The 57671-nt window shown below is 58.4% G+C and carries 44 protein-coding genes (2 of these 44 running past the window's edge); 22 read left to right on the plus strand and 22 right to left on the minus strand.

The genetic code is table 11. The features are described 5' to 3' along the window. From OHL13_RS02225 to OHL13_RS02295, 15 genes are all read right to left on the minus strand, one after another. A protein-coding gene (locus tag OHL13_RS02225) for a lipopolysaccharide biosynthesis protein (RefSeq protein ID WP_263408481.1) crosses the window boundary here: on the minus strand, positions 1-905 show its 5' portion. Its footprint begins 640 nt before the window's first position; the window shows 905 of its 1545 coding nt (coding positions 1-905); it begins with the start codon at positions 903-905; its stop codon lies beyond the left edge, outside the window. Beyond that, positions 902-2806: a DUF2079 domain-containing protein gene (locus OHL13_RS02230; RefSeq protein ID WP_263408482.1), complete on the minus strand. Its 1905-nt coding sequence runs from the start codon at positions 2804-2806 to the stop codon at positions 902-904. Before OHL13_RS02230 ends, OHL13_RS02225 begins: the two co-directional genes overlap by 4 nt. A 20-nt stretch (positions 2807-2826) precedes the next feature. Beyond that, complete coding sequence (locus OHL13_RS02235; protein ID WP_263408483.1) at positions 2827-7041, minus strand: BACON domain-containing protein; 4215 nt, start codon at positions 7039-7041, stop codon at positions 2827-2829. 52 nt (positions 7042-7093) lie between these two features. Continuing rightward, on the minus strand, positions 7094-7900 hold the full coding sequence (locus OHL13_RS02240; protein WP_263408484.1) for a tyrosine-protein kinase family protein: 807 nt from the start codon (positions 7898-7900) through the stop codon (positions 7094-7096). Position 7901: 1 nt separating this feature from the next. After that, positions 7902-9377, minus strand: a complete 1476-nt coding sequence (locus OHL13_RS02245; protein WP_263408485.1) for a GumC family protein — start codon at positions 9375-9377, stop codon at positions 7902-7904. Further along, a complete protein-coding gene (locus OHL13_RS02250; protein WP_263408486.1) occupies positions 9367-10650 on the minus strand; it encodes a hypothetical protein in 1284 nt (427 codons plus the stop codon). The genes OHL13_RS02245 and OHL13_RS02250 overlap by 11 nt, the downstream gene beginning before the upstream one ends. Beyond that, positions 10647-11285, minus strand: coding sequence for a polysaccharide biosynthesis/export family protein (locus OHL13_RS02255; RefSeq protein WP_263408487.1), 639 nt, complete (start codon positions 11283-11285; stop codon positions 10647-10649). Before OHL13_RS02255 ends, OHL13_RS02250 begins: the two co-directional genes overlap by 4 nt. An 81-nt stretch (positions 11286-11366) precedes the next feature. Continuing rightward, complete coding sequence (locus OHL13_RS02260; protein WP_263408488.1) at positions 11367-12719, minus strand: glycosyltransferase family 4 protein; 1353 nt, start codon at positions 12717-12719, stop codon at positions 11367-11369. Further along, positions 12716-13861: a glycosyltransferase gene (locus OHL13_RS02265; RefSeq protein ID WP_263408489.1), complete on the minus strand. Its 1146-nt coding sequence runs from the start codon at positions 13859-13861 to the stop codon at positions 12716-12718. The genes OHL13_RS02260 and OHL13_RS02265 overlap by 4 nt, the downstream gene beginning before the upstream one ends. A gap of 24 nt (positions 13862-13885) precedes the next feature. Beyond that, the gene (locus OHL13_RS02270) at positions 13886-14647 is read right to left on the minus strand and encodes a polysaccharide deacetylase family protein (protein WP_263408490.1); all 762 of its coding nucleotides are present in this window, start codon (positions 14645-14647) and stop codon (positions 13886-13888) included. Beyond that, positions 14644-14847, minus strand: coding sequence for a hypothetical protein (locus tag OHL13_RS02275; protein WP_263408491.1), 204 nt, complete (start codon positions 14845-14847; stop codon positions 14644-14646). The genes OHL13_RS02270 and OHL13_RS02275 overlap by 4 nt, the downstream gene beginning before the upstream one ends. 11 nt (positions 14848-14858) lie before the next feature. After that, complete coding sequence (locus OHL13_RS02280; RefSeq protein WP_263408492.1) at positions 14859-16268, minus strand: FAD-dependent oxidoreductase; 1410 nt, start codon at positions 16266-16268, stop codon at positions 14859-14861. A gap of 1 nt (position 16269) precedes the next feature. Continuing rightward, positions 16270-16638 (minus strand): SMR family transporter, encoded by a 369-nt coding sequence (locus tag OHL13_RS02285; protein WP_263408493.1) that lies wholly within the window; start codon positions 16636-16638, stop codon positions 16270-16272. Continuing rightward, entirely contained in the window at positions 16635-17018 is a 384-nt protein-coding gene (locus OHL13_RS02290; RefSeq protein WP_263408494.1) for an EamA family transporter, read from the minus strand. The genes OHL13_RS02285 and OHL13_RS02290 overlap by 4 nt, the downstream gene beginning before the upstream one ends. A 27-nt stretch (positions 17019-17045) precedes the next feature. Further along, the gene (locus tag OHL13_RS02295) at positions 17046-18167 is read right to left on the minus strand and encodes a Gfo/Idh/MocA family protein (RefSeq protein ID WP_263408495.1); all 1122 of its coding nucleotides are present in this window, start codon (positions 18165-18167) and stop codon (positions 17046-17048) included. Positions 18168-18441: 274 nt separating this feature from the next. Between OHL13_RS02295 and OHL13_RS02300 the strand changes: the two genes are divergently transcribed. Genes OHL13_RS02300 through OHL13_RS02325 form a run of 5 tightly spaced genes read left to right on the plus strand, consistent with a single transcriptional unit; the run spans position 18442 to position 23647 of the window. After that, complete coding sequence (locus tag OHL13_RS02300) at positions 18442-19809, plus strand: nucleotide sugar dehydrogenase (protein ID WP_263408496.1); 1368 nt, start codon at positions 18442-18444, stop codon at positions 19807-19809. A gap of 2 nt (positions 19810-19811) precedes the next feature. Then, positions 19812-20681 (plus strand): glycosyltransferase, encoded by an 870-nt coding sequence (locus OHL13_RS02305; RefSeq protein ID WP_263408497.1) that lies wholly within the window; start codon positions 19812-19814, stop codon positions 20679-20681. A gap of 49 nt (positions 20682-20730) precedes the next feature. Further along, positions 20731-21531, plus strand: coding sequence for an N-acetyltransferase (locus OHL13_RS18595; protein WP_317889892.1), 801 nt, complete (start codon positions 20731-20733; stop codon positions 21529-21531). Beyond that, on the plus strand, positions 21528-22643 hold the full coding sequence (gene wecB, locus OHL13_RS02320) for a non-hydrolyzing UDP-N-acetylglucosamine 2-epimerase (protein ID WP_263408498.1): 1116 nt from the start codon (positions 21528-21530) through the stop codon (positions 22641-22643). The genes OHL13_RS18595 and wecB overlap by 4 nt, the downstream gene beginning before the upstream one ends. Further along, positions 22640-23647: an NAD-dependent epimerase/dehydratase family protein gene (locus OHL13_RS02325; RefSeq protein WP_263408499.1), complete on the plus strand. Its 1008-nt coding sequence runs from the start codon at positions 22640-22642 to the stop codon at positions 23645-23647. Before wecB ends, OHL13_RS02325 begins: the two co-directional genes overlap by 4 nt. A gap of 40 nt (positions 23648-23687) precedes the next feature. Here OHL13_RS02325 and OHL13_RS02330 read toward each other — a convergent pair whose 3' ends face one another. Continuing rightward, positions 23688-24983, minus strand: coding sequence for a sigma-54 interaction domain-containing protein (locus OHL13_RS02330; RefSeq protein WP_263408500.1), 1296 nt, complete (start codon positions 24981-24983; stop codon positions 23688-23690). 280 nt (positions 24984-25263) lie between these two features. Next, positions 25264-25614 carry a hypothetical protein gene (locus OHL13_RS02335; protein ID WP_263408501.1) on the minus strand — a complete coding sequence of 117 codons (351 nt, stop codon included), beginning with the start codon at positions 25612-25614 and terminating at the stop codon, positions 25264-25266. Between the two features lie 196 nt (positions 25615-25810). Here OHL13_RS02335 and OHL13_RS02340 point away from each other — a divergent pair, with 196 nt between their 5' ends. Further along, a complete protein-coding gene (locus tag OHL13_RS02340; protein WP_263408502.1) occupies positions 25811-27979 on the plus strand; it encodes a winged helix-turn-helix domain-containing protein in 2169 nt (722 codons plus the stop codon). Between the two features lie 90 nt (positions 27980-28069). Next, on the plus strand, positions 28070-28960 hold the full coding sequence (locus tag OHL13_RS02345; protein ID WP_263408503.1) for a 3-keto-disaccharide hydrolase: 891 nt from the start codon (positions 28070-28072) through the stop codon (positions 28958-28960). A 46-nt stretch (positions 28961-29006) separates the two neighbouring features. On the opposite strand, the gene OHL13_RS02350 is transcribed toward OHL13_RS02345, so the two are convergent. Together OHL13_RS02350 and OHL13_RS02355 are read right to left on the minus strand one after the other, a co-directional pair. Next, positions 29007-30047, minus strand: a complete 1041-nt coding sequence (locus tag OHL13_RS02350) for a VWA domain-containing protein (RefSeq protein ID WP_263408504.1) — start codon at positions 30045-30047, stop codon at positions 29007-29009. A gap of 66 nt (positions 30048-30113) precedes the next feature. Then, positions 30114-33155: a hypothetical protein gene (locus tag OHL13_RS02355; protein ID WP_263408505.1), complete on the minus strand. Its 3042-nt coding sequence runs from the start codon at positions 33153-33155 to the stop codon at positions 30114-30116. A 386-nt stretch (positions 33156-33541) separates the two neighbouring features. Between OHL13_RS02355 and OHL13_RS02360 the strand changes: the two genes are divergently transcribed. The 9 genes from OHL13_RS02360 to xylA all read left to right on the plus strand — a co-directional run bounded on the left by OHL13_RS02360 (position 33542) and on the right by xylA (position 46934). Continuing rightward, entirely contained in the window at positions 33542-36784 is a 3243-nt protein-coding gene (locus OHL13_RS02360; RefSeq protein ID WP_263408506.1) for a carboxypeptidase-like regulatory domain-containing protein, read from the plus strand. A gap of 225 nt (positions 36785-37009) precedes the next feature. Beyond that, on the plus strand, positions 37010-37810 hold the full coding sequence (locus OHL13_RS02365) for a c-type cytochrome (RefSeq protein ID WP_263408507.1): 801 nt from the start codon (positions 37010-37012) through the stop codon (positions 37808-37810). A gap of 59 nt (positions 37811-37869) precedes the next feature. Further along, a complete protein-coding gene (locus OHL13_RS02370; RefSeq protein ID WP_263408508.1) occupies positions 37870-39423 on the plus strand; it encodes an acido-empty-quinoprotein group A in 1554 nt (517 codons plus the stop codon). Positions 39424-39439: 16 nt separating this feature from the next. Continuing rightward, positions 39440-40423 carry a ThuA domain-containing protein gene (locus OHL13_RS02375; RefSeq protein ID WP_263408509.1) on the plus strand — a complete coding sequence of 328 codons (984 nt, stop codon included), beginning with the start codon at positions 39440-39442 and terminating at the stop codon, positions 40421-40423. Positions 40424-40450: 27 nt separating this feature from the next. Then, complete coding sequence (locus OHL13_RS02380; protein ID WP_263408510.1) at positions 40451-41518, plus strand: sugar phosphate isomerase/epimerase family protein; 1068 nt, start codon at positions 40451-40453, stop codon at positions 41516-41518. Then, positions 41515-42663 (plus strand): Gfo/Idh/MocA family protein, encoded by a 1149-nt coding sequence (locus OHL13_RS02385; protein ID WP_263408511.1) that lies wholly within the window; start codon positions 41515-41517, stop codon positions 42661-42663. Before OHL13_RS02380 ends, OHL13_RS02385 begins: the two co-directional genes overlap by 4 nt. Positions 42664-42717: 54 nt before the next feature. After that, positions 42718-43959, plus strand: coding sequence for an ROK family protein (locus OHL13_RS02390; RefSeq protein ID WP_263408512.1), 1242 nt, complete (start codon positions 42718-42720; stop codon positions 43957-43959). A gap of 125 nt (positions 43960-44084) precedes the next feature. Then, positions 44085-45566: a xylulokinase gene (gene xylB, locus OHL13_RS02395; RefSeq protein ID WP_263408513.1), complete on the plus strand. Its 1482-nt coding sequence runs from the start codon at positions 44085-44087 to the stop codon at positions 45564-45566. A 36-nt stretch (positions 45567-45602) separates the two neighbouring features. Continuing rightward, on the plus strand, positions 45603-46934 hold the full coding sequence (gene xylA / locus OHL13_RS02400; RefSeq protein ID WP_263408514.1) for a xylose isomerase: 1332 nt from the start codon (positions 45603-45605) through the stop codon (positions 46932-46934). 109 nt (positions 46935-47043) lie between these two features. Here the strand turns inward: xylA and OHL13_RS02405 are convergent, their stop codons facing one another. From OHL13_RS02405 to OHL13_RS02415, 3 genes are read right to left on the minus strand one after another with little or no spacing between them, the layout of a single operon-like run. Further along, complete coding sequence (locus OHL13_RS02405; RefSeq protein ID WP_263408515.1) at positions 47044-47640, minus strand: hypothetical protein; 597 nt, start codon at positions 47638-47640, stop codon at positions 47044-47046. 9 nt (positions 47641-47649) lie between these two features. Further along, on the minus strand, positions 47650-50577 hold the full coding sequence (locus OHL13_RS02410; protein ID WP_263408516.1) for an Ig-like domain repeat protein: 2928 nt from the start codon (positions 50575-50577) through the stop codon (positions 47650-47652). Positions 50578-50595: 18 nt separating this feature from the next. Continuing rightward, complete coding sequence (locus tag OHL13_RS02415) at positions 50596-51108, minus strand: hypothetical protein (RefSeq protein WP_263408517.1); 513 nt, start codon at positions 51106-51108, stop codon at positions 50596-50598. Positions 51109-51485: 377 nt separating this feature from the next. Here OHL13_RS02415 and OHL13_RS02420 point away from each other — a divergent pair, with 377 nt between their 5' ends. The 6 genes from OHL13_RS02420 to OHL13_RS02445 form a co-directional block, all read left to right on the plus strand. After that, entirely contained in the window at positions 51486-52841 is a 1356-nt protein-coding gene (locus tag OHL13_RS02420; protein ID WP_263408518.1) for a Gfo/Idh/MocA family protein, read from the plus strand. After that, positions 52834-53859, plus strand: coding sequence for a DUF6807 domain-containing protein (locus tag OHL13_RS02425; RefSeq protein ID WP_263408519.1), 1026 nt, complete (start codon positions 52834-52836; stop codon positions 53857-53859). Before OHL13_RS02420 ends, OHL13_RS02425 begins: the two co-directional genes overlap by 8 nt. Before the next feature lie 122 nt (positions 53860-53981). Next, positions 53982-54380, plus strand: a complete 399-nt coding sequence (locus OHL13_RS02430) for a BlaI/MecI/CopY family transcriptional regulator (protein WP_263408520.1) — start codon at positions 53982-53984, stop codon at positions 54378-54380. Beyond that, positions 54377-55864, plus strand: a complete 1488-nt coding sequence (locus OHL13_RS02435) for a M56 family metallopeptidase (RefSeq protein ID WP_263408521.1) — start codon at positions 54377-54379, stop codon at positions 55862-55864. Before OHL13_RS02430 ends, OHL13_RS02435 begins: the two co-directional genes overlap by 4 nt. Before the next feature lie 704 nt (positions 55865-56568). Continuing rightward, positions 56569-56802, plus strand: coding sequence for a hypothetical protein (locus tag OHL13_RS02440; protein ID WP_263408522.1), 234 nt, complete (start codon positions 56569-56571; stop codon positions 56800-56802). A 50-nt stretch (positions 56803-56852) separates the two neighbouring features. Further along, positions 56853-57671: the 5' portion of an ATP-dependent Clp protease proteolytic subunit gene (locus OHL13_RS02445; protein ID WP_263409110.1), read on the plus strand. 264 nt of this gene lie beyond the right edge of the window; only the first 819 of its 1083 coding nucleotides appear in the window; its start codon is at positions 56853-56855; the stop codon falls past the right edge of the window.

The following is a 57671-nucleotide window of genomic DNA, read 5'->3' on the forward strand; positions in this document are numbered from 1 at the left end:
GATAGCGTTTTGGAGAGGAATCGCTGCGTCGCCTCGCGTCCTTCTTCATTCCACAAACGCATGTAGATCGGAAAGATAGCAAGATTCAGAGGCGTCATGACGGTGTCCTGCAGGTAGCCGGAGACGCCATAAGCGGCGGAGTAGAGGCCGAGCTGGTGATCGCCCAGGAACCGTTGCACGATGAGTCTGTCGCCGGAGTCGAGCGCCAGGCTGGAAAGTTCATAGACGATGAGTGGTGCGCCGAAGGTCAACGACTCACGGATCAGCGTCCAGTCAACGGCGGAGAGGCTAATCAATCCGCGCCGCAGGAATCCGAAGAGTTGCAGTGCAATGACGGCGCACTCGCTTACCAGGACGCCCAGAAGTACGGCGAAGGCCTGATGCAGCCCGGCGATTGCGAGATAGGCATAGGCAACGATCGTCGCTGACTTGGTCGCGACTTCGATGATGGTGTGGAAGCGGCTCTTGCCTTCGTTTCTAAGGAAGCTCAGAAGGATGGATTGCAGCGTGCGCAGAAAAACGACAACCGGTGCAACCAGCAGGCAGCGGTAGAGCAGGACATCGCCATGAAAGATCGGTGTGTACACGATCAAGAGGTAGTAAAGCAGCGACACAAGGATCGCGATGCAGGACGGACAGATGAGGAGCGTTGAATAGAAACGCTTTTGTTCCGGCTCACCGGCTGTGCCGCCCTTGAAGAATCGTGCCGCTGAATACTGCAGTCCGCATTTTGAGAGAACGACCAGCAGAAGCGTGATGCGGAGGGTAAGCGAAAGCACTCCATACTCGCTTACCGAAAGCAGCCGCGTGAGCAGGGGAAAGGTGATGAATCCCAGCAGGATCAGTGATCCTCGACCGACCAGGTAGTTGGTCATGTCTTTGAACAGAGAAGGCCGTGAGTTCATCGTACCCCCTGGGGAAAGCAACCCTGCTCGTGAACGCTTGCGTTTTGAAGCACGGTGAACTGCGATGTTTTGTAGATCGTATGAAAGGCAGGATCGGCGGGAGCGTTCAGAAGAAGATCTTCATAAGCGGACCGATACTCTCCAGCGGCATTGATATGGGACCAGTCGTTGTCGAGGATCAGGTATTCATACACCGGGTGGTGGTACTGGGAAAGACGGTGCGTCTGGTAAAGGCAATCGCGATTGGCCAATGCGGGCAGCAGATATCGGGGCGCGGCCACTGAAGCGTCGCCGGGAATCAGGCTGGCCACATGATAGGCCTCGCTGGTCCAGGGCTTATTGCGCAGCTCTTCTGCCTGCTCCTTATCGGTAACAAACAGGAGACTGGCAACGCACAGCGCGATGTAGACGGCGGGGGCGGCGCGTTCGCTCCGAATACCGAGACGCGAGAGACGTCCAAGCAGGCCGCGCGAATGTACGGAGGCCAGCAAAGCACTGACGAAGAGCAGGGTGGCCGGAATGACGGAGTACTGCGCGTAGATCACGGTCGTGATGCACTTGCCTGCGCCAGCCAGAAGATTGATTCCTAAAAATGGAAATGAAGTGACCGCCAATGCGCTGCCAAAGGGGAGAATCAGTGCGTTCGGCGTGAGGAGTTCTTTCAGGTACACGATGTTACCGTGGGCCAGAACCGTAGTTTGCGGGCTGGTGCAAACATGCACCAGCATCTCTGCAGGTGTTTTGCCCAGGTGGCTGAAGCAGGCATCGGTAACAAACGACGCTCCGTGCAATGCGTGGGGAAGCACGACGAAATAGGAAAAGAGAGCCCAGGCGGAACCGGCAAGGAAGGGAAGAAGTATCCAGCGGAAGGTTTTTCTCTGCAGCAGAGCGACGATGGCGATGGAGACCGCGAACAGTGCTAGGTCCTCTCTTACAGCCAGCGTGAAAGCCAAGGCAACACAGAATGGGAGAAAGCGGGACTGAAGATAGTAATAGACCGTAAAAAGAAGCGGGAGTGCGACAAAGCTCAACGGGTAGAAATCAAAGGTTGATTGGTAAAAGATAGTTGGCACCAGAATGAAAGCGACGGACCAGAGACGGGCCGTGCCTTCATTGGTGTAGGTGCGGGCGATTTTGTATGCAGGATACGCACAGGACAGCATGACGGCATTCCGCAGAACGATGAGTGTTACCGGACTGGGATGCAACGCGTAGAACGGAAGAAAGAGAAACATAATGGGCGAGTTGTGCCCGGCAAAATCCGTGGTTACCGGATAGGAGTAAAGCAAGTCCTGCAGCAGCGATCCCCAGAAGAGATGACCGTGCAGAGTTGTGTGCATGATCTGCGCGAAGTAAGCGAGATCCTGCCCCACATAACCGAAGACATAAAGCTTGCGAAGAGCGAGGGTGGTAAGAGCAACGAACAGGGAGACAGCCGTTATGACGGGCCACATGGTGCGTCGTGCCGACCAGCTGTGGCTGCCTGCTGCTTCACGCCGGCAGATGGAATAGAGTGCAAGCCACAGACCTGAGAGTGCGGCAAACAGAAGAAACGAGCGAAGCATGGGCGGCCGAAGGCGGGCCGTGTATTCCGGGAGAAACAGGAAGAGAAGAGCATATGCCAGGGAGCACTTTGCCAGTTCCTGCCGCAGAACACGGGATCCGCTGCCGTCTAGCATGGCAACCATGCGCGATGCGATGGAGAAGAAGGCCGAGGCGGCCACAAAAACGATGACTGCTATCGCCATGCCGCGAGCGCCCAGGGGACGGAAGAAGGCAAGCCAGCTCCACCCCGAGATTGCGGCGGCCCCCAGACCGATGGACACGCTGGCCCATCGGCCTTGGAGGTGCTTCGGGTTGTCCTGCCCATATCGAGCTGAAACAGGTACAAACGTTGACATGTGACTCGCCTCTTGTTGTCTTACTGCTGCACGCTGACGTTCGCGAAGCTGATGGGCTGCGACGAGACATCAAGGGCGATGGCGCCAGAGGTAAGTGCACTGTCAGAGGCTGAGATGATCAGCGTGCTGTCGTAGTACACCATGATCTGGTTGCCGACAAACTGCAGGCGGACCGTATGCTTCGCGGTATCCAGCAGCAGGGTGGGCGACTGGCCCAGCAACGTCAGACCGGGGCTGTCAATAGCCCAGGCCGCGGTGCGGAACAGCTTGATGGCGTTGTCTGCCGGGTAGAGCCAGACAGCGTAGGAAGCTCCGGTGGTGAGATTGACGCGGCCACGAAGGCCACCAGGGTAATTGGAGCGATTCGCCAGCGTGATGTCTGCCGAGACGGTGTAGTCCGTCCAGCTTCCGCTACCGGCGTACTGCTGCGTATGTCCTCCGCCGTTGTAGTTGAACGATCCTCCGGAAACAGTCCAGTTTGAAGCGAGACCGAGCGGAGAGGCTGTCCATTGCGATGAGCCCGATGCAAACTGGTCGCTGAAGAGCTGGCTGCCGAGATGTACCGTTACCGGGACTGTCAGAGAACTGGATGCATTGGTCGAACTTAGCGTGACGTTGGCCGCGATGTTACCCGCGGACAGCGCAGCGGTTGATGGTGTGAGAGTGAGTGTTCCAGGAGCACTGGAAGATGCAGGGGAAGGAACCAGCCATGAACTGTTGCTGGTTGCTGTCCACGGCATGGATCCGGTTCCTGTGTTTGTGACCGAGACCGTTACCGGTGAAGGCGAAGATCCTGTCGGGCTGAAGAGATACAGGCTCGACGGAGTCGCGCTGATGGTTGCGGTTGGCAAGGATGTGACCGTGAGCGAGACCGGGATCAGGACGGGCGATCCGCTCGACGGAGTCAGTGTCAGAGTTCCGGAGTAGCTGCCGGCGGAGAGGCTGGCGGCGCTTGCCGTAACAGAGATCGTTGCCGGTGTGGAGGTCCCTTGTGTGGGGCTTGCCGTCAGCCATGCAGGGTTCGAGGAAGCGATCCACGAGACGCTGCTGGGCGACGAGGTAAGTGCAACGGACTGGGCGGCGGCTGTTGCGCCAGGCGTGGTGCTGAAGCTGAGTGTGCTGGGCGAGGCCGAGACCGTTCCCTGCGGGGCGACTGCATTCGTGATGACGACGCTGTTGTAGTTGACGATCTGGTTGGATGGGTCAAGCGCGACCAGGCCAGAGGTATAGGTCGAGTCTGTAGAGGAGAACAGCTTCGTGCCATCGTAGTAGACCGAGATGGTGCTGCCACGGAACGAGAGCATGAAGGTGTGTGCATTCGCGTCAAACAGCAGGGAGTTATAGCTGCCGATCAGTGTGTAGCCGTTGGAGATGTTCCAGTTGACGACCTTGAACAGGTTGACGGTATGATCCGCTGGATAGAACCAGAGCGCATAGCCGGAACCATCGACCGGGTTGACGCGACCGCGAATGCCGCCAGGATAGTTAGAGACGGGCATGCTCATGTTGATCGACAGGTCGTAGTCGGTCCATCCGGCATTGCCAGCGTAGAGCGGTGCGATGCCGCCGCCGTTATAGCGCAGCGCGCTGCCCGTTGAAGACCAGTTGGACAATCCACCGAGAGGAGAGATCGTCCATCCGCTCAGGCTCGCGGTGGAGAGGGTGACGGGAGGCGTCAGCACCTCAAAGGTGACCGGAACGGAAACCGAGAGTGCCGGGCTGGTAGAGCTTACAGTGACTGTACCGCTGTAGATTCCCGCGGCAAGCGAACCGGCCTTGACTGAGACATTCAGTGTGCCCGGGGTTCCACCGGTTGCGGGAGAGACAGTCAGCCATGAAGCATTGCTGCTTGCGCTCCAGTTGACGTTGGTACCACTTGGATTTGTGATAGCAAGCGCCTGCGTTGTGGTAGTGGTCGTTCCCGCGTTCTGGCTGAACGAGAGCGAGGCTGGGGTGGCGACCAGGGAGGGATTGCTGGGAGTGACGGTGAGGGAGACAGCCACTGTCTTCGGGCTTCCCGCAGCGGTGGTCGAGGTGAAGGTGAGTGTACCGCTATAGGATCCGGCGGCCAGGCTTGCACTGTTGACCGAGACCGTGACGGTGTTCGTGCCCGCGGCACCGCTGGCCGGAGAGGCACTGAGCCATGCCGCATTGCTCGTGGCGGTCCAACTGTAGGTTCCGGAACCCAGGTTGGCCACGGTAACCGTTTTCGAGGCAGGCGACGATCCACTTGAGGTGGAGAAGCTCAGCGTAACCGGCGAGACCTGCATGGTGGCCGGTTGCGTGTTGGTGAAGGTGTAGGTTCCACCATTGCTGAAGCCTGGGACAGAGAGCAATTGGCCTTCGTCGTCCCCGTAGAAGATATAGCTCTTCGTCGGCACCAGGGCCCCATCAGCCGTTGTTGCGGATCCTGTGAAGTTCAGTGTGATCGTCGACGCTGTGACTGTGCCGCTCTTCAACAGAGAGTGGTTGCGGGCACGCAGGTAGTCACCCATGCCGTCCATGTACTGGTGAGTACCCTTGTTGGTGCTGAACCACTGCGACAGTTGCGAAATAAATGATTGGCGATCGGAGGTTGTGCTGAACTCGAGATTCCCGCCATCGTGGGTATAGATCTGGACAGGCATCATGCCCGACCAGAAGTGCCACATGTAGTACTCCCACTGGTTCAGGCTTTGTGCGACAGTGTACCCGTTGTTGGTGCTTGGCCACGCTGCATCTACGCGCGAGAAGCGACCGCCGGAGAGACCCACCTGCGATGCAAAGGCAAAGAATGTCTGGGCAGGCTTCCCGGCAACACTGTGAACCACCATGTCATCTGCATAGAAGAAAGGAAAAGTTTCTTCATAATCGACGGGATAGACCGGAGTCTGTTCGTAGATGCGGAATGGTCCGTAGGGAATACGTTGCGCGGTTGTCTTCGGATAGTCGAAATAGTAAGCGCCGGGATTCTGCGGCGTCGTAATGTAGCGGATTCCCAGGCTGTTCCACATTTCATAGCCGGAGTTGTCCGAGATGTCCCAGTAATGCGCCACCATGGAACGTCCGAAGGCGGGGAAGGTGTCCGTCCCGCCCTGGCCCAGCTTCCATTGCAGTGCGGATGCGACATTGGCCTGCCATTGCGCATCGGTATTGGGAGTGGTCAGGTTCCAATACAGATCGCCGCCAGAGCCGTAGGCGAGTCCATGGGGCGTTGCATGCATGTTGCCCGCGTTGACCGCGGTGATCATCTGGGCGCGTTCTCCGCCAGCGGTCGCCAGCGAGCTGAGCTGCATGTTGAGCTGCAGCTTCCATGGTCCTCCGGTTCCGTCGGAGGCGGTCGTGCCGGTCAGGCTCGTATTCCAGGTGTCAGGAATGCGGGACATGATGCCCGGCTCGTTATCGTCCATTTGAATGGCGGCGATGCGCGGGTAACCTCTCAGTACGAACGGCTTGCGGGCTGCCCATACGATGCTGCGCCAGAACAGGTCATCCACGCCCTGAACGAAACCGAAGCGGTCCGCGTGCAGGTAGTCGTAGGTTGTGAAGTCGACGATGCGGCCCTGGCCATAGGTGCTGGTAAGGATCAGAGGATCGGTGCCAAGTTCCGCTACAACCGTTCCCGTGGCGCCTGTAAGAAGCGTCGCATTGGAAGGAATCGTTGTTGTACCGTTGCCGTGGTAGTTGTACGTAATGTCACCGGCTGGATCGTTGAGCCAGTGACGCTGCAGCGCAGCGATATAGTGCGGCGTGGCTCCACCCACCTGGACCGCCGCGGGAATTACAATGCTTGTCTGTCCCGCACCGAGCGTTGCGCCTGTGGCATGGAACATCGTAAGAATGTGGTTCTGCGTGCCAATGGATTGGTCGCTATCAAGGTTCATAAATCCGGAGCCGTTGGCTACGGCCGTCATGATGGCACTTTGCCATGCGGCGCTCGGATTCAGACCGTTGTGGCCGGCGATGATCAGCTGCGACGCGGTCAGGTCAGTAGCCGATGTCTGGCTGATATCAATGACTTTGTACGGCACCTGCAGATGAACCAGATATCGTTCCGGCCCCATCTGGTACGAGCCGGGACTTGTGCTGCTGGTGTTATAGCCGGTTGAAACCGATGAATTGACCAGTACGACCACAGTAAGATCCTGGCTCTGCGCTTGCGCATACGGAGCCAGCATCCATGCAAAGGCAAAGATTATTCCGCAAATGACCAGGAGGCGGAGATAACGAGAAGGTGAGGTGTACATAGTTTTCATGTCGGTTCCTTAGCGTGGCGATTTCAAAAAGCAGTAACTTCGGTTCAACTCCTTAGCGGTAGCCGTAGCCATACTCGCTGGAAATTGAGACATCGTTGTAGATCAGGAAGTTCAAACGTTCTCCCAGGTGGTCTACGGCGCGTTCCAGCATGGCGCGCGGTGTGCCTCGTTCGCGGACCACCATCAGGACCAGGTCAACCTGGGGTACCAGTTCTTCAACATCCGAGACAGCCAGCACGGGTGGTCCATCGATGACCACCCATGAAAAGGTCTGGCGGGCCCAGCACATCAGGTCCAGCAGGGCCTGAGAGCGCAGCAGTTTCACAGGCCTGGGAGCAGGCTTGTCGAGCCCGAGATAGAACATGGGAACATCGCCAAGACGCCGCACCGCCGAAAAGGCCGTGGCTTCTCCGGTAAGCACGTCGACCAGGCTTGAAGGCGGACGGCTGGGAATGTAGCGGCTCTGGCTGGGGCGGCGCATATCAAGCTCCAGCAGGAGCGTGCTGTTGCCTGCTTCAGCCAGAGCCCATGCCAGGTTGTGTGCATTCAGGCTTTTGCCATCTCCTGCTCCGGGGCTGGTCATCAACACCGCTCCACCATTCGGACGAAGGTTGCAAAGCCGGCGCTGCATCAGACGAAACTGCTCCGCCGCGACTCCGTACGGATCAGACTCAAAGATGGAGACTTCCTGCTTCTTATCGCCTGCCGGGCGGTCGAGCCTCGGGATGCCCTCGAGGCCAAAGGCGGAGCCGAACAGAGGATCGTCAATGCTCGCGCTGACAAGATCAGTTTTTGGAATAAGGGGATGTATGCCGCTGCTGCGCTGGTTGGTTTCGGCTTTGAGAGAGAGAGAAATCATCTTATTGGCCCCCGAGGAGGTAACGCGTTGGTGCTAAGGCGCGGCGTATGCCACTTGTTTGTGCCAGGCCTGGTGTAATGCCAAGCAGGGGAATTCCGGGAAGAGCGTCGCGTAGTTCCAGCTCGGACTTCACGGTGCTGTCCATCAACTCGCTGACAAAAGCGACAGCGATACCTGCTGCCAGCGCCAGGAAGAATGCTCCGAGCAGCAGAGGCATTCGCTTCGGACCTACGGGTGCATCGGGGACACGGGCATAGTCCAGCATGGTGAAGCTGCCGCCCTGCTGGTCATGCTCCAGTTGTGCCGCCATTTGTGCGGAGTAGTTTTTCTCCAGCAGGGAACGGTAGTGGTCGCGTGCCGTATCGTAGTCACGCAATAGTTGCGAGATCTCCTGTTCACGTACCGGGGAGGAATCGACACGCGACTGGTAGCGGTTGATGGATGCCTGGATGTTGCGTTGTTCATTGACCAGCCGCGCACGGTCGCGGCGAATCAACTGCAACTGGGGCGAGACGGAAGACTGGGAGTCAAGCGAGGCTGATGTAGATGCATCAATGTTTGGAAGTTTGCCGATCCGGTCGTCGAGCGACTGTATCTCGGTCTGTTTTTGTACAACGTCCGGAAAGCTTTCGGTGTAGTGCTTACGAAGCTCAAGCAGGTCTGCCTGCGCGTTGGCTCTCTCCGTGACCAGCCTTTGGCGCAGTGATGCACCTGTTGCCGGCGCGCGCTGCGTCGCCGGTTCGGCAATGGAAGCTGCAAGCAGGGCTTCGTGATCCAGTCGGCTTTGAGCTTCTGTATTGGCCTGCAGTTCCACCTGGAGACGCGCCAGTGTCTGCATGTTGGCCTGCATTTGGTCTGGCAGTTCTCCAAGGTGTTTCATCTTGTAGCTGCGAAGCTGCTCTTCGAAGCCGTCGAGCTGTGACTTGGTTGAGCCAAGCTCGTTTGCCAGGAAGGCTGTTGTTCCCTGTGCTTCCTGTTCGCGATCGTGCAGGTTCCAGGTGATGAAGGAGTCGGCGAGCTTGTTGGTAACGGCTGCCACCTCTTCGGCGGAGTCGCCCGTGTAGCTCAGCGTGAAGGAGCTGAGTCCATCGGAGTTGTGCTTCAGCTCGATGGCGATGTTTTTCCGCATACGGTCAATCAGCTCTTCACGACTGATCTGTCCGCGAAGCTTCGGGAAGAGGTTGAACTCGTCGAGAATTTTTTCAAGCCGCGACGAACTGAGAATTTGCTGGCTCAATGTGTTCAGCCGTTCGTTTGCGCCCATGGAGACGGCGCTGCTGACGTACTTGTCCGAGACGCGCTGCGGGTTGACCAGAATCTGCGTTCTTGCGCGGTAGACATTGGGCATGCGCTCGACGTAGAGGGCGATTGCAGCGAAGACGACGGCGAAGACAATCAGGATGAGCCGCAGGCGGTACTTCAGCGCGCCAAACAGTGAATGGAGACGATCGGAGGCAGAGATGTGTTCACCGGCCATATGCGCCTCCATGCTGCTTGGACCAGGTAAAAGTCACGAAGAAGACCGTACGTGCTAGGTCAACCGAGGACACGGTTCGCTGAAAGTGACGTACGGTGAAATCCCATTCCAGGTACTGTGAGAGCCGCCGGCGATATTCACCAGAGACAAAGTAGCCGCTGACATCGGAGCTCGCGGCGGTCAGGGTCCCGCCGTGGTAGCTGGTATAGCCGCTGTTGACATCAACGGTGAAGCGGCGAGGATTGCCGAGCCGTACACCGCCGTATCCGGAGGTCTCCCACAGAGATCCGGAGATGGCGCCGTTGCCGCGTTTGCGGCTGGTGCCAATGTAGACTCGGCTGCCGCGGACGCTTTGCGCGGAGAGCACGCCCTGGTACTGATAGTTCCCCGTGCATTGCGCGGAACCGAAAACCGGACCCGCGGAGCCGTCTGCCCGCAGTGATTCGGTCAACTGAACGGTGGTGAAAGCGGTAACGGCAGCCGTGGTGCATTGCCCGATGCCGAAGTTCTGGCGAACTCCATCACCACGGATGCCAGCCAGTACATGTGGTCCGAAGTACTGGCGAACCGCCATGTTCACGTTGTACTGCTGGGTGGAAGGCGCTGCTCCCAGAAAGTTATGAAAGCCGGCGTTCGCTCCGAAGGTGAACGCCCGTGTCTCTGAGAGTTCGTGGTCGACTACAAAGTTGACGTACTGCCGAAGCACGTTTCCGCTGATCAGGCCCGCCTGGACGGTGCCGTTATCAATCGGGGTGTTGCTGACGGAAGACAGGCTAAGGCTGCTGCTGGCGCGTGCCGAGTCGGCGCCGTAGGCATTGGCTCCCGTCAGTCCCCAGGTCGTACGCCGGCTTGCGATACCGTTGAGGCTGACCGTGGTCCAGTGATACTGCTGAAGATCAAGGTTGCTGCCGGGGAACTGAAGGATTGTGGCGTCGTGGCTGAATGCCGAGGAGAAGCGGCGGCCGACCGAAGCGATGCCTATATGTCCCTGAAGATTGCTGAACTGCGAACTCAGGTTCGGAATGTTGTTGACCGCGCTGTCGCGTCCGTAGCTGGCCGAGAGCCCCGCATCGAAGTAGGACTGCTCCCGCGGGTTAACCGCGGCGTCTACCCACATGGGCTTCAAATCCTGCTGCGTTGTTGAGGCGGTAGAGCTGTCCATGGTTGTGTCGTTGGTGCGGGAATATGCGGGAGCCTGCTGCGCGATAGCGACTGTCGCAGTCAGGCCGATAGGGGCAAGGCAGAAAAGAAATGCAAAGGAGCGAGTCTTCACGGAATCACCACCGTGTCACCTGGATTGAGTTGCAGATTGCGATTTGGGTCGGATCCCTGGATCAGGGCTTTGTAGTTCAGCCAGATTTCACTGCCTGTGTTACTGGCGCGGACAACGTGGATCTTTTTCTTGGAAGCAAATTCGGTAAGACCGCCGGCCTGCGCGATCAGCTGCAGGACCGTGATGGGAGCATTCAACGGATAAGCGCCCGGGCGGGAAACCTCGCCGGTGATGTAAACCATGCGGCTGTGAATTTCGAGCACGGTCACAGTCACGCGGGGTTGCACCACCATGGATGCGAGACGTGTCTGGATCAGCTCTTCCAATTGCGAAGGTTCTTTGCCGATGACGGCAATCTCGCCCAGTAGAGGAAGGGAGACCTTGCCGTCGGGCCGGACAACGACCGTCTGGCTTAGTTCTTTCTCTTTCCAGACCTGGATGTTGAGGACGTCACCGCTGCCGATGGTGTACTGGGGTGTGATGGTGGGCGTGGAACGCGTGTCGGGCTTTACTCCAGCAGGAGCCGTCGCCTTGGCGACATCAACGACGCGCTGCTGTGCCTGGCAGATTCCCGAAAAGAGAAGGGCCGCTGACGCAATGCGAACGGTCCACGGGTTGCGAGACCTGAGCTTCATAGTTGCCATCCTTCCGATGCCAGATAGGAAGCAATCAATCAGCCAAATTAAGTACGCTGCGAAGGCCGTTTCCGGCCTATATCAGCGGCTATTCGCGATAGCTTCCGGAAATGTGTGCATTGGCTTGCACACTTTCGGATATGCCTGTTTTCCGGCATTAATCTGGTGATAAACAGCGATGGTGCGACGTGCAATTTCATCCCAGCCTGTATAGCGCTGGTTGTTGATGTGGGCGCCTGTCAGCAGCCGGTTATACAGGCTTGGGGAGCGTTCAACTCCGCACAGGCTTTCCATGACCTGGGTAAGTGCCGCGGACAGCTCAACCGCGTCTCCGGGAGCCACGAGCAGCGCATTTTCGTTGTGGCGAAGGTATTCCCGAAACGGAAGCAGGTCCGATGCGATGATGGGTTTGCGATAACTGAGGCCGGTGAGCAAGGCTCCACTGGTCGTAATTGCGCGATAGGGATAGACGAGCAGGTCCGCAGCCTCGTAATAGAGCGAGAGCTGGCTGGTGGGGATGTAGTGAAGGTCTGCCCGTATGTCATGAGGAAGCGCCTGCTCTGCCAATCGGGCTGCCATTTCCGTTTCATGCGCGCCCGTGCCTGCGATCACCAGCAGCGGCTGTATCGCCAGTGATCGTCTCCAGCGCAGAATTGAGAGCTGCCACGCTTTCAGCAAAAGGTCGACTCCTTTATAAGGAGCCATCACACCCTGCCATAAAACGACGGGGCGACCTTCCGGAAGGCCGAGGCTTTTGCGTGCCACTGCGGCGGTCTCCTCGTTGGCCGGCGGAGCCTCAAACAGCGGGCCGTGCGGTATGACGGAGATAGAGCCTGCGGGAACAGAGAATTGCCTGACGAGAGATTCAGCGACGTCGCAGGAGTGACAGATCAGATGATCCACGGACTGGTAGAACCGGCGATAGGTTGTCAGGAGTTGTTTGCCGGTGTCATGCGGCAGCAGGTTGTGGACGGTATGCAGGACCGGGATGGAACGGCGTTGCGCCGCCGCGATCAGCTTGAAGTCGACTGTGAAGTCGTGGTTCAACAAGGGGAGCTGCTGCAGGTGAAGAATATCCGGCAGCGTTTCGCTGGAACGGTTAAGGACACGTGTCAGGGCCATGCAGTTTGAAACGGCCGCGGCACAGCGCAAGGCGCGCCGTGCAGAAGAGGGCCAACCGTTGGCCCAGTGATCAAAACGAAATGGGCCTGGATCGGGAGACAATCCAAACTGAGAAAAGTATTCTGGCTCGCGCGAGATGCCTGCGCTGAGAAAGCGCAACGAGATATTTGCCGATAAAAGAGCCCTGGCCAGCGCCGCGCTATACCAGGGGGTAAAGCAAAGCGGATCGCTGAACCAGACCCGTAAGGCGGCATGCCCGTCTTCTGATTGCGCGCTGGACTGCACCGGATTGGTGATGGTAGACGTGCTCATGAATACATACCTGCTTCTTTGGAACGAGTCAGACGGACGCCGGGCCTCCGCTTCGCAATCGCTTCCTGGTAAATGCGCAGGTACTCCCGGAGCATGACGGAGACATCGAAGTGACTCGCTGCCTTTTCGGCAGCGCGGTGTTCGAGAGCATGACGCTTGGCGGGATCCTGGAGAAGTGCCAGGATGGCATCGGCCAGGGCTTCGGGATTTTCCGGCGGCACCAGCAGGCCGGCGTTGCCATCTTCCAGCAGCCGCGGAAGCTCTCCTACCGCAGACGCGACAATTGCCTTGCCGGTGGCCATGGCTTCCAGCACCGCCAGCGGCATGGCCTCTATCCTGGATGGCTGCACCATCAGCGTGCAGTGAGCCAGAAAGCGCGGCGTATCTTCACAAAAACCCGGAAGATGAAAGCTATGCGAGACGCCCAGTTCGGCGGCGAGAGCAAGCAGCCGATCCCGCTCCGGACCTTCGCCGGCGACGACGCATTGCAGCTCGGGATACGCCTTTAGTAGCCTGGGAAGCGCCCATACCAGCACATCGACGCCTTTTTCCTTGGAGAGACGGGAAAGGCATCCGATGGCAATATGGCGGGAGCGGTCTATATATTGTTGTGCTTGCTGGTAAAGCGCAACTTCGATTCCATTGGCGATCATGCGGATGCGGCGGCCTGGCACGCCGGCATGACGCAGTTCGGAGGTCAGCCTGTTGGAGACGGCAACGACGCGGTCGAAACGGCGCAGACACAGCCGGTCCATCACTGCATAATGACGCAGTGCCGCGGTGCGATTGGTCCAGTTGTGACAGGTTGCAACCACGGCGCAACCCGCCAGCCGAGCCGCCAGCAGCCCATAGATATTCGCCTTGTATCCGTGGGTATGCAATACATCAATGCGGTTGTTGCGCAGGTAGCGGGCCAGGTTACGGACGGTGGCAAGATCCCATTTTCCTTTGCAGGAAAGATCCAGGACAGGAAGATCCTGACTTTGCGCCTCCTGGACAAAGCGAGCGCAGGAGGCGCCAGATCCGTTAAACACGCCTAAGCTGACCTCGGCTCCGGCGCGGCGGAGCGAGGTCGAAAGCAGGCAGATCATGCGCTCAGCGCCATAGAATCCGGTACTCGAGATCAGCTGTAGAATCCGCACACATCGCTCCAGAAGAAAAGATTGTCAGCTTGGTATAGTCCGAAACAGTGAAGACCAGATCTGCTGGTAATTGCTGTCTCCAATCAGTTGCTTCGTGCGCTGGCGCAGCAGGTACATGCCGCGCAGCCAGTTCACGGTGAAGAAGTCGCCTTCGACGTAGTTGGCCAGGATGCGTAACGACGTCTTGCGGCGGATGGCGAATCGGCCAATCACAGCCGGCATGCGAAGTCCATCCGCAACGCAGGCGGGCCGGTACATGCCGGGCTCCGAGGTGTAGACCTCTTCATATCCCGCGATCGCGCAGGCGCGGATCACATTCTCATTCCAGCGCCCCCCAGGCATGGAGATGGAGGTAACCGATGCGCCAATTTTGTCTTCCAGGGTCATGCGCGATCCGCGCACCTCTTCTTCCAGGCTTCCGGGGGTACAAGCCGAAAGAAAGACATGCGTCGCTCCGTGCGATCCGATGCGATGTCCATGTCCGGCAAGCAGGCGCAGGTCATCCCATCCGGCGTACTCGCTTCGCGCTTCCATCCACGCGGTGGGAATAAAGAAATGGCCGTGGATTCGCAGGCTGTTGAGGATCGGCATCACCCACCGGAGGTGCGAGCCATGGCCATCGTCAAAGGTGACGGACAACGGCTGCAGAGATCGTTCCGCAGCCAGGCGTGCCGTCCACATGTGAGCGGTGAAGGTCTCTGGTGTCATGCAATAGACATCTGTTGAGTGTTTTTCAGAAACCTCGTGATACGCCAGGACATGCGGGACGGGAGCATGCTTCGTCATACTGAGCCATCCTCCGCGCTGCGGTGCAGAACCGGCGGCTGAGTTGCGAGCGATGCCCGCGCTCTGCCCCAGCGCTGCAGAATGCCTGAGAGCACCATCAGAGCTGCTGCAATCAGGAGTAACGAGACAACCGGACGGCCAAGGATCAGATGATCGATGGCATGCAGTAAAACCTGTACAGACAAAGCGGGGATGTGCATTGCAATACCTATCAAATTCCTGCGGAACTCAGGACGCGCTCCACTGGCTCACCGGCTGGAAGAAATACCGGCTGCTGCAGCGGGATGTCTTTCATGAGTTCGTTGCATGTGGCTTCTGCGATCGACGTCATCGCGTTGTTGTTGAGGGTGTTATTCAGAATCTGCGCCGTATTGGCGACATAGACTCCCGCGACCGGAGTTCGTGCCGGAGGCACAATCTCGGAGTAGCCGATGGTTGGGACCGGCTGCACGGTGCGCTCGCGGAAGACAAAGCGGCGCTCAATGTCCTGCTCGGAAAGGTCTGGATGCATGCGGGAAAGGTCGCTCCAGACATGCTGCCAGATGGCGTCATCGCTGGCGCCAAACAGAGCATCGTCCGGCGAGGTGTAACGTGGAAGATAGACCAGGTGGCGCCCGTTGGTTTCCACCGCGGGGTCAATGAGGTTGGTCATCTCGATGATGCCGGTGAAACCAATCTTCTCTGTCACGTTGGTGACGTAAAAGGGACTCAACCGCCTCTTTAGAACGAGCACGACGCATAGGATGCCGAGATACATGACCTGTCCCAGGCGTTCCCGGTAGGCTGCATCCTGGGTGTCCAGCAGTTGTGCCACAACCTTATTGGGCACAGTGAGAACCACACCATCAAATACCAGCTCCTTATGGCAGGCCTTGATCCGGATGCTGCCATCCTGCGTTTCGGAGGTGTTGGGTGTGATGCTCCGGATCCTGACACCGGCGTTCGTCAATCCCTTCAGCTCCACCACAGACTGCTGCAGCCGGCGGAACACAGCATCGTAGCCGCCATGCACATAACCAAGCTGCTCCTGCTGGCCGGGACCACGGTCGCGGGTTGAGGCAAGGCGAACGATCGTACCCCAGAGAAATGCCGCCGAGGCATACCGGCGCAGTTCGCCCAGCTTGCAACGGAACAACGGTTCCCACACCTGCTCATAGACTTTGCTGCCGAACAGGCGACGTGTCCAGCGGCACAGCGGCACGGATTCCAGCGCCAGGCCATTCTTGATCTTCGTAACGTAAAGCGTCACCAGAGCGAGGCGCATTTTCGAGAATAGGGAAAGATGCCGGTAGCGGAGCAGGTCAGCCGGACTGGTCATCTTGTGCAGTTCACCATGCGAGTAGAGACCGACCTCCGTCTTGTTCCATCGCAGCTCGCCGCTTAGACCAAGATCGTGCAGCAGATTCAGAAGTGCCGTGTCCGAGGTGAGAATGCAGTGATAAAACCTGTCCCAGCGGAACGAGCCGAAGTCCTGCGAGGTTGTCAGGCCACCAATCTCCGGCTGGCTTTCCAGGATGGTCACCTTGTAGCCGGCGCGCAGCAGGCGGAAGGCACAGACCATACCGGTAAAGCCGCCGCCGACAACCGCGATATGTGAGGGACGAGACGCAGCGTTCTGCATGTTAGATACTCCCCGCGACCAGTGCGGCGCCGCATGTGATAAGTCCAATAGCCATCCACCGGGGCCGGGAAACGTGTTCTCCAAGCAGCATGGCGGCAAGCGCCGTCACCAGGACATATCCGAGGCTGAGCATGGGGTAGGCATACGAGATATCGAGCTGCCGGAGCGCAAGAATCCAGCAAAGTGTCGCCGTACCGAACAGAACCGTCCATAACCCCAGCCATGGAGCCGCCGCAAGACGCGCGGTATGTTGACTGCGGGCCATGGTGTTGGTCGTGTGTTTGAGCGTGATCTGCGCAAAAGAGCCGAGAGCAATGCTTGCTGCTAGGGCTCCCCAGGAGAGTGCAAGGGATGGTGTCGTGCCTGTCATCCGGTAACGCTCCTGTCTGTTTTTGAAAGCAGTGCGATGCCCACGGCCATGACGCTGATGCCTGCCCAGCGCACCAGGCCCATCTGCTCATGCAGCAGGAAATGTCCGGCAATGCCCAGCAGAACGTAGTTTGTTGCCGCAAGCGGATAAAGATAGCTGATGTTCTTCTGCGCTACGGCTGCGAACCAAAGCACGGTTCCCAGCCCGTAGACGCAGAGCCCGATGAGGACTCCCATCGGGAGGATCAGTGGCCAATGCAGAGCCGGCAGACCAAAGCGGCCCTTCCCCAAAAGGCCCAGCTTGATGAGGATCTGCCCCGCTGCAGCCATGGCCACTGAGCCACCCACCAAAATCTCCGATTTGTAACGAGCGAATCGCATGAGTCGTTCTGTGAAAGGTTCCAGTGGTTACTGCGCTGCTACGACCGGGATATTGTTGGGGATCATGGGAAGTCGTGGAGTCCACTGCCGGTTGATGGGGGGGGCTGGCGGCAGCTCCTTCTCCGGAGCATTCGGGTTCAGCGAGACCGGAAGTCCATCCATCTCGAGCGACTTCTGTGCGGCCTCCAGGATGCGGACCACGCGCAGGCCGTCCTGTGAATCGCTGCGCGGTGTAACGCGGTGCTCCACGCAGTAAAGGAAGTGCTGGAACTCCAGCTTCAGCGGCTCGGTCGTCGTCAGGCGCGGAATCTGGATATCTCCGAAGCGCACCTGAATGGCTTCGCCATAGGAGCTGGCAGGTGGCGCCTGCGCTCCACTGTCGTAAATGCGAAGCTTCTCCGTGGCGGCGGCGTCGTCAAAGACCAGCATCTTCTTGCTGCCAACCACCGTGGTGCTGCGCATCTTGTGCGGGTCAAGCCACGAGATATGGATGTGCGCCATGCGGCGGTTTTCGAAGAAAAGGCTCAGGAAGACGACATCTTCAATGCCGTCCTGAATAAAGGACTGGCCGCGAGCGCTTACATCCACCGGCTCTTCTCCCAGGATGTAAAGAATCTGCGAGATGTCGTGCGGCGCGAAGCTCCACAGGGCGTTTTCGTCGCCGCGGATACGGCCAAGGTTCACGCGCTGGGTATAGATGTAATAGATGTCGCCCAGGTCGCCGGACTGCACGATCTCGCGAATGCGGTTGACGGCAGGGTGATACTCCAGAAGATGGCCCACCATCAGGATGCGGTTGCGGGCATCCGCCAGGGCCGCGAGCTCTTCGGCATCCCGGACATTCAGCGTGAAGGGCTTCTCCACAAAGACATCCTTATCCGCGAGCAGGGCTTTCTTGGCGAGGCTGTAGTGCGTAATCGCCGGAGAGCTGATGACGACCGCGTTAATCTCCGGGTAATGCGCGAGCATTTCATCAAGTGATGCAACCGTTTGCACACCCCAGTTCCGTTGCGCCATCGTCCGGCGGTTTTCACTCAGGTCACTGCAGACGACCAGGTCGCACTCTGGCATTTCGTACAGGCAGCGTGCAACATTGCATCCCCAGGCTCCAAGGCCTATGACTCCAACCTTCAATCGGGTTCCCATCATCGTCCGAATCTCCTTCTGTGAATCGTGTGCAACCTGTCAATGCAATCGCAAGGCCAACATATCCCCGTATATTCGGGGCGGAGTTGAGGACTGTTTCCGCATTGCAGGGGAGAAGGGCGCAAAGCTTTGCACACTTTTTGCAGTGATCATGGTGATGGGCTACAGCACAGATAGAGAGACGAATCGCTCTCGATAGGCCGTGCAGATGCCGATATTTACAACGATGCGGCAGTACGGGAAGCGTTTGGCATATCCCGTGCACTGTTTCGACGGCATGAACACAGTAACTCTTTCCACCCACGCCCATCAGGCGGAGCGTCAACTCGACAAGCTCCAAGTGAAGACCGCGAAGGTCGGTGTCATTGGCCTTGGATATGTCGGTCTGCCTCTGTCTCTTCTTCTGTCAGAAGCTGGCTTCACAGTGCAGGGCTTCGACATCGATGCCCGCAAGGTGGACCAGCTTGAGCAGGGGAAGAGTTACATTTTCCGAATCCCTTCCACTGAAATCGAGATGGCCCGCGAACAGGGCTTCCGCGCGACATGCGACTTCTCAAAGATCAGTGACCAGGACGCAGTCATCCTGTGCGTGCCAACTCCGCTGACGGAGCATCGCGACCCGGACCTGTCCTTCATTCAGAAGACGGCTGAATCTCTCGCACCCTGGCTTCGCCGTGGTCAGCTGGTTGTGCTTGAGAGCACAACCTATCCGGGAACAACCGAAGAGGTCCTTATCCCCATCCTTAACAAAGGCTGCCCAGAGGGATTGCAGGCCTTTGAAGAAGGCATGGACCCGGACGGCGACGTTTTCTACGTCGCGTTTTCTCCGGAGCGCGAAGATCCCGGTAACAATACCGTGGCGCGCCGCGACATTCCGAAGGTGATCGGCGGACACGGTGCCATTGCCGGCAAGCTTGCCGGCGCGTTGTACGGCAACATCTTTGGCCGCACCGTGGCCGTTTCCTCGACGCAGGCGGCAGAGATGACCAAGCTGCTTGAAAACATTTACCGCTGCGTCAACATCGCGCTGGTAAACGAACTCAAGATGCTTTCTATCCGGATGGGAATCGACATCTGGGAGGTCATCAATGCCGCCGCGACCAAGCCATTCGGTTTCCAGCCGTTCTATCCCGGCCCCGGACTGGGTGGCCATTGCATCCCGATCGATCCGTTTTACCTGAGCTGGAAGGCTCGCGAGTGGAACTTCCACACGCGCTTTATTGAGCTGGCCGGCGAGATTAATGAGGGCATGCCGCGTTACGTGGTGCAGTCCATCTCTGAAGCGCTGAACGCGCACCGAAAGTCGATGAACGGTTCGAAGATCCTGGTCCTCGGCCTCGCCTACAAAAAGGATATCGATGACCTGCGCGAGTCTCCCTCGCTTGAAATTATCGAAATGTTGCAGGAAGAGAAGGCGACCGTGGACTACAACGATCCGTACTTCGCCACGGTTGGCCGGGGCCGCCACTATGACCTGGGCATGACCTGCACTCCGCTGGAGCGTGTGTCGGAGTATGACTGCGTCGTAATCGCGACGGATCACTCCGACTACGACTACGAAGCGATTGTTCGCGATGCCCAACTGGTCGTGGATACGCGCAACGCAACAAGCGGCATCCTCTCCTCCAAGATCGTCCGCTGCTAACAATGAAGGTCAGCCAGAGAAAGGAAGAACGAATGGCGGTTCCACGGCACACTCCCACCCGTCCTCGCGTTGCTGTAGTGATTCCCGTTTGCAACGAGCAGGAGGCATTGCAGGTTCTCAGGATCAGGCTGGCCGAACTACAGCGCGGTCTTCAGGATCGCTACAGCCCTTTCTATCTTTTTGTCGATGACGGAAGTACGGACCGTACCGCGGCTTTGCTGCCGCGGACGGTACCGGAGGGTGCACCCTACAAGATTATTGCTCACGGAGAAAACCGGGGCATCGGAGCTGCTTTCCAGTCAGGCTTCCAGGCGGCTGCTAGCGCTGACGTCGTCTGTACCCTGGATGCGGACTGCAGCTATCGCGCAGAACACCTCGTGCAGATGGTCCATCTGATTGCCGAAAGTAAGGCAGATGTCGTTGTTGCATCGCCGTACCATCCGCATGGAGCAGTGGAAGGCGTGCCGTCATGGCGGCTTGCTCTCAGCCGCAACTGCTCCCTGCTTTATCGCCTGGTGTCACCGGTCAAGCTTTATACCTACACCAGCATGTTCCGGGCATATCGAGGGTCTTTTATCCGCCGTGCGCAGTTTCGCAGCAGCGGATTTGTTTCGACGGTCGAGATCCTGATGAGCGCATCGCATCTCGGTTACCGGATCCACGAGGTTCCGATGACGCTGCACCGCCGTGTTGCAGGCTGCAGCAAGATGCGCGTCCTCCGTACGATCCGTGAGCACCTGCGGCTGCTGAGCGACTGCCTCTTTGCCAAGAACAATGGGTACCCCTCTTTTTGTCACCTCCTTGGAGCCCAGCCAGAAAAAGAAGAAAGCAACAACATCGAGAGGTTCATGAAATTTGTTGGAAGTCGTTAGTTTACGCACGTCCAGTTCGCGTTTGCGAACTGGAGAAACTGAAGGATATATGAGCTCGGAATTTATTGCGTCAGAGAACGCTCTTCTGCTGGAGCAGGAGAGAAACCGACGTTACCCCAATGTACATTTTGGCCGGAATGTTGTGGTCGGCCAACATGTCAACATTGGCGAAGGTACGGTGATCGGCAACCATGTTGTGCTGCACGACAACGCGTCCATTGGGAAAGATGTACGCATTGATGATGGTGTGATTATCGGCAAGAAACCCATGAAGTCGAAAGCCAGTGCTATGACCGGGACGAAAGATCACGGTCCTGCGTTTCTCGGCAACGGGTGCCTGGTCGGCAGCAACTCCATCATCTACACAGGAGCGGTTATTGAAGACGGAGTACTGATCGCCGACTTTGCCAGTGTCCGCGAGGAGACCAGAATTGGCGAGCTTACGATCATCGGCCGGGGAGTGGCCATTGAGAACCAGGTAAGCATCGGCCGGTGTTGCAAGATCGAAACCGGCGCCTACATCACGGCGAAGTCCACCATCGGCGATCAGTGCTTCGTCGCTCCTGAAGTGACCTTTACCAATGACAACTTTGTTGGCCGCACCCAGGAACGCTTCAAGCACTTTGGTGGCGTGACGATGCAGAAAGGTGCACGGGTCGCTGCAAACTCCACTGTGTTACCAGGAATCCTCATCGGCGAAGACGCTCTTGTTGCCGCCGGTTCCATCGTGACGCGCGACGTTCCCGCGCGCATGGTTGTGATGGGTTCGCCGGCACGTGTCATTCGTCCAGTCGATCTGGAACAGCTGTTGCCATATGACGGCGAGAAAAACTCAGGAGAGTCGCAGTGAAGGTTCTTTCAGTTGGTGGTACCAGGCCCCAGTTCGTCAAGATGGCAGTGCTTGTCAAAGCAATTGATGAGTACAACCGTCTGCATCCCGGTTCGATTGAACATCGCCTCATCCATACGGGGCAGCATAGCGACCCGATGATGTCGGCTGTCTTCTTTGAAGAGCTTGGCCTGCCGAAGCCGCGTCTGCTTGAGGCCGTTCGGACCGGAACGCCTGGAATACAGACGGCCGTGATGCTGGCTTCAATTGAAGCGGAACTGCTGGAGTGGCCGCCGGATGCACTGATTACCTATGGCGATACCAACTCAACCATCGCATCCGCGCTTGCCGCCGCTAAACTGCATATCCCTGTCATTCACCTTGAGGCCGGTCTGCGCAGCTTCAACCGCATGATGCAGGAAGAGATCAATCGCGTTGTCACCGATCATGTCTCGGATCTGCTGCTTTGTCCTACGCATAACGCCGTGGAACAACTGAAGCGGGAAGGGCTTGGCCATCGCGCGGTATTTGTTGGCGACGTGATGCTGGATGCGATTGGCTGCTTCGGCGTTGTAGGGCAACTTTCGTCAGTACAACGCGATCTTGGTCTTGGCAGCCAGGAATACGCGCTGGTGACCATCCATCGTGCAGAGACAACCGATGATCCATCCCGACTTGCGGGAATCCTTGAAGCGCTGAAGAAGATCGATGTTCCCATCATCTTCCCGATGCATCCACGTTTACGCAAGCAGCTTGCGATGACCAACAACGCCGGCCTGTTTTTAGGGGAGCATGTGCACATCGTGGAGCCGGTGGGTTACCTGGAGATGCTTGCCCTGCAGCAGAACGCACGTTTCATCATGACCGACTCCGGTGGCCTGCAAAAGGAGGCCTACTTCATGGGCGTTCCATGTCTGACTCTGCGGAATGAAACCGAATGGATTGAGACGCTCCACGGTGGCTGGAATCTGCTGGTGGGCAATGAAACGCAAACGATTCTGGATGCGGCCAGGCGGCTGGTGCAGTATGGCCGCGGTTCTACCAGTGAGCCGCGCAAGCTGGTTGAGTTCGGCGAAGGAAAAGCCGGAGAGCGCAGTGTTGATCGAATTCTGGAAATGGTGAGGGCAGCATGACAAAGCGAGTACTTATTACGGGAGCCGCTGGCTTTCTTGGATCACACGTAACCGACCTGATGCTCGATAAGGGCTATGACGTTGTGGGGGTTGATGACATGTCGCACGGCAATCCGGCGAACCTGGAATCGGCACGTCACCGGCCAGGGTTTGAGTTCCATGCCCTGGACGTCTGCGATTTTGACGCATTGCAGCAGGCTGCCGGCAGGGTGGATGTCATCCTTCATCTTGCCGCCTACAAGATTCCGCGCTATGAGAATGCGAAGAAAACTCTACTGGTGAACTTTCACGGCACGCACAATGCCTTGCAACTCGCTGTGGAACAGAACGCCCGCTTTGTCATTACCTCTACCTCGGATGTCTACGGCAAGAACCCGACCGTTCCGTTCGCCGAGGACGGGGACTCGGTGCTTGGGCCGGCCACCGTTACGCGCTGGGCGTATGCCGCGTCGAAGATGTTTGATGAGCACCTGGTACTTGCCATTGCGGAGGACTCAGGGATTGATGCGACGGTGCTCAGGATCTTCGGATCCTATGGTCCACGCCAGAACCTCAGCTGGTGGGGCGGCCCGCAGTCTGTCTTTATCAACGCCATCCTCAAGGACGAAGTTATCCCGATCCACGGCGATGGACTGCAGACGCGCTCCTTCACCTTTGTGGAAGATACGGCGCGCGGTATTGTTGCGGCGGCTGAGTCGACCAGGGCAAATCGTGAGATCGTCAACATCGGCAACAACGCTGAGATCACGATCCTTGAGCTCGCGCAGCGCATTCATCGTTTGTGCGGAAAAGAGGGAGCACCGCGTATCGACCTGATTCCGTATGACGAGATCGCTGGCCGCAAGTATGAAGATGTCCGCCGCCGGGTGCCGGATATCCGTAAGGCAGAGCGCCTTCTCGGATTCCGTGCCGAGGTCCCTCTGGAAGTTGGCTTGATGCGGACGATCGCCTGGCAAAAGAAGCAGTTGGAAGCTCAGGAAAGTATGAAACTCGCTCTCGTCTAAGTCAGTAAGTTACATCTCGTGTAAAAAGACGGGCGGATACTTATCCGCCCGTTGACATGCGGAGCGGAGCTTTTGCTTCCTTCAGGTGGTACTGGTCGATCTTATAAAGCAGGGTCCGGTAGCTGATGCGAAGTGCTGCTGCAGCGTGACGACGATTCCAGCGTGCAGCCTCCAGTGCCTGTTGAATCAAACGGCTCTCGGTCTGGTCCTTGAAGTTACGTACGATCGAGCGCATGTGGTCAACATTGCCGTCAGGTCCGCTGATCTCAACCGGGCAGGCCTGTACCAGCGTCGGTTTACCGAGAACCTTGCTCTCGATGTCCGCAATGGAGGCTTCGTTGCCCTTGAGTATCTGAATGCGGATTACCGCGTTTGCCAACTCACGAAGGTTACCAGGCCAGTGGTACTCCTGCAGGACAGACATCATGTGCGGAGAGATGTACACCGGATCCTGGTGGAACTGGGCAGACTGGCGCTTGACCATCTGCTCCACAAGGAAGGGGATCTCTTCCCGGCGCTCGCGAAGCGGCGGAATATTGATCGTAAAGGCGCTGATGCGATAGTAAAGATCCTCGCGGAACAGCTTGTCGGAGATTGCATTTTCTATATTGACGTTCGTGGCGGCAATGACACGGACATCGGCTGTGGAGACAGTTCTGGCGCCCAAACGGGAATAACGGCCATCCTGCAGAACATGGAGAAGCTTCGCCTGCATAGGGGCGCTCATCTCGCCAATTTCGTCCAGCAGAAGAGTCCCGCGGTCGGCTAACTCAAACTTACCCGGCTTAGCCTTGACCGCTCCCGTGAATGCGCCGGCTTCATAGCCGAACAGCTCGCTTTCCAGAAGGTCAGGCGGCAGGGCAGCACAGTTCACCGAGCTGAAGGTATAGGGCGAGCGTCGAGAGTGTTTGTGCAGCAGGTTGGCGACAACGTCCTTGCCTACCCCGCTTTCGCCCAGGATCAGGACAGGGACGTCCACTGCGGCGAGCAGCAGGATGTTCTCGTAGATCCTCATCATGGACGGGCTGGCGGCCAGGAAGTAGCGGTTGTGGGGGATGTCTTCCAGGTGGAAGGGCCTGGAAGGCGTCTCTGCCGCACGTTCCCGATGGAGTTCGGCTGCTGGAGCTTCGGAGATCTGCGCGATCACCTCTTCCAGGTCGGTGCGCTGCATCGGCACCTTCAGGAAGTTCCGTATGGAGAGCTGTTCAGCATCGGTGGCCCATGGGCTTAGTCCCAGGGGGAGAGCCAGCCAGATACGGTGCTTGCCAAGCTGATCGGCAAGCGCTGCCAGGGAAGCCCGGTCACGTGGCGGACGGGAAGATACATCGATGATCACTCCGTCATAATGACCTTCCTTGGCGAGCGCAACTGCTTCCGGGAGTAGCTCAACTTTAATAACTTCGTGACCTTCCGAGCTAAAGGTTGCATCAGCCAGGTCGATAAATGATTTTGATTTACTTAAGAGTATGATTCGTTTCGTCCGTAGCATCCAGGATTCCTATCTGAGGCTTAAGTGACATAAATCACTTTCAAGTCAGGGGAAAGAAGCGTAAGGTTAGACGCGTATACACACGTCTGCACCTATGCCGTTAAGGTAGAGCTATCGTCCAGTGAGCTTAGTGTCTGCTGACGATTGGCAAGTTTTGTGTCTGCGGAGGTGAATCTGGCATAGGGTAGTCCGCTGCCGTAAAGATCTCCTTGCGAAGGACCAGGTAGGTATTCTGGATCCAGACTTCGGAGAGAGATACAAGCCACGCGACCTGGATAATGCTCATTGCAATGAACCAGGGAGCAGCCGGAGCGGAATCTACAAGGTGTACCCAACTGAGTGAGAGGGTGATGACACCAAGCAACGTTGTGAGGATGGAAGGGAAGTAGGAGCGCCAGAGGTGCGTCCGGCGAAGCAACTCAACCGTCGGATAGACATAGGAGCTGTGAACCGATAAAGGTAGACCAGCAGCAGGCATAAGAGAAACTCCCTTGGGAGAAAGTAAACGCAAAAACAATCGAAGTGGGCGGAGAGAGATAGAAGACTCCCTAAGAGGCGTATCCCTTGATTCCGTGAAATCCCTTCAATTGCGATTGGGCGAACTGTAGTATTTGGCGGCGCACATTGTCCTCAAGTCCTTGGTTGATTGACGTCAAATCCATTTTGATTCCAGATTGATCCCATGTAGGTGCTGTGAAATGAACAACATAACGTTCTTCGGTGAATACACATTTGAGGCCTCACCGATGGTTGTCATGCGTGGACTTGAGATTATTAATCTTCCGTCCAAGCAGCTGGAAACCCTGGCAGTTCTGTTAAAAGCCAATGGAGAGATTGTCGAAAAGGAGACCTTCCTTACCGAAGTGTGGGGAGAAGTAGTTGTTGAGGAGCACAACTTAACGCAGACAATTTTCCTGTTGCGTAAAGCCTTAGGGAAGTTACCAAATGGTCAGGAATACATAGAAACAGTACCCAAGCGTGGTTACCGGATTTCTATGGCGGCGTTGCATCCAGACCAGATACGGTTACCGCTCAACAAAGGTCTTCTGGATCAAACCCTCAGTGCTGAATTTACGGGGGCAGATACGATTTATGTCCCGCAGCTAACATTGGGACACGCACGGGATAGGCCTGCGCGCAGTGGTATATCTCGCAGGTTCAGCCCGAATATTGCCGGGCTAGGAGTTGCGGTGCTGGCAGTCATTGCAATGTTATCCGTCAATGATCGGGCAAACCTGCTAAAAGCCCGGCAATTGACACGGGATGGTCTGAGAAAAGATGTAGAGGCGCCCCTGATCGTACGCGGGGAAGAGGTGCTGTTTACCGAATTGCAACATCTGCAGTCTGTGCTGGCGGATGTTTCCATTCATGGTGGCACGGTTGACCGCCAGATTTTGCCGTTCAAGACAGCGCAGGCTACGGGAGATGATCCGAACAGGGATGAAATCCTGATTGCTTCGCCCGCCGATGATCAGTCTGTTGAGCGGGTCGCGGCCGTTTCGCTGAAAGGGGGGTACCACATTCTTGGAAGCCTTTCGGGGCACTCCGCCTCCTGGGCCCCTGACGGCAGCCACATTGCCTTTATTGAAGGGCGTCAGTTGGCCATGGCCGATGCAACAGGACAGAATCAGAGAATTCTTGCCACGCTTCCCGAAACTCCTTTTCGGCTTGCGTGGTCTCCGGACGGAGACCGGATTCGATTCTCATTGCATGAATCCGGAGACCGGCAGACGATCCAGGAACTGGAGGTTGCTACCGGAGTGGTACGGCCCTTTCTTTCAGGCGATGCCAATGAGCACAGGGCCTGCTGTGGTTCCTGGAGTCCTGACGGCAACTATTTTGTCTATCTAGTGGGAGATTCCGTTTCGACCTCCATCTGGGTGCGTCGCGAACCCCGCCTGGCCTGGAAGGGATGGCCGCGATCCTGGGAGATCGCGTCGGGCCCCGTCGACTTCTGGCGTTCGCCTGTACTGGGAGAACACAAGGAGCACATCTACGCCCTGGGGGAGCAGACCAGAAGCCAGCTTGTCCAGCTTGACGCCGCGCGGAGCCCGGTCTTCTACGGTCTGTCGATCAGCTCTATCAGCTACTCCCACAACGGCGGCTGGATTGCGTATGTCCTGACGCCGGATCAGTCGCTCTGGAAGAGCCGCATCGATGGCTCAGAGCGGGTTCAACTGACTGCCCCAGGAGAAAAGGCGCGTTCGCCGCAGTGGTCTCCGGATGACAGCCGCCTGAGTTATCTGAGTACAAAGAAGAATGATGCCTGGAGAGCGATGCAGATTGATGCACAGGGAACCTCTCCGGAGCTGCTGGCCGATGGAGGAAGCGATCTGTTCGATCTCACCTATTCCGGGGGAGGCGACTTCGTTGCGTTTGACCGGATGCCGGATGAAGGGGCCCGGTCTGCGGAGGGAATCTCGATTCTGAATACCAGGGATAAGCACGTGGAGAAACTTCCGGAGTCGGAGGGAATGTGGTTCGCGCGGTGGTCTCCGGACGGCCGCTACCTCGCTGCTCTGAAGAAGGGGAGAGACGAACTGATGATCTTTGATTTCACCCAGAAGAAGTGGTCCTCTGCCGCAACCGGCATGAAGATCGATGGCAGTACATGGGACCGAAAGGGAGAGCATCTTTTCTTCACCGCGGTGAAGGGTGATACCTACGCCCTCTTCTCTTTTTCGCCTTCCAGGCATGCCCTGACTGAGGTGACTGTTCTTCCGGAGCGGTATGTGGGTGACCGCTCCACGCGGTTTCTAGGCGTCACCGATAAGAACGAAGTGATCACAGCATTCCAGGAAGGAACCGTGGAGGTGTATGACCTGGAGGTAGAGCTTCCCTGAACCGGCGTAAGAGCCATGCTCGTCAAGCCTGTCTTCGGCGCAGTACTATGCCAGCGGTTCCCGAAACTGTTTCTGGAAAGGACTGTACCCATGGCATCTTTGCCTTCCCGCAAGGCTTTGTCGCTTCGTGGCCGCACCTCGGGCCTGCTGTCGCTCTCTCTGCTTCTGCTGTTTTCCGCCTCGGCCATTGCCCAGGCTCCCGCTGAGGCTGCCCGCCGGCCTCAGCTTGGGCCCGATGGCAAGCCTCTCCCGGGTATGCCGAAGTTCCATGAGCCCGATCCCTATGACATCAATGAACACACCGGCTTTAAGGAGATCTTTGACGGCAAGTCGTTTAACGGCTGGGATGCCGACGCCACCATCTGGCATGTAGACGATGGCGTGATGGTGGGTGAGACGCTGGAGACGGAGCGCAAAGGAAACAACTATATCGTCTACCGCGGCGCCACGACCCGGGACTTCGACCTGAAGCTGCAGATCAAGGTGGAAAAGGGCGGCGGTGGCGGCATTCAGTATCGCAGCCAGACAGGTATTCCGTGGACGCGGGCCCAACCCGCCGGACAGCCGCCGTATGATCTGCGTTACATGATGACCGGTCCGCAGGCAGACTTCTGGTTTCCCGTGCGTCCGCAGGCTTTTACCTACACCGGCCAGTGGTATTCAGAGAACACGATGCAGGGCATCCAGGCATGGCGCGGGCAGGTGACGCAGAGTCTGCCCGGAAAGCCGAACCGCCTGGTGGCGGAGATCGGCGACCGGCAGGCGCTTGGCGGTTACGTCAAAATTAACGACTGGAACGACTATGAGGTCATTGCCCGCGGCGGCGTGATGATGCACATCATCAACGGCCACCTGATGGCCATCTACATTGACGATGATCCGAAGTCGGTGAACAATCAGCCGGGCCTGATCGGCTTTGAGATCGAAAGCCAGCCCTGCAAAATTTCGATCAAGAACATCTGGCTGCGCAAGCTGGACTAGGCAGGGAAGCAGGAAGGCCGGGGACACATCCCCGGCCTTTACCCTGTTATGGCTGCTGAGGGTGAGGCAGTGGTACGCCGGGCCATTCTCGTGCCGGTGGAGCTATGGGGGCAACCTGCGACGTCTGCTGCAGGCGATAGCCTTCGCGGGTGCGAATCCTGAACTTCTGCATGTTCTTTCCCGTCAGCCGCACGGTGATGGTGCGCCATCCCTGGTTAGGGTTAGGGGCCGGATAGTAACTCAGTGAGTAGAGATGGGCCAGGTCTTCGCGGATGGATTCAAAGGCGGCCTTTTCGTCCTTCCAGCTCTTGGAGAAGTAGGCCTTCCCACCGGTGGCCTTGCTGATGCGCTCAAACACCGTCATGGACGCTTCATCGTTCAACGCGTCGCGCGTGCTGATCATGTAGATGATGGTGCCGGTGGACTGCGCTAACTCGGCCACATCTTCCGGCGGCACCATGCTGGCGTTATCCGGTCCGTTGGAGAAGACCACGATGGCCTTGCGTCCGCGCAACGGGGCGGCATCTTTCAGGGTGAGCAGCAGGCTGTTGTAAAGCGCTTCGTCGTCTCCGGCGACAGTATTGCGAACGCCCCGCAGCACAGCGCCACGGTCGCCTGTCAGCGGCGTAATCTTGGACAGGTTGCGGCTGTAGGAATAGAAGGCGACATTGCTGACGCCTTCCAGGGAGCGGATGAAATCGGCAATTGCATCCTGCGCAAACACAAAGCCGCGGTACATGTAGTTGCTGGTATCGAACAGGATGAAGACGTTCGCTCCCGTGGCTTGTGGCCCTGCAACAACCGTGGAGGCAGGCAGCGCCGCCTCTCCGAAGGTAGGCACAGGTGCCGGAGGACCCGTTGGTGCGGCTTCTTCCGTGGCGCGTGTCTGTGTCGTGACACCCTCTTCGAAGCCGGCCAGCCTCTCCGGAATCTTATCCTCGGTGACGACAAAGTCCTCTGGCTTCAAGCCGCCAATATAGTTTCCTTTCGCATCTGTAACGGTGACGCTGAGTTGTACCAGCACGACGTTGATGCGAATGCGGGAGTTCTCTTCCTGCGCGCTCAGACCTCCCTGGAGCAAGACCACAAGACCTAAAGACGTTCCAGTCAGCAATTTCTTTAACATGACCCGTGTCCCATCGTTGTGTCGAAGTTATTGCGCATTGCGGGCGACTTCCGGCGCGGCCTGTTGCGCGGCGATGCTGCGGCGGAAGTCTTCCCCTGTTTCATGCATCGCGCGGCCCAGCGCCGACCAGTCCTCAATGTGCGATGCGAAGATCTTTGCTGTCATACGGCGTGTCAGCTCCGGTACCAGGCGATGCAGCATCACGGGCTGATAGCCCAGTTCGTCCGCGATCCTTGCCCAGTAAAGATTGTTCGAGTCCCAGCTCTCGCCAAACAGGCGGCTGGAGTATCCACCAAAGAAAGGGAAGGGTTTGATGGGCAAGAGCTCGCGTCCATAGTTGGCTGCCATGGCCGGATGCGGCGTTCCGAAGTCTCGTGCAATGCGCGCCGGCGCAGTCTGTTCCGGGTGTGCTTTCACCAGGATGTCCAGATCCTTTGCGGTTGCGCTCCATGGCTGCTCCTGCGGAAACCGGGCACGGTAAGCCGCAGCCAGGTAGAACAGGTCGCCGGGAGAGAGCTCCGGAGCCGGCATGGTCTTGCTGCTCCACGCATCTTCCACGGTCAGCACCTGGGCAATCGTCAGGCGGTCGTCCAGAATGCCCATCACGCGCGTGCGTACGGTGTCATCCCTCTTCGCAAGCTTCAGCAAGTCCTCCGCCGAGCGTTGGTACAGCGCGGTCGCATGCATCTCTTCCGGCGTGATGGCCCACCAGCGTGGCAAGGTGGCTGAGACCAGAAGTTCCGGCACAAGCTCTCGCCACACTAGGGCCTGAACATTCTCCGGAACAATGAAGTCCTGTTCGGACTTGGCGAGAGCGAAGGGAAGGTCCGCCAGGGAGCCAGCCAGGTACGCCCCTCCACTTGCCGGCGATCCGGTGCCGAACAACTCCGCAATCATCCACGCGCGTTCAGGGCTTGAAACGGTCGTGCCGGTAAAGTCGTGCGCCCGCACAAAGACCGGGTTATGGTGCAGCATCTGCGCGCCCGGCGGCTCATAGTAGGCATAATTCAGGCCTACAAGCGTGTCCCGCAGAAACGCAGACAGGGTTCCGCGCGCGCTGTCTGCCTGTTGCTTGTCTGGCTTCGACTTCAGCAGACGCGTCATGTCCGTGCGCGCCTGCAACTGTGCATGACGAATGGAGTAGCCGCGAGGCGCCCATTCAACGCGCTCCATCGTGGTAAGAATGGCGCGTGGCATCTCAAACTCGCGCAGCTCCTCCGCCATGGGCAACAGCTTGTCCGCGGTGGTGGTGCCTTGCGAGAGTGCAGTCAGTCCATCGCTGAACGCAAACAGCGTGTCCAGCGAGACCAGCCGCTGGTCTGCCATGACGGTATGGATGCGGCCTGCCATCTCCTGCTGCATGGAGCGGGCCTCGCGGCCTTCCTGCGATGGTCCGCCCAGCAGGCTGATCCATTCGTCCTGCGTGCAGTTCGGCTTGCCGGTCGCTGACTGTGCAATCTGCGACAGCGACTCGCGGGTGCGATCAAATAGATCCGTATCGTTCTGCACTTTTGCGAAGGGATCCAGCATCTGCTGCCACGCTGCATTCAGGGTGGCTGGTTGGATCTCGCCCTGCCGCGCCAGAATCTGCCAGATGCCAACGACGGCCTGGAACGATCCCAAAGCGTTGCCGCGCAACGTCTCATTGGAGATGCCGTTGACTGCCTGCGCGGTGTTGATAAAACGCTGAATAGAGGTGTCGTCCAACTCGGGGAACTCAGCAAACAAGGGAAGCCAGTTGGCATACTGCGAGAAGTGCGCGGCCATCAGCCGGATCGTTTCCGGCGTCAACAGTGTGGCTCCGCCGCGAGCACGGTCAATCGCATTGGTCTGCAGGAAGAGCTGCACCGGGCCGTTCTCGGCATCCACGCGGGAGATGGCAACCATGCCCTCAAACACCTGGTCCGGACGGTTCCAGTTCTTCGAACGCTTGATCCAGTCGCTCATGGAACGGCTGTGGCCAAGCTCCGGCAGCACCGACTTCCAGGTGTTGATGTCGCCAGGAATATGCGGTGATCCATCCGCATCCCAGTTCGCCCGGGAGAAGAGCACCAGCATATCCGGCGCCTTGCGGAAGACGCCGCGCGTTGCGGCCATGTCGGAGTCCTTCGGACGGAAGGCTTCGTACATCTGCTTCAGCCGCGCAGGTTCGGTCAGATGAGCCTGTTCCTCCATGCTGGCGCGGGAGATGGAGTCGAAGTAGGCGGCCATCCATCCGCGGTCCTTGGCCAGCAGATGCAGAATGAAATCGCCAGGTGACTGCGGGCTGGCGCCGACGATGTCCTTCCATGCGGCATCGCTCGCCGGGCCGCCCGGAACAACAACGCGGCCATTGCGCACGGCCAGTTGGCCGCCGTAAAAGTCCATCACGGCGCTTACCGGAGCAAGGCGTCGCAACCCCGGTTGACGCAGCAGAAGGATGCGCGTCTCGTTATCCAGCTTGCTCATCGCCCAGTAAAGACGTGCCACTGCGGGATCATCGACAAGGGCGTCTACCAGGCCGCTGATACCGCGCCGGCGGCTTGTACTGATGCCAAACCAGTCAGCCTCACGCAGCAGCCCTGGCACCTGTGAGTAGCCATATGGCATAGCAAAGGGTTTGCCCGATTGCAATGCCTCCTCCAGTTCTGGGAGAGGAAAGCCCGAATCGATGGTCAGAAAAGCGCGGTCAGGATCAGCCGTTGCCAGCAGTGTATTCTTTTGCCCGCAGCCGTTGCGAATGCGGTAGCCAAGCACCTGCAGAAGAGGAGCGGCATCCGCGCACCCGGTCACGCGCAACACGTTGTCATGGCCCGCAAGGGATTGCAGTTCCCGCGCCTGGGCAATGTAACGGTCCAGCAGGATCAGGTATTCGGAGGGACGTCCGCTGGAGTATCCGCGGATAAAAACACTGCGCGCAAACAGCGGCAGCACATCTTCCGGAGCGGCCTGCTGACTGACGCCCGCCATACGAAGAAACGAGCGCAGAGGGCCGGGAATCAGCACAGTACTGGTTTGGGAGAACGCAACCGGCCCAAGGCCCAGAAGGCCTGCCGCAAAGATACCTAACCCACGCCGACGGAACCGCATCACGGATACCTCGTACCTGGTACAGCTTCTTTGATCTGAGTCCCAGGACAGAGCATGTGTTCTGGGTGCGAGTCAGACTACATCATCCCCTCGGTCCATACCAAGGGGTGAGTTGGAGTTTTTGCTGTGCCGAATGTCATTTGTTTGCCGGCAGGCAAAGAATCACCCCAAGGGGGTGAGACGACTCATTCATTCCAGGGCCTGATTTTCTTTCCCTCTCAAAAAATTTCCGGTTGACAGTCGTTTGTCTCTTGCCTATATATTTTTGCCCGCGTAATAAAGCCGTCAAAAGACGGATTCAAAAAAACAGGCTGCACCTGCAGCGCAGGGAAGTACAACTTCCACGCAGGCCAGTCGCAGGACGTTGTTTTAAGAGGGGGCAAACCATGAAGCGAAGACTTATCGTGCTCTTCGTTCTACTTATTTCGTCGTTAGGAATTTCCATCGCGCAGGCCGTGGACAGCCAGCAGATCACTGGCACTGTCACCGATCCCTCGGGCGCGGCGGTTCCGCAGGCGGAAATCACCGTTACCAATGACGCGACCGGCAACAGTCGCTCGGTGAAGTCCAACGAAGACGGCAACTACGTTGTTCTGAACCTGCCTGTCGGCAAGTACACCCTGACCACAACCGTTTCCGGTTTCAAGAAGTCGGTGATCGCGGGGGTCCAGGTGGACGTGGGCGGAAAGCCCTCGGTTCCTGTCACGCTTGAGCTTGGCCAGGCCACGGAAACCGTGGAGGTGCAGGCCGGCGTTGTCATGATCCAGACGACAACCGCTGAAATTGGTGGGGTTGTTACCAGCCAGGAGGCCACTCAGATTCAGTTGAATGGGCGTAACTACGTCCAGCTGCTGACACTGCAGCCCGGCGTTTCTACAACAGTAGCCAGCGGCTTCAATATCTTTGGAACCTACGGCGTTAACGGCAACTCGCAATCGGTCAACGGTATCCGTACCGATTCGGCCAACTATTTCATCGACGGTGTCGACAACAAGGACAACGGCGGTGGCGGTAATAACTTCGTCAACATCTCGCCGGACTCTCTGCAGCAGTTCCGCAACGTCGCTTCCAGCTACGACGCCAGCTACGGCGGCACCTCGGGTGCGACTGTCTCCGTGGCTATCAAGAGCGGCGGCCGTGACTTCCACGGCAGCGCGTACGAGCACATCCGCAATGACGCGATCCAGGCTTACCCGTATCGCTTCCTGAGCCAGCAGTTGGCCAATCAAACCCCGGTCAAAGCTCCGCTTCGTTACAACGATTTCGGCTGGACACTCGGTGGTCCGGTCTGGATCCCTGGCGTCTTCAACCAGAACCGCGAAAAGCTCTTCTTCTTCGCCGCGCAGGAGTTCAAGCGGCTGCGTAACTCCACGGCGACCGTTATCGCTGTGCCGACGCCGGCAGCGATCCAGACTGCCATTACCAATGGCTCGACCGCGACCGGACGCGCGCTTGCTTCCACCGTGCTGACGGACCCTTCGGGCAGCTACAGCTATCTCAGCCTGAACAACAACAACCAGTCTGAATGGCTCATCAAGATGGACTACAACCTGAATGAGAAGAACCAGATCAGCGGGCGCTTTGTCCATGACAACGTCATGAACGTCGGCAACCCGACCAACTTCGTGATCTATGACCGTACGATTCCGGGCCTGACCTCGTCGTTGTCCTGGACTCACACCTTCAATTCAAAGATCGTGAATGTTCTTACCGGTTCGTATTCGGGCAACATCATCAATGAAGGCGGCAACATCCGGGCCAATCCGCAGTTCAGAGGAGCAAAGATTCTTCGCTCTGACTACGGACTGACCTATCAGACGCTTTACAGCGCGTCCAACATCATTCCGCAGATCACCATCTCCGGATACAGCAACCCCGGTGTTACTCCGCGGCAATTTGATAACTCCCAGCGCATCTACGCCATCAAGGATGATCTCTCGATGGTCTTTGGCAACCACTCGCTGAAGACTGGCGGGTACTTCTGGCGCGCTCGTAAGAACCAGACAGCTCCTCCGGCACTCAATGGCCAGTTCACCTTTACCTCGCTGGCCAACCTGGTGAATGGCAACTTCGCAAGCTACACGGAGGGCAGCAACATTCCTCAGGTGCAGGCACGCTTCCCGCAGTTTGAAACCTATGTACAGGACGACTGGACCGTCAACCGTCGTTTGACCGTGAACCTGGGACTTCGCTGGCAGCTGATGCCTCCCATCTCCAGTTGGCCGAACAACACCGCTTTCTTTGATCCCACGCTGTTCGATCAGACCAAGGCAGCGACCATCGGATCGAACGGAAGCATTACCTCCAACCCGTCGCCGTACAACGGCCTTGTGCTGCCCGGGACCGGTTTCTCTGACAAGGCAAAGCAGGTTGTATCGCCGACTGTTTACAACAATCCGGCGGTACAGGCGTTGTTCCGTGGCCGGCCTGGTGGCATTGTCAACACGAAGTACAACACCTTCGCGCCTCGCGTGGGCTTTGCGTATGACCTTACCGGCAAGCAGTCAACCGTGCTCCATGGCGGCTATGGCATGTCGTATGAGCGCGTTGAGGGGAACTACATCTATGGCGCGGCATCGCAACTTCCGTTCACCGCGGTGGCTTCGCTGGCAAGCGCCGGTAACGCCGATAACCTCGGCAGCATCGGAACCGCGGCGACACCGACCAACATCTCTAACTCGGCCGATATGAACCTTGCGCCGCCGCGGATTCACAACTATAGCCTCGGCATCCAGCACAAGCTGTTCAACAACACATCCCTGGAACTGAACTATGTTGGTTCGCGTTCCACCAACCTGACGTATCGCAAGAACCTGAACCAGGCTGCTGCCGGCACGGAGCAGGCGAATCCGGGAGTACAGCGTAACGCGCTTCGCCCCTACCGTGGCTATGGTGAGATCTACCAGTACACCAACGGGGCGCGCGCGAACTACAATTCGCTGCAGTTCCGCATGCAGACTCGCTTTAAGCAGGGTGGACTTGCAACCATCTCCTATACCTGGTCCAAGGCCCTGACGATGGGTTCAACCTTCGACTACCAGCCGCAGGACAGCAATAACCTGGCAGCGGACTACGGCCCGGCAAACTTCAACCAGCCGAAGATCTTTGTCGCCAGCTATGTCTACCCCATTCCGTTCTGGCGGAACGGGAAGGAATGGTACAAGCGTGTGATCGGAGATTGGCAGATTTCCGGTGTGACTCGTATTGCGAATGGCCTGCCGATCAACGTCGTTCAGGCCTCCGGTCAGTCGGTTGCCGGCAACCTGGTCACCACGGCCAACGTTGCACAGCGCCCGAACCTGGTGGGAAATCCGTATGCCAAGAATGGTAAGCAGTATCTGAACGCTGCTGCATTCGCCACTCCGGCAGCCGGAACCTACGGCAACCTGGGTTATGACGCTATCAAGGGACCACTGTTCAACAACTGGGATGCCGCTCTGCAAAAGAACATCAGGATCCATGAGCAGGTTAGCGCGGAGTTCCGTGCTGAGATGTTCAATGTGCCCAATCACATGTCCATGTTCACGATTTCCAACACGCTGGGTGCTACGACCTTCGGGCAGGTAACCAGCTCCACGGGCGCAACCGACCCGCGGACGATGGAGTTCGTTTTCCGGCTGAACTTCTAACCTCCACTGGCCCCGGGAGACACACCCCGGGGCCATATTTTTCTGTGGACCGATCCTGGCTTGACACCCGGTTTAAGCCGCTCTTATATTCGAGTCGGAAAATAAATCAATCATTTACCCGCCGCTATCTCCTTTAACAGGGAACAGCGCGGCACAAGAAGCGAAGGTTCGATGAGGCTCCGTTCCCGAGAAATTCTGCTGGTTGCCGCTATAGCAGCCCCGGCGATGCTGTTTACCATGAGCCGCGTGACGGCCCAGGCTCCCGCGGCGGCCCCGCAAACACCGCCACGTGCTGCCTGGACTGTCGGTTCGCAAGGCCCCCTGCCAGAGCACGCCAAGTTCACCAGGGAGCAGGCGGAAAGCGGCGCTGCGCTGTTTGTACAGAACTGCGCCTTCTGCCATGGCAAGGATGCGATGGGCGGTGAGACCGGTCCGGACCTGACACGTTCCAAGCTGGTAACGGCAGACAAGAACGGCGAAGGTATCGGTGCGGTTGTCCGTAACGGCCGCCTGGACAAGGGCATGCCGCGCTTCAGCCTGTCGGATGCCGACATCCTGAATCTTGTCGCGTTTATCCATACCCAGCAGGACAATGCTCTTTCGCAGTCCGGTAATCGCCGTGGTGTGGAGGAGTCTGACCTGCACACCGGCAATGCCGAGGCCGGAAAGAAGTATTTTGAGACGACCGGCGGATGCGTGAAGTGCCATGCGGCTACAGGTGACCTGGCCGGTATCGCGTCCAAATACAGTGGCCTGAAGCTCGAGATGCAGATGCTCTATCCTCGCGACGTAAAGCCCAAGGCCACCGTGAAGACGAAGTCCGGCCAGACGATAACCGGCATTGTTGAGTACGAGGACGAGTTCACCCTCGGCGTGCGCGATTCCGTCGGGATTTACCGCTCCTGGCTGCGCAGTTCCATCACGGCCAAGGTTGACCGTCCGTTGGATGCCCACGTAGACGCCATGAGCAAGTACAGCGACGACGACGTGCATAACGTTCTCGCGTATATCCAAACCCTTAAATAAGGAAAGAGAGCGCAACGTTGGAACTGGTTCGCACGAATTGGAAGAAGAGTGTACGGGCAATGGCCCTGGCCGCGGTGGCTGTGACCACCGTCGGCCTGCATGCCCAGAACGTTGACAGCACCATGCTGAAGAACCCGCCCAAGGACAGCTGGCCGGGCTACCATGGCGATTACTCCGGCCGCCGCAACAGCGCCCTGACGGAGATCAACACCACGAACGTCAGCAAGCTCACGCTGGGCTGGGCTTTTCAGACGCAGCAAAACGGACAGATCAAGGCCACCCCGATTCTGGTGGACGGCATCCTGTACTTCACCCTGCCGGATAACGTGTGGGCCATCGATGCACGCAACGGCCACCAGCTGTGGCACTACGCTGCGCCGCCAACCAAGGCCTTTCACATCGGCCAGCGCGGCGTCTCTATCCTGAAAGACAAGCTCTACTACATGACCTCGGACGCACACCTGCAGGCACTGGATGCGAAGACCGGTAAAGTGCTGTGGGATGTGGAGGTGGCGGACTCAAAGAAGGGTCAGTGGGCCACCATGTCTCCGCTGATCGTCGGCAACCATGTGCTGGTTGGCGCTTCGGGTGACTTCGACAACCTGCAGGGCTTCCTGCGTTCTGTCGATCCTGAAACCGGCAAGACACAGTGGACCTTCTTCTCCACGCCGACCGTGGATACGCCCCGCGTAGCCTACAGCGGCAATATGTGGATGACCGGAACCTATGATCCGGAGCTGAACCTGATCTACTTCGGCACAGGGAATCCGTCGCCCGTTCTGAACGGTAAGGTGCGTCCCGGCGACAACCTGTATACCTGCACCATCCTCGCGCTCGATCCTGAGACGGGCAAGCTGGTGTGGCACTTCCAGCCCTCGCCGCATGACACGCATGACTGGGATGCGGTCGAGATCCCTGTCCTCGCCGACGGTCTTTTCGACGGCAAGCCGCGCAAGATGCTGATGCAGGCCTCGCGTAACGGCTACTTCTTCGTGATTGACCGCGCCACGGGTAAGAACCTGCTGACGACGACCTTCGGTCCGGTGAACTGGAGCAAAGGGGTCGACAAGGACGGTCGCCCCATTCCGAACCCGGACAAGGAACCGGCTCCCGATGGCCGCCTGATCGCTCCCGACGAGAGCGGCATGACCAACTACCGTTCGCCCAGCTTCGATCCGAAGACCGGCCTGTTTATCGTCAGCGCTTCTCCCAGCTACAGCCTTTACTTCAATAAGCCGGCAGACGGCGCCTATGGCTGGGCCGGAGCTGACTATGGCCTGTGGAGCAAGGGAGTGCTGGAAGCTATCGACTACAAGACCGGAAAGATCCGCTGGTCGCATGAACTGGGTGACCGTGGTGGGTCTGGTGTATTGACGACGGCTGGCGGTCTCACCTTCTCGGGCGACTCGAAGGGCAACTTCCTGGCGCTGGATACGGCAAACGGCAAGACGCTGTGGCATGCTGGTGCGGGTGGCGGTATCGCCTCCTCGCCTATCTCCTATGAGCTCGATGGCCATCAGTATGTCCTGATGAGTGGCGGCAACGTTCTGTTCGCGTGGCGCCTTCCGGAGACCCCGGTGGCCAAGGCGGCTCCTGCTGCAGCAAAGAAGTAGAGAAGAGGATTCTGCTATGAAGAAGTGCCTGCTTGCGCTTGCAATCGGTCTGGTATCGCTGACACCGGCAGCCTTGGCTGCGACCAAGATCCACGTTCTTATTCTTGACGGCGAAAGCGCCGCCCCGTATCACAACTGGGCTGCGCAGACGCCGGTAATCAAGCAGGAACTGGAAGAGACCGGTCTCTTTGACGTGGACGTTCTCACCGCCCCGCCGAAAGACGGCGACTTCTCGCAGTTTCACCCCGAGTGGTCCAGGTACAAGGCTGTGCTCTTCAACTACGACGCTCCTGACGAGCGCTGGTCGGCTGAGGTGAAGGAGTCCTTCGAGAAGTACATGAAGGCTGGTGGAGGTCTCGTGACCCTGCATGCCGCCGACAATGCCTTCCCTAACTGGGTCGCGTTCAGCCAAATGATCGGCACGGGCGGTTGGCGCGGACGCACCGAGAAGAACGGACCGCACTGGATCTACAAGGATGGCAAACTGACGGCGGATGACAAGCCCGGCCGCGCCGGGTCGCACGGTCTGCGCCTGCCCTTCCAGATGGCTCTGCGTGACCCGAACCACCCCATCATGAAGGGGCTCCCGAAGCTGTGGATGCACCAGGGCGATGAGCTGTATGCCAACCTGCGCGGTCCTGGCGGGATGACGGTGCTGGCCACCGCCTACTCTGACCCAGCCAACCATGGCACCGGCTATGACGAGCCCATGCTGATGGTCTCCAGCTTCGGTAAAGGACGCGTCTTCCACACCACGCTGGGTCACGATGTCATCGCGCTGAGCTCGGTGGACTACGTCGTCACGCTGCAGCGTGGCGTGGAGTGGGCGGCCACCGGCAAGGTGACGCAGGCACTGCCTTCAACCTTTCCCAGCGCCAACACCGTGAGCTATCGGACCGACCTGGCCGCCAAAGACCCAAACTACCATAAGGGGCTGAATGTCTATGACGCGCCCCCGCCTCCGCGCCCCGGCGCGCCAGCACCCCCATCGCAGAAGTAAGATGGGGCGGGAGACAACATCGCATTTATGAAGACGATCAAGGGACCCGCTATTTTCCTCGCACAGTTCGCTGGTGATGAGGCCCCCTTCAACTCCTTCAACGAGATCTGCAAATGGGCCGCCGGAATCGGCTTCAAAGGCGTGCAGATTCCCACCTGGGACGGACGTCTGTTCGATCTGAAAAAAGCTGCCGAGAGCCCAGCCTACTGCGATGAGATCAAGGGCGTCGCAGCCTCGCACGGCCTTGCGATTACTGAGCTTTCCACGCACCTGCAGGGGCAGCTCGTAGCCGTGCATCCGGCTTATGATGCACTGTTTGACAGTTTTGCCCCGGCATCGGTCCATGGCAAGCCGACGGCCCGTACCGAGTGGGCCATTGAACAGCTCCACTTTGCGGCGAAGGCTTCCCGAAACCTCGGCCTCGACCGCCATGCCACCTTCTCCGGAGCCCTGGCATGGCCGTATCTCTATCCCTGGCCGCAGCGTCCTGCCGGTCTGGTAGAAACCGCCTTTGGCGAGTTGGCCAAGCGCTGGACGCCGATCCTGAACTTCTTCGATGAACAGGGCGTCGACGTTTGCTACGAGATCCACCCTGGCGAAGATCTACACGACGGTTCGTCGTTCGAGATGTTCCTCGACCTGGTCAAGGGCCACAAGCGCTGCAACCTGCTCTATGACCCCAGCCACTTCATCCTGCAGGGACTCGATTACCTGGAATACATTGATCTGTACCACGACCGCATCAAGATGTTCCATGTGAAGGATGCCGAGTTCCGTCCCAGCGGACGGCAGGGTGTCTACGGGGGCTTCCAGTCCTGGGTAAACCGTGCTGGACGTTTCCGCTCGCTGGGTGATGGCCAGGTGGACTTCAAAGCCATCTTCTCGAAGCTGACGCAGTATGGCTTCGACGGCTGGGCCGTGATGGAGTGGGAGTGCTGCATCAAGAGCTCCGAGCAGGGTGCGCGCGAAGGCGCACCCTTCATCCAGAGCTGCATTATCCAGGCTGTCGAAAAGGCGTTTGACGACTTCGCCGGGGCTGCCACCGACCAGCAGATGCTCGACAACCTGCTGGGCCTTGGAAAGAAGGACGCATGACGAAGAAGCTCGGACGGAAGCTGCGCCTGGGCATGGTCGGTGGAGGCCCGGGGGCCTTCATCGGCGGAGTCCACCGTATTGCCGCGCGTTTTGACGGCAAGTTCGACCTGGTCGCCGCGGCTCTTTCTTCCAACGCGGAGAAGTCCACCAGTTATGCTGCGGAGCTTGGTATCCCTCGCTCCTACGGCAGCTATGCGGAAATGGCCGAAGCAGAAGCGAAACGCGAGGACGGCATTGACGTTGTCGCGATTGTTACGCCGAACGATACGCACTACGCCATCGCGAAGGCCTTTCTTGCCGCTGGCATACACGTGATGTGCGACAAGCCGATGACCACCACGCTGGAAGATGCAGTGAAGCTGGCCGACGATGTAGAGCGTTCGGGGCTGATCTTCGGCCTGACGCACACCTACTCCGGTTACCCGGTCGTGCGCCAGATGCGCAGCATCGTGGAGAGCGGCCTTCTCGGCAAGCTTCGCATGATCAACGTCGAGTATGTGCAGGGCTGGCTGGCCACACCGCTGGAGACGACCGGAGCGAACAAGCAGGCCGAGTGGCGTACCGACCCCAAGCGCAGCGGTCCGGCCGGCTGCCTGGGCGACATCGCAACCCATGCTTATCACCTGGCATACTTCGTCAGCGGCCTCGACGCAGAGTTTCTCTCCTGTGACCTGAGCACCTTTGTCGAAGGCCGCAGGCTGGATGACAACGTGCAGGCGATGATCCGCTACGAAGGCGGAGCGAAGGCCAGCCTGTGGTCCTCGCAGATTGCCATCGGGAATGAGAACAATCTGAACCTTCGCCTTTATGGCGAAAAGGGCTCGCTGGAGTGGAACCAGGAGAACCCGAACTACGCCCGCTACACCCCGCTGGGTGAGGCCACGCAGATTCTGAGCCGTGGCGGTGGACAGTTGAATGCCGCGGCGGCGCGTCTGCCTGCCGGACATCCTGAAGGCTACTTTGAGGCCTTCGCGCAGCTTTACGATGACCTGGCCGAGCAGATCACCGCGCGCCTGGAAGAGCGTGAACCGTCGGTGACCGCCAAGCTGCTGCCTACCTGCCAGGATGGTGTAAAGGGGCTGCGATTTATTGAGGCGGCGCTCGCGTCCTCCTCAAAACAGTCGGCATGGACGCCGCTCAAGTAGCTATCAGTTCCCTGGGCGGCTGTCGTACCATGATTGCGGTACCCAAACGGTTTAATGAGTTCGCTGAAGTCGAAGAAACCTCACGCACGGCAGACACACGGAGTACGCCAGATCGATCTGGCGTCCTTTCAGCCTGCCTCCAGCGAGATGGCGCGCGACATCAATCGCGACATCATCCTGGAACTCATCCGATTCAAGCAGCCACTGGCTCGCGCTGACCTGTCGCGTTTTTCGGGTCTGCGTCCAAGCACCGTTTCAGCCATTGTCGAGCAGTTGATCCAGGAGAACTGGGTGCAGGAAGGCGCGGTCATCAAGCCTGCGCGCGGACGTCCTTCCACCATGCTTTCGGTCAACGGAGACAAGGTCACCTTCGCTCTTGATCTGCGCCCTGACCGCGTCATCCTCGCGGTGGTCGACCTGAGCGGACGCTTTCTCTCGCGCGAGACCATTCCCACCTCTGCTGACCTTCGCAAGACGGTCACGCAGATCGGCAAGCGGATGCGCTCGCTGCGGGATGAGCACTCAAGCAAGTCGTTTGAAGGCATCGGCGTCAGTCTGCAGGGCAGGGTTCAGCCGGCGACACAGCGCGTGCTGCTGGCGCCCAACATGAACTGGCACGAGTTTGACCTGCGCAAGGCTCTGGAAGATGTCTCCGGCCTGCAGGTGGAGATCGATAACGACGCCAATGTCTGCCTGATCTCTGAACTCTGGTTTGGCCGCCTGCAGGGAGCGAAGGATGTTGCCCTGGTTGCAGTGGCGGAGGGCGTCGGCGCGGCGATACTTGCCGGTGGCCACATGCACTCCGGCTACAACGGCATGGCGGGTGAGTTCGGCCACGTATCGGTCGACCCCAACGGTCCTCTCTGCCAGTGTGGCCAGAAAGGCTGCTGGGAGATGGTCGCTTCCTCCCGTGCTGCCATTCGTGCCTTCAACAACGTCAGCCGCCGCAAGGTGAAGGACATCTACGAGCTGCTGCAGCTCTCCGAAGAAGGCGATGAGCAGGCCGTGCAGGCACTCACCGAGCAGGCTCGCGCTCTGGGCCGTGGGCTGCGTCTCATCACCGCCACGGTAGCTCCGGAGCTGATCCTGGTCGTGGGGGACATCACCGCTTCATGGGATCGTTTTGGTCCCGTTGTTGCCCAGGAACTTGCTGCCTCCATGCTGGCCGGTCCGCCACCGTTGCTGCGCGCTGCAGGCGATGCTGAGCTCGCTCGCCTGAGTGGAAGCGCCGCCATGCTGATGCAGCGGCACGCCAGCTACCACCGCTCCACCCACGACTCAGTCCGCAGGGATTGAGCCAAAAACGATTTCATTGACCATGGGAAGAACATGCTGATATATTTTTGGACGGAAAATAAAGAAGTCACGGCTCCCCAAGGCCTCCTTTCTTTCCAACTTCACGCCCGACGGGAGTTTTAGCGATGTACTTGGGAATTGATTGCGGAACCCAGGGCACAAAGGCGCTCCTGATTACGGAAGAAGGCGCGGTCCGCGGACGCGGCTACGCGAAGCATCAGCTGATGGAGCGCCCCAGCGGAGCGCGCGAACAGGATCCGCAGTGGTGGGTCGATGCCTTACGCATCAGTGTCAGCCAGGCAGTCGCGCATCATGGCGCGGAGGTTCTCGCGCTTGGTGTCAGCGGTCAGCAGCACGGCCTTGTCATCCTGGACGAAAACAAGCAGGTCATCCGTCCCGCCAAGCTCTGGAACGACACCGAGACCGCGCCGCAGAACGCTGCGTTAATTGAGCGCCTCGGTGGCAAGGCTGTGGTCATGGAACGTTACGGCATTTTGCCCATGACCGGCTACACCGTCTCCAAGCTGCTGTGGATCAAGGAGAATGAGCTGGAAAACTTCGCACGTATCCGCCATATCCTGCTGCCGCATGAGTATCTGAATTTCTGGCTTACCGGAAAGATTTGCGCCGAGTATGGTGACGCCTCCGGAACGGCCTTCTTTGATATCCGAACCCGCCAGTGGATTGCCGAGATCCTCAACGAAATTGATGGCGGTACCGGGCAGTTGGCGGCGGCTCTGCCGCCGCTCGTAACGGTTGAGGAGATTGTCGGCACTATCCGTCCCGAGGTCGCGGCCGAACTGAAGCTCTCGCCCGCATGCGTTGTCTCCACCGGCGGTGGCGACAACATGATGGGCGCCATCGGCACCGGCAACGTGCATCCCGGCGTGGTCACGCTCAGCCTCGGTACCTCGTCCACGGTGTACTCGTATCTGGACAAGCCGCTTGCGAACATCGATCCCAGCGTCGCGCCCTTCTGCTCGTCGTCAGGCGGGTGGCTGCCGCTGGTCTGCACCATGAACGCCACCAACGTTCTGACGCAGACGCTGCAGTTGCTGGGCAAGAGCGTCGAGGATATTGATCCGATCCTTGCGGCAACCACAGTAGGAGCCGATGGCCTTACCTTCCTGCCCTTCCTGAATGGTGAGCGCACGCCGGACCTGCCCACGGCGCATGGAAGCCTGCACGGCATTACGGCCACCAACTACTCGGCGGCCAACCTGCTGCGCAGCGTTATCGAAGGCGTGACCTTCGGCGTGCTCAACGGCCTGGAGCTGATCCTGCAGGGTGCCCCCGCGACGACGATCCAGGTCATCGGCGGCGGATCGCGTTCGGCGGAATGGCGGCAGATGATCGCCGACGCCACCGGGGCCACCATCCAGGTGCCTATTGAAGAAGAAGCCGGCTGCCTGGGTGCGGCCATTCAGGCTATCTACGCCTGGAAGAGCCAGCAGGGAACACCCACCACCTTTGCCGCACTCTCTGCACATCTTGTCAGTGTGGATGAAGAGAAGACAGCACGCCCGCGGCCTGAGAATCGTGCTGCATACCGCGTAGCGCAGGATCGCTATAACGCTGTACTCAAAGTTCAGTTCCCGCAGTTATAAGTTCACGTTTTACCCAACAGCAGATTGGAGAACCACTTGTCCGAGACCGTCTTCAGCAGCTTTTCCACGGTGAAGTATGAAGGTGCAGCGAGCACCAATCCTCTGGCCTATCAGTATTACGACGCGGACCGCGTGGTGATGGGCAAGCCGCTCAGCGAGCACCTGCGTTTTGCCGTTGCCTACTGGCACTCCTTTGCCATGACGGGCAGCGATCCCTTTGGCGGACCGACGATCCACCGCCCCTGGATGGGCGCCGGCGACCCTATCGCTCTGGCAAAACAGAAGGCTGACGCGGCGTTTGACCTGTTCCGCGTGCTGGATCTGCCGTTCTACTGCTTCCACGACGCCGACATTGCTCCCGCAGAAGAGACGCTGGCCGGAACGCTGAAGAACTTCCACACCATCGTCGATTACCTGGGTGAGAAGATGCAGTCGTCCAGGACCAAGCTGCTGTGGGGTACGGCGAACCTGTTCTCGCACCCGCGCTTCATGGCCGGCGCCTCCACCAACCCTGACCCCGAGGTCTTCGCCTGGTGTGCGGCGACCGTGAAGCACTGCATGGACGCGACGCAGCAGCTCGGCGGATCGAACTACGTTCTGTGGGGTGGCCGCGAAGGCTATGAGACCCTGCTGAACACCGACATGAAGCAGGAACTGGAGCAGATGGGCCGCTTCCTCTCCATGGTTGTCGATTACAAGCACAAGATCGGTTTCAAGGGGCAGATCCTGATTGAGCCCAAGCCCAAGGAACCGACCTCGCACCAGTACGACTTCGATACGGCCACCGTCTACGGCTTCCTGAAGCGCTTCGGCCTGGAGAACGAGGTCCGCGTGAATCTTGAGGCGAACCACGCAACGCTGGCCGGCCACAGCTTCGAGCACGAGATTGCTACCGCAGGCGCTTTCGGCATCCTCGGTTCGCTGGATATCAACCGCGGCGACGCTCTTCTGGGCTGGGATACCGACCAGTTCCCGAACGACCTGTGGACGATGACCATGTCGATGTACCACGTCATCAAGGCCGGTGGCCTGGGCGTTGGCGGATGCAACTTCGATGCCAAGGTCCGCCGCCAGAGCTTCACGCCGGAAGACATGGTCTACGCGCATGTTGGCGGCGTCGATCTGTGCGCCCGCGCCTTCCTTACTGCGGCGCAGCTGATTGAAGACGGGGAGTACGACGCCATCCTCGCCGAGCGTTATGCGGGATGGAAAACCCCCGAAGCACAGGCCATGTTCACCGGTAAGATGACGCTGGACGAGATCGCCGCCAAGGCTGAGAAGGATGCCATCCAGCCCCAGCCGCGCTCCGGTCGCCAGGAGAAGATCGAGAATCTGCTGGCCCGCAAGATCTATCGCGACCTGAAATAAGCCATCGCAACTCTGCAAAGGCCGCCGGAGCGATGCTTCGGCGGCCTTGTGTTGCGACAAAGCAAAAGGCCCGCCTCCTGTGAGACGGGCCTTCTGGTTGTGTGCGAATTTAGTGAGAGTGCCAGGAAAGACCGAACGACAGCTTCATGTCGTTCTGTGTCTTGTTGGTTCCATTCGGGAAGTTCGTGCGGACGTACTCCAGTTGAACGACCCGGAGACCGAAGCCATTCTTCAGAGGGACATCTGCACCGCCGCCAGGCGCGAAGGCAAACGCATTCGCGGTGGCTGCCGGCAGGTTCCCCGGCTGGCCCGGAAAGCGGCTGTTCCAGCCATGGGAATAACCGAACAGCACCTGTCCGAAGGGAACGAACTTCGGCATCTTGTACAGGGTGTAACGCGGTCCGCCTGCAAGCGTGAACTTGTTGAAGCCAACGCTTGAACCGACGTTAGGGGTGGTGGCGCCGGAGGCGGAGACCGCTGCCGACCAGCTATCCCGGACACGGAAGGCGGCCTCGGCGGTCGCTCCGTTCATCCAGAAGTAGTTGCTCGTGCCCGCGGCTTTGCTCCGCTCCAGCGAGTAGGTAACGGCAACATTGGCGAACGGTGTCGCCTTCGCTGCCGTTTTGGTTGCCGTCTGTCCGAAGCTAGCCACCCCGAACATCAACGACGCAGCGCAGACGGAAATGGAACGTACAAAATTGCGCATCGTTTCTCCTTATTCAACTTTCAGGGTCAGGTTGACTGAGTGGGACAGGTTGCCGGAGGTACCCGTGACGGTCAAGCTGGATGTCTGCTCGCCGTGGCCATACAGACCGCTTGCTGTACCGCAGCCGGTCAGTCCGGTTGTGGCAATCGCTCCTGCTGCAATGAACAGCAGCAGCGTCAGCAGACGTCCAAAGCGCTTACCCGAGCGCCGCATGCGTCCCGAGAAGGGAAGCAGAAGCAAGGCAAGAGCAATGGCCGCAGTCTTCGACGGATTCAGTGTGTCGTTCTTTGCGTAGGAGTTTGGCACGGTAACGGTCAGTGTCGCCGTCGTGGTGCCTGCTCCGGTCGCGATGGTGGTGGGCGACAGGGTGTAGGTCGCCCCAGCCGGCAGACCCGAGACCGACAGGTTGACCGCGGACGGGAAGGTGGTTGCCGGGCTGTTCGGAGCGAGCGTCAGAACATAGGTTGCCGTCTGACCCGGGTAGATGATCTGCGTGGTGGAGTTGGTGGCGCTCGCGGTCAGGTTGAAGGTGAAGTCAATCACCGTCTCTGTCACGGGGCTGCTGGTCAGCGCGTTGAAGTTGTTGTCACCGCTATAGACCGCGGTAATGGAGTAGGTGGCCGCAGCTAACGAATTGAGGGTATAGGTTGCTGTTCCGTTGGTCAGCGGAACCGTTGCCAGCACGGTCGAGCCATTCATGAAGGTGATCGATCCGGTCGGAGTGCTGACCGTGGAGGAGACACCTGCGGTGAAGGTTACGTTGTTCTTCAACAGGACAACGGAGGACGAGGTGGACGGAGCCACACCGGCCGGATTGATCTTGTTGACGGCCAGGGAGGCTGATCCGGTGGCGTTGTTGTAGTTGGTCGTGTCCGTGGGAACGAACGTGATATTCAGCGTGTAGCTGCCTGCGGGAAGAACCGCAGAGGAAACCACAGTTCCGGTCGAGGTCGTATAGGTGAACACGCCAGGAACGGCAACGGAGTTAGCCGAAGCTGTCGCTGTCAGAACACTGCTCAGGTTGGTTCCGTAGTTGATGGAAGCCGGAGGCGCCCACGAAAGTACGGGTGTAGTTTTGGTGACGGTGAGCGTTCCGTTGTTGCTGGTAACGCTGTAGTTGCTCAAATCGCCGGTCAGTGTCGGAAGGATGGAATAGGTTCCAATGGGCGAGGTCGTGGTGGCGGTCGTGGCATAGCTGGCCGTGATGTTGTCGCCAGTCACCACGCCCGTCAGCGTGCCGGTGAAGGTAGGATTGGCCACGCCGTAGGCGCGGGTTGCATTGGCGGCCGTAACCGTCAGGACACGCTGTCCGATCGTAAAGGAGCGCGTGACATCCACGGCTGCGTTGTAGTTCCCATTACCGGCCTGGCTGGCCGTCACAGAGCAACTGCCAGCGCCATTCGCATGGATGGAGCCATTGATGATCGAACAGCTTCCGCTCGCCGAGAAGGTGACTCCCAGGCCGGAAGATGCCAGTGCCGACAGGGCTACGTCCGTGTCGCCATAGTTCACGTTCGACAGCGCGGCAAACGTAATCGTCTGGTCTGCCTTGCTGATCGTTACAGGCGGGGTGCAGGTGGAGGTCAGGTTATCCGTGTTCGTCGCAGCAATGCTCAGCACGTGCGATCCAACGCTGAGGGTGTTGCTGTAGGACAGGTTGTTGGCAGACGAACTTGCGGCGACGTTGTCCGTCTGCACGACGTTGCCGTCCAGCGTCCAGACAACGGTGACCGCATGCCCCTGCGAGTCCGTTACGGTGAGAGGAATGCTGACCGGGGAACCATACTGACCCGTAACCGAAGCAGGGCAAGACAGAGTTGGTGGCTGGACGCTGGGAACGGTAATGGTCATGGAGCCGAGCGTCTGCTGGAAGGTATCGTTGGTGACTGTATAAGCCACAACGTAGGTGCCAGCATCGGCCAGGGTCGGTGTCCAGCTGAAGTTGCTGACCAACGGCGGAGACAGGAGCTGGTTCAGATTGGTAACAGTTGCATTTGCGGGCTGCCCGGCAACGGTAATGCTGACACGTGCATTGGTGGCAGAGTCATTTGCCGTAGCGTTGAAGCTGATTGTTGAACCAGGAGCAACCGTCAATGGGCTGGTCTGGTCAAAAGCCAGGGTTGGAGCAGGATTCGTGCCATCGACAAACTTCAGGATGAGGTCAACGGACACAGACGACAGGACGTTGTTATTGCTGTCGACGTCTTCCACCATGAAGTGGACCGGCCAGAGATCTCCGAGTTGGGGGGTGCCGTAACTGCAGCTTGAGGCGGCGATCTGCGACGTGTCCCAGGTGACGACACCCGACTGGCTGACGCTCAGTCCAGGTGGTGGTTCATTACCGCAGTCATAGGAGGAGAGCCCGAAGGTCTCTTCAGCCGTGCCAAGCCGGTAATGCAGTGTGTTGTTGTCCGGATCACTGGCGATCAGCTGGAAACTCGGAGTTGCCGTGAGAGGTACACCCAGAATCGCCGGCATGGAGGCAACCGGAGGGTGATTGGTCGAGAACGGAGAAACCGTTGTCGAAAGCACGATATCGCCACTGGCTCCCGACTTCAGGTTCGAAAGACGGCAGCAATCGTTGTACTGGGCTGTATAAGGGCCAGTGCCGGTGTAGGTATGGGTAAATACAGCAACGGAGATCATGTAGTCGTCCGCGCTGTTCACTGACGTGACCGTGGCCGTCGGATACTCGTAATTACCGTCTCCCGTATCGATTTCGGTGTCGACGGTATCGCCAACCTCGCAGGGCTGATGCTCATTACATCCGGAAGATGCGCGGTAGGAGTACAGGAAGGTGAACTGGACTGTGCCCGGTGTGGAAGTGGGTTGGTAGGTTAGGCTGATTCCGCGAAGATGGGATGCGAATGCAGGTGATGCTCCAAAAGCTACGACCCAAAGCAGCAGAACAGAGAGAATTCGAGCAGAGTATTTCAAGGATTTCATTCTGGGCCCTTAGAAGTTCAGTGACAGATAGCCATTGGAGCTGGCGCTGACGTTGAGCTGGCTGCCGCCGCCGCTGCCAGTGCCAGAAGACACCTGGGAAAATTCGCGGGTTGCTCCAGTAATAGAGAGCTGCAGGCCGCTCAGGTCCGTGACCTTGCCGGTTGAGCTGACGATGGCTCCGCCGGTGGTAACAGAGCCCTTCAGCACGCCCCGGGTGATCAGGTACTCCTCATGATCACCATCTGCGGAGATCGGGCCGAATTCAATGTAGGTGACATTGAGCGCCCATTCACCGCCGGTAATGGTTCCGTTTGCAGACAGGTTCAGACGCAGCGTCAGGGTGCCCGGCAGGTCGCCGGTCACGCGCGTGACAAAAACGGTGCGTCCCTCTTTATCCGTGCTTTGGATTGCATTTGCCAGAGTGAGGTTATGGGCCGACGAACTTGCATAAACCCTTCCTGACTGCCCGGACGGCAGCAAGGAAGCGAAGAGTATGCCAGAAACAACAAGGAGTTTGTTCATGAGTATGAAAGCCACTTTTCTAGACAGCAAGCCGCGCCCCTGTTGCTTGCGCAACAAGGCTAAGCGTCGACAGATGAACCGTTTACGGCCTACGCGATCTGCTGATCAATGGTTGATATTTTTCAAGTACATCAGGTGACTTGGCCTCATGTCAAAAAAGCCATGCGGATAGAAACGGACAGGTTCCTGCTTCGACAACTTCCCAATGAAACCGAAAAACCTGAGCTGCCGGAGGCCATGATTCTGGACGAAAAAAGTACAGGACGAGCCTAAGTGATTGACATTTTGTTTTGAGACAAGACAAGACTGGTCTCACCTCTGTAAACTTCCGTGCGCCCGCAGTTCCTACCAATTCTGCGTACGGAGAAAAACGTTTTATGTCCCCATCTCAGACTGACCGCAGGGAGTTCCTCAAGCTCTCGACCGCCGCCCTTGCCACCTCTGCCATCTCGATGAACGCCCGCAGCTATGCCGCTGTTGTCGGAGCGAATGACCGTGTCCGTACTGCTGTTGTGGGTGCGGGTGACCGCATGCGGCAGGCGCTGATTCCTGCCTTTGAAGCCTGTAAGAAGGAGATGAACTTTGAGTGGGCCGCTGTCTCAGATATCTGGTCGCTGCGCCGTGAGTCTGGCCAGGCACTGCTCAAAAAGCTTTCCGGTGGAGACATCGCCATCTGCCGCAACAATGAAGAGCTCTACGCCCGTAAAGATGTAGACGCTGTTCTGATTGCTACCGCCGACTTTCAGCACGCGCAGCACGGCATCCAGGCCGTGAAGGCGGGCCGGGACGCCTACTGTGAGAAGCCGACGGCAGACATCATGTCCGACGCGCGCGAGCTGCTGAAGGCCGTCAAAGAGAGTGGCCAGGTCTTCCAGGTAGGCACGCAGCGCCGCTCCACCCCCTCCTACCAGAAGGCGTACGAGTACATTAAGTCCGGCAAGTTCGGCGAGATCAACATGGTCGAGATGACCTGGAACGTGAATCAGCCGGGCCGCTGGCGCCGCCCTGACGTTGTGCCCTTGCTGAAGGAAGCCGACACCGACTGGAAGCGCTACCTGATCAACCGCCCGTATGAGCCGTTCGACGCCCGCAAGTACCTGGAGTTCCGCCTCTTCTGGCCTTTCTCCTCGGGCATCCCTGACCAGTGGCTGGTCCACCAGATCGACACCGTGCACTGGTTTTCGGGGCATCCGCATCCGCGCTCGGTCGTCGCCAACGGCGGCATCTACCAGTGGCACGACGGCCGCCGCAACTGGGACACCTTTACCGCCGTCTTCGACTACGGCCCGGATGACGACCCGAACAAGGGCTTCCAGGTGCAGTACAGCTCGCGCCAGACCAACTCCGCCGGCGGCATCAAGGAGATCTATTACTCCAACGGCGGCAGCCTGAACATGGACACGCAGGAGGTCACGCCCGAGGGTGGTCTGACCGCCAAGATGGCCGCCGAGATGAAGATGCAGCCTAACCAGCTGCCCAAGTTCTCGCTGGCCGACAAGGCGGAAAAGGTCTCCACCGACGCCAACACCGGTGGCGACCCCATGACCACGGCCAACATGCACAACTGGATGGAATGCGTCCGCAGCCGCAAGACGCCGAACGCCAGCATTGATGCGGGCTATTCGCACTCGGTGGCGCTGTGCATGTGTATTGCCGCCATGCAGACCGGGGCGAAGGTCACCTTCAACCCGAAGACGCAGCAGATCATGGCCGGAGGCAAGGTCTATGCATAAGCTGTTCGCAACGGTCATGCTGCTGGTGCCCATTGCCTCGGTTGCACAGATGGTCAAGGTCGCGCCCGAGGAAGGTGCGCGCAAGGTCGATGTCACCATCGACGGCAAGCCCTTCACCAGCTACCTGTGGCCCACCACGCTGGAGAAGCCGGTGCTTTATCCGCTCACCGCGCCGGACGGCACCATCGTCACGCGCGGCTATCCGCTGAAGCCGGAGAAGAACGAGCGTACTGACCACCCACACCACGCCGGTCTCTGGTTCAACTACGGCAACGTGAATGGCTTCGACTTCTGGAACAACTCCGGCGCCATCAAGCCGGAGCAGAAGCCGAAGATGGGATCCATCCACCACACCCGCATCGTGAGCAGCCACAGTGGCAAGGGCAAGGGCGACCTGACGGTGGAGTCCACCTGGACCAATGGGCAGGGCAAAGACGTCATCAAGGAGACGACGGAGTATGTCTTCGGCGTAAAGGATGGCGTCCGCTACATTGACCGCATTGGTAAGCTCACAGCTCTCGACAAGCTGGTCTTCAACGATGACAAGGAAGGCGTGCTCGGCATTCGTGTGGCCCGCTGGCTGGAGTCGCCGACCGAAAAGGGCGGCATCTTCATGGATGCCAACGGAGTACCCACGCAGGTGGCATCCGTGGACAACTCCATCGCCACGGGCGTCTACCTGACCAGTGAAGGCGTTGAAGGCGACAAGGTGTGGTCCACGCGCGGCAAGTGGTGCCTGCTCAACGGCCACACGCCCGATGGCAGGCAGGAAACCATCGCCATCCTCGACCATCCGAAGAATCCCGGCTATCCCACCTACTGGCATGCCCGCGGCTATGGCCTGTTCGCGGCCAATCCTCTGGGCGCTCACATCTTCAACCCCAAGGTAGAGCCTTTCAACTTCACCGTGGAAAAAGGGCAGACGGTGACCTTTACCTACCGTGTGCTGCTCTCTTCTTCCAGGTTGACGAAGGCAGATCTGGACAAAGCCTCAGCCTCTTTCTCCGCCCTGTATTAGCAACCACAGCGTTCACACCCCTCGGCCCGTCCCTGTTTTGGGGCGGGCCTTTTTATCGTCCGGGGAAGAAATTACGACGATTATCGTTGACGTACGATAGTTGTCGTACTAAGCTTGCCACCATGATGTTGAAGAAGAACCCGCCACCGGCTCCGCTGCCTACTGAAGCCGAACTCGAGATCCTGAACGTTCTGTGGAGCGCCGGACCCTCCACGGTGCGGGAGGTGCACGCAGCCGTCAGCCAGAAAAATACCGGCTACACCACCGTGCTGAAGCAGATGCAGGTGATGGTAGCCAAGGGGCTGCTGACACGCAGTGAGCGATTCCGTTCGCACGTCTATGAGGCCAGCGTCCCCAAGCAGGAGACGCAACAGCAGCTTGCCGGAAACCTGTTGCAGCGGGCCTTTGAAGGTTCTGCTGCCAACCTGGTGCTCGGTGCGCTCGCCTCAAAACCTGTTTCCGCGAAAGAACTCGACGAGATCCGCCGCATGCTCGACGAGTTTGAGAAAGGGAAGCTATGAACCCGGCTCTTCATTCGTTCGCACATGTCCTCGGCTGGACGTTGCTGCATCTCTGTTGGCAGGCCTCTTTGATCGCTCTGCTGCTGGCGTGCATACTCTACCTGCTTGCCGGAAGACCGCCCCAGGCACGCTACATCGCTTCGTGCGTTGCCATGCTGCTTGTTCTTGGAGTCTTTGCCGTGACCTTCCATCGCATCGCGACCAGTGCGCGATCGGATGGACAGAACGTAGTTGCTGACACAACGATTGAGGTCTCCGGGAGTGCCGCGCACGATGCCGCACTGTTTCCCCTGGAACAGTTTCAACAGGTACTGGAGCGGGCCATTCCGTATCTCCTGCCGTTGTGGGGTTCCGGTGTGCTTCTCTTCCTTCTGCGTTTGAACGTGGGTCTGCTGGTAGCGCGGCGGATGGCGCTAAGCGCTTCGCTTGCTGTTGCGCGGGATCAGGGTGAGCTTTTCCAGAGTGTGGTGCGACGGCTTGGTGTCTCGCGTCCTGTGCGCCTGCTGCGATCGGCCTCGGTGCAGGTGCCGGTAGTGATCGGCTGGCTCCGACCGGTTGTGCTGCTGCCGCTCAACTCGCTGGCAGGGCTATCGACCACACAGATAGAAGCCATCTTTGCCCACGAGATCGCGCACATCCGCCGGCACGACTACCTGGTCGGCGTGCTGCAGTCCATCGTGGAAGCTCTGCTCTTCTATCACCCTGCGGTCTGGTGGATCTCCCGGCAGATCCGCAAAGAGCGCGAGCTTTGCTGCGACGATGCGGCCGTGCAGGTGACGGGAAATGCCGTCACCTACGCACAGGCCCTGTATCTGCTCGCCGAACGACGTCTCACCGCACCCGCAGTCACACTTAGCACCCATGGAGGATTTCTCACGATGCGTATCAAACGTCTTCTTCATCGCCACGACACCCCGGTCCAGCCAACCGCCGCGGTCAGCGCGTTTGCACTCATGCTGATCGCCACCGGCATCGGCTTCCATACCGTGCAGGCGCAACGTCTCTCACCCACCTCCACCTCGCAGGCCGCTTTGCGTATCGCGGAGGTCGCAGGGAAGCATTCCTTCATCAGTACCATCCCCGTGGATGCACCCCCGCTGTTGCTGGCAAAGGTGGCTCCGCCCGCGCAGCCGGAACTTCATCCGGTCGAGCTTTCGTCGCTCGCTGCATCGGCGGTTGAAGAGGATAAGCCGAAGCCACGGGCGGTCTCACCCGGAGCTATGGCCGGCAACATTCTTACCAAGGTCGCCCCGGAGTATCCGGCGGAAGCACGCGCCGCGGGCGTGCAGGGAGCGGTTGTTCTGAAGGCCGTGATCTCAAAGGAGGGAGATGTCAAAGAACTTCAGGTCGTTAGCGGCCCGGAGCAGCTCTACAAGAGCGCGACCGACGCGGTACGGCAGTGGAAGTACAAGCCCTACCTTCTGAACGGCCAGCCCACCGAGGTGGAGACGACGATCACGGTGAACTACAGCATCGGCAGATAGGGCTTTCGCGCAAAGCTTCTGAGCACCCCCCAAAAATCAATACTCCTGAACGGCCGTGAAGCAGACAATCGCTTCGCGGTCGATTTTTTTGCAGCAAGCGGCAAGGACATATGCACAATGCTGCCCGCACTCTCAAAAATAGATTGTCAGGGTGATTTGGTGGAGCTGAGCTCCATTGAATACACTGGTGTAAGCGTAACAAAAATAATGACTAATTATTCTTGTTGCTTGGATGTTGCCCCCAAAGGTGCCCCCTTCTTCGGTTGAGGTGGTCCTACATCTTTCGCGCCGCCCCAACTCAAACAAGTGGCTATTCTGCGATAATCTCGAACCGAGATTCCCCGCCAGTAGTCTTCAGTTAGCCGGATGGTTCAGGTAGGGAATGTCCGCTCGCTGCGGACATTCCCTACACTCAGTGCGATACATATATTGGAATCTGTCGGATCGGGCTGGAACCCGGTGCACACGCATATGGGGCAGCGCGGTCCGGGACCATTTTCCTCAGTGTACTGCTGTGAATCCGGTGGGCCCCATACTTTCAGTGAGATACGGATTAGGAAAACCAAACCAGATTCGCGATAATCTTAGAAGTTGCGCGTGGTGCAACATTTTGGTCTTGCGAAACATCGCCGGACGGGTTAGAACGGTTCAACTGCGTAATCGGCGTCATTCTGCTGTTCAAGCTGACGCTAGGAGTGCTCCATATGATTAGCTCGACTCAGTACGAGATGGCGGCAAGTGCAGTCGCCGCCCGCAGAGAGAAGGAACAAGAAGAGACGTCTCTCGAGCAAGAGCGCCAGGTCGAAGCTTTCGCCAGAGTGTACCGGAAGTACGGTTCGGACATCTCTTCTTTTCTGCGAGATGTACAGGACGAACTTGCAGAGAAAAAAGAGGAGAGCCGGAAACCGCAGCGCCACTTGCGTATGCCGGCTGACTAATAGGCTTGATCATCCCGGATCCAGATTATCGGCCCAACCCACAAAGAGCAGTGTATTTGGACGGGGCTATAGACGATGAACAACTCTCAAAACTGACACCTCAGATTCTGAGGTTGTTGCAAGAGGGTCGTCAGCCTATCACTATCTACATTCTCAATAGCCCCGGCGGCCGGGTTGCCACGATGGAGGCGATCCTTCGCTTAGTCAATTCACCTGGGCAAGATTTTCAAACTCCCTGCTCGCTCATAACGGTTGTCACCGATCATGCGGCCAGCGCTGCTGCTGACCTGCTTGCATCCGGAGACTATGCCGTTGCATATCCGGGAAGTTCGATTCTCTACCACGGCATCAGAACTCCCCTCAGAGATGCCACCGCGGAACTCACATCAATGATGTCGCAGTGGCTCCGCTTGAGTAACGATCGATATGCAATGCGTCTGTCTCGACAGATTGAATTTCGCTTCATGTGGCGATTTGCAATCCTGAAAACGAGCTTTCAAGAGATCAGAACTGAACTCAATGACCCGCAACTCAGCAGCGCAGACTGTTTCCTTTACGCGATTCGCCAGAAGCTTTCGTCAAAAGCACAGAAACTTTTCTTGCGAGCGCAGACGAGGTATCAGCGGTACAGCAAGCTACTCTCGTATGTGAAACAGAATGCTGCCATAGATGCAGCGGCCCCAGAGCGCCAGATCGAAGGTGCTCATCTCAAAGCGATCATCGACTTTGAGATGGCGGAAAAGCAGAATGATGATGACTGGACATTCAGTGTGGGGGGCATTGCTCAAGTCCTCGACGATTTCTTCATCCTGAATGAATATCTCGAGATCCAGAAGTCCGATAGGCTGCCGAGTTGGTGCACCCGCTAT

The organism is Terriglobus tenax (assembly GCF_025685395.1).
Taxonomy (GTDB): Bacteria; Acidobacteriota; Terriglobia; order Terriglobales; family Acidobacteriaceae; genus Terriglobus; species Terriglobus tenax.

What these genes read in the sequence shown, in the direction of transcription:
- OHL13_RS02345 (WP_263408503.1), top strand. Translation starts at nt 28,070, where the DNA reads ATGGCATCTTTGCCTTCCCGCAAGGCTTTGTCGCTTCGTGGCCGCACC.
- OHL13_RS02355 (WP_263408505.1), bottom strand. Translation starts at nt 33,155, where the DNA reads ATGCGGTTCCGTCGGCGTGGGTTAGGTATCTTTGCGGCAGGCCTTCTG.
- OHL13_RS02405 (WP_263408515.1), bottom strand. Translation starts at nt 47,640, where the DNA reads ATGCGCAATTTTGTACGTTCCATTTCCGTCTGCGCTGCGTCGTTGATG.
- OHL13_RS02255 (WP_263408487.1), bottom strand. Translation starts at nt 11,285, where the DNA reads ATGAAGCTCAGGTCTCGCAACCCGTGGACCGTTCGCATTGCGTCAGCG.
- OHL13_RS02300 (WP_263408496.1), top strand. Translation starts at nt 18,442, where the DNA reads ATGAACACAGTAACTCTTTCCACCCACGCCCATCAGGCGGAGCGTCAA.
- OHL13_RS02260 (WP_263408488.1), bottom strand. Translation starts at nt 12,719, where the DNA reads ATGAGCACGTCTACCATCACCAATCCGGTGCAGTCCAGCGCGCAATCA.
- OHL13_RS02425 (WP_263408519.1), top strand. Translation starts at nt 52,834, where the DNA reads ATGCATAAGCTGTTCGCAACGGTCATGCTGCTGGTGCCCATTGCCTCG.
- OHL13_RS02380 (WP_263408510.1), top strand. Translation starts at nt 40,451, where the DNA reads ATGAAGACGATCAAGGGACCCGCTATTTTCCTCGCACAGTTCGCTGGT.
- OHL13_RS02375 (WP_263408509.1), top strand. Translation starts at nt 39,440, where the DNA reads ATGAAGAAGTGCCTGCTTGCGCTTGCAATCGGTCTGGTATCGCTGACA.
- OHL13_RS02440 (WP_263408522.1), top strand. Translation starts at nt 56,569, where the DNA reads ATGATTAGCTCGACTCAGTACGAGATGGCGGCAAGTGCAGTCGCCGCC.
- OHL13_RS02275 (WP_263408491.1), bottom strand. Translation starts at nt 14,847, where the DNA reads ATGCACATCCCCGCTTTGTCTGTACAGGTTTTACTGCATGCCATCGAT.
- OHL13_RS02240 (WP_263408484.1), bottom strand. Translation starts at nt 7,900, where the DNA reads ATGATTTCTCTCTCTCTCAAAGCCGAAACCAACCAGCGCAGCAGCGGC.
- OHL13_RS02325 (WP_263408499.1), top strand. Translation starts at nt 22,640, where the DNA reads ATGACAAAGCGAGTACTTATTACGGGAGCCGCTGGCTTTCTTGGATCA.
- OHL13_RS02385 (WP_263408511.1), top strand. Translation starts at nt 41,515, where the DNA reads ATGACGAAGAAGCTCGGACGGAAGCTGCGCCTGGGCATGGTCGGTGGA.
- OHL13_RS02360 (WP_263408506.1), top strand. Translation starts at nt 33,542, where the DNA reads ATGAAGCGAAGACTTATCGTGCTCTTCGTTCTACTTATTTCGTCGTTA.
- OHL13_RS02430 (WP_263408520.1), top strand. Translation starts at nt 53,982, where the DNA reads ATGATGTTGAAGAAGAACCCGCCACCGGCTCCGCTGCCTACTGAAGCC.
- OHL13_RS18595 (WP_317889892.1), top strand. Translation starts at nt 20,731, where the DNA reads ATGAGCTCGGAATTTATTGCGTCAGAGAACGCTCTTCTGCTGGAGCAG.
- OHL13_RS02295 (WP_263408495.1), bottom strand. Translation starts at nt 18,167, where the DNA reads ATGATGGGAACCCGATTGAAGGTTGGAGTCATAGGCCTTGGAGCCTGG.
- OHL13_RS02420 (WP_263408518.1), top strand. Translation starts at nt 51,486, where the DNA reads ATGTCCCCATCTCAGACTGACCGCAGGGAGTTCCTCAAGCTCTCGACC.
- OHL13_RS02390 (WP_263408512.1), top strand. Translation starts at nt 42,718, where the DNA reads ATGAGTTCGCTGAAGTCGAAGAAACCTCACGCACGGCAGACACACGGA.
- OHL13_RS02335 (WP_263408501.1), bottom strand. Translation starts at nt 25,614, where the DNA reads ATGCCTGCTGCTGGTCTACCTTTATCGGTTCACAGCTCCTATGTCTAT.
- OHL13_RS02270 (WP_263408490.1), bottom strand. Translation starts at nt 14,647, where the DNA reads ATGACGAAGCATGCTCCCGTCCCGCATGTCCTGGCGTATCACGAGGTT.
- OHL13_RS02285 (WP_263408493.1), bottom strand. Translation starts at nt 16,638, where the DNA reads ATGACAGGCACGACACCATCCCTTGCACTCTCCTGGGGAGCCCTAGCA.
- OHL13_RS02415 (WP_263408517.1), bottom strand. Translation starts at nt 51,108, where the DNA reads ATGAACAAACTCCTTGTTGTTTCTGGCATACTCTTCGCTTCCTTGCTG.
- OHL13_RS02245 (WP_263408485.1), bottom strand. Translation starts at nt 9,377, where the DNA reads ATGGCCGGTGAACACATCTCTGCCTCCGATCGTCTCCATTCACTGTTT.
- OHL13_RS02230 (WP_263408482.1), bottom strand. Translation starts at nt 2,806, where the DNA reads ATGTCAACGTTTGTACCTGTTTCAGCTCGATATGGGCAGGACAACCCG.
- OHL13_RS02290 (WP_263408494.1), bottom strand. Translation starts at nt 17,018, where the DNA reads ATGCGATTCGCTCGTTACAAATCGGAGATTTTGGTGGGTGGCTCAGTG.
- OHL13_RS02435 (WP_263408521.1), top strand. Translation starts at nt 54,377, where the DNA reads ATGAACCCGGCTCTTCATTCGTTCGCACATGTCCTCGGCTGGACGTTG.
- OHL13_RS02370 (WP_263408508.1), top strand. Translation starts at nt 37,870, where the DNA reads ATGGCCCTGGCCGCGGTGGCTGTGACCACCGTCGGCCTGCATGCCCAG.
- OHL13_RS02305 (WP_263408497.1), top strand. Translation starts at nt 19,812, where the DNA reads ATGAAGGTCAGCCAGAGAAAGGAAGAACGAATGGCGGTTCCACGGCAC.
- OHL13_RS02365 (WP_263408507.1), top strand. Translation starts at nt 37,010, where the DNA reads ATGCTGTTTACCATGAGCCGCGTGACGGCCCAGGCTCCCGCGGCGGCC.
- OHL13_RS02280 (WP_263408492.1), bottom strand. Translation starts at nt 16,268, where the DNA reads ATGCAGAACGCTGCGTCTCGTCCCTCACATATCGCGGTTGTCGGCGGC.
- OHL13_RS02235 (WP_263408483.1), bottom strand. Translation starts at nt 7,041, where the DNA reads ATGAAAACTATGTACACCTCACCTTCTCGTTATCTCCGCCTCCTGGTC.
- xylB (WP_263408513.1), top strand. Translation starts at nt 44,085, where the DNA reads ATGTACTTGGGAATTGATTGCGGAACCCAGGGCACAAAGGCGCTCCTG.